Raw genomic sequence first — 57,671 nt, forward strand, 5'->3', positions numbered from 1 at the left:
CGGGAACACATCACGTGTTCCTGGTGAATAGGCTCGGTTCCTGAACCCGGCTTTTCGATTTCACTTAGCGGGTGCCAGCGCAAGCCCTCCGCGCTCCCGGAGAGACACAAATGAATCCGGCCATCCCGAGCATCCCGGCCCTTAAGCAGCGGGCATACCCAAACCCGAGGAAGAACCGTTCCGGACCCTGCGAGGTTCTCCCGCCATCGTAGTTACCCATTCTAAGGCCTGACCGAAGCGATTAGGCTTTCGTGGCAGTCGTCCCCGCCCCCCGGACCTCCTGGCTGCCCCTGCCCGCTCCGTCCCTCAGCAAAAGCAACTCCAACTTTATATTGGCGTTTCCCGGAAAGTATGTTAAAATGATGGAAAAAGAGGAACAAGGAGTGCTTGTATGAAGCGGATTTTGTTAAAACTCAGCGGCGAGGCATTGGCCGGAGATAAGAAAACGGGATTTGACGAAGCTACGGTCATGAAGGTGGCCAAGCAGGTCAAGATCCTGGTAGATGAGGGAATTCAGGTGGGAATTGTCATCGGCGGTGGTAATTTCTGGAGGGGCAGAAGTAGCGAGAACATCAACCGGGAGAAGGCGGATCAGATCGGTATGCTGGCGACGCTTATGAACTGCATCTATGTTTCCGAGATCTTTCAGTCTGCAGGCATGATGACACAGGTGTTGACCCCGTTTGAATGCGGCGGGTTTTCGAAGCTGTATTCCCATGAGCGGGTCGGCAAATATTTTGCCCATAATTTCGTTATATTTTTTGCAGGAGGAACGGGACATCCTTATTTCTCCACGGATACGGCAACCGTGCTGCGGGCGGTAGAGATCGAGGCGGATGTCATACTTCTGGCCAAGGCGGTGGACGGCGTCTATGATGATGATCCCAAGTCTAATCCCAACGCGAAGAAATACGACGAGGTGAGTATCCAGGAGGTTATCGATAAGAAGCTGGCGGTCGTGGATATGACGGCGTCCATTATGTGTATGGAAAATAAAATGCCTATGCTGGTATTTGGATTAAATCAGGAAAACAGTATTGTGAATACCGTGAAAGGTGATTTTACCGGTACGAAAGTAACCGTCTAATAGAAACAAGCAAAAGGATAATAAGGTAAATAAAGGAGGACTATAGCATGGATGAAAGATTAGAAAAATATGAGTATAAGATGGAAAAAACCCATGAGAATCTGTTGGGAGAGTTTGGAAGCATCCGCGCAGGCCGGGCGAATCCGCATGTTCTGGACAAACTAAGGGTAGACTATTATGGAACGCCCACACCGATTCAGCAGGTGGCTAACGTTACGGTTCCTGAGGCGCGCATGATTCAGATCCAGCCCTGGGAAGGCAGTATGGTGAAAGCGATCGAGAGAGCGATCCTTACCTCGGATCTGGGCCTGAACCCGACCAACGACGGTAAGATGATCCGTCTGGTGTTCCCGGATCTGACGGAGGAACGAAGAAAAGAACTGGTTAAGGATGTCAAGAAAAAGGGAGAGGCCGCGAAGGTGGCGATCCGGAATATCCGCCGGGATGCCAATGAGGTGTTTAAGAAACAAAATAAGGCCGGCGAGCTTACAGAGGATGATCTGAAGGATCTGGAAAATGAGATGCAGAAGCTGACAGATAAGTTCATCAAGACAGTGGACAAATCGATTGAGGATAAATCCAAAGAGATTTTGACAGTTTAAGATTTGGTGGTAACGGTTTAAGATGTGACGGTTTAAAATGTGACGGTATAAGATAAGAAGTGGGCGGTCTTTTGGGCCGCCCATTTACAGGAGGAAATCAATGAATATTCCGCAGCATGTGGCGATCATATTAGATGGAAACGGACGTTGGGCGAAGAAACGCGGAATGCCCAGGAACTACGGACATGCCCAGGGCAGCAAGAACGTGGAACGGATCTGCGAGGACGCTTATAAGATGGGCATCAAATATCTGACGGTCTATGCATTTTCCACCGAGAACTGGGCCAGGCCCAAGGATGAAGTGGATGCGCTGATGAAGCTTCTGCGCAATTACATGAAGACATGCCTGAAGACGGCGGAGAAGAACCGGATGAAGGTCCGGGTCATCGGGGAGCTTGGAAAACTGGATGACGATATCCGCAGCAGGATCTTTGAGCTTCAGGAAGCCTCCAAAGATAACGACGGATTGAACTTTACCATCGCGATCAATTATGGAAGCCGGGATGAATTGGCGCGGGCGGCCAGAAAGATAGCGGAGGATGTTAAGAATCAAAAGATTCGCACGGAAGATATCGATCAGGAGCTGTTCGGATCATACCTTGACACGGCCGGCATACCGGACCCGGATCTGCTGATCCGGACAAGCGGGGAACAGCGGCTGTCCAACTTTTTACTGTGGCAGCTGGCTTATACGGAGTTTTATTTTACCGATACTGCCTGGCCTGATTTTACAAAAGAGGAATTAATGCAGGCTATAGAAAAGTATAATAGTAGAGACCGGAGATACGGCGGAGTCAAGGGGGGAGAATAGATGTTTTTTACGCGTCTTTGCAGTTCGATCGTGTTAGTCATCATAGCCCTCTTCACAATTATAAGCGGCGGGCCGATCCTGTTGGTTACCCTGACCGTGATTTCCCTGATCGGCCTGAAAGAATTATGTCAGGTTGAGAAGCTGATCTTTCGTTCTCCGCTGATGATTACTGCGGGCATCGGAATCGTGGCCTATTATGGGCTGGTCTGGCTGGAAATGCAAAAACACCAGCTGGAAGAGGAAATGATGCTGCAGGAATACGGGATGATGTGTCTTTTGCTCATCCTGATCGCACTGATGATGGTGTACGTGTTCACCTATCCGAAATATCGGGCGGAACAGGTCATGACCACATTTTTTGGGGTGGTCTATGTGGCGGTTATGCTGTCCTATATTTACAAAACCAGAATGGGAATGCCGGAAGGCCTGTTTATCGTGTGGCTGATCTTTATCTGCTCCTGGGGATGCGATACCTGCGCCTACTGCGTGGGAATGCTGATCGGAAAACATAAGCTGGCGCCCGTACTGAGTCCGAAGAAGTCCATCGAGGGCGGAATCGGGGGAATCGCCGGCGCTGCGCTTCTGGGCTTCCTGTTCGGAAAAGTGATGGTGCTGGTCGGATACGCCTCTGCGGATATGGTGCCGATCATTACGGTTACCTGTGCAATCGGGGCGGTGATCTCTCAGGTGGGAGACCTGGCGGCCTCGGCGATCAAGAGAAATTTCGGACTGAAGGATTATGGAAAGCTGATACCCGGCCACGGCGGAATTCTGGACCGGTTTGACAGCGTCATTTTCACAGCCCCGGTAGTATACTATTTAGTTTATCTGTTTTTATAACTGTGAGCCTTAGTGCCTGTAATTCAGGCACTTATGTGCGATGCATGGGAAATAGTCAACGAGGCTTTTTCGAGTGCTACTATTTTTTATAGTGAGGAAATAACCAATGAAGAAAATAGCGATTTTGGGTTCTACGGGATCCATCGGAACCCAGACTCTGGACATTGTCCGTGAAAATCAAGACCTGGAAGTGACAGGGATCTCAGCCGGTTCGAACATTGCCCTGCTGGAATCCCAGATCCGCGAATTCAGGCCGAAGCTTGCGGTGGTCTGGTCTGAGGAACATGCGAAAGACCTGGCTGTTCGTGTCAAGGACTGCGATGTGGAAATCGCGTCCGGCATGGACGGATTATTAAAGCTGGCCGCCATGCCGGAATCGGAGATCCTCGTAACCGCCATTGTGGGAATGATCGGAATCCGTCCGACGATGGAAGCCATCCGCGCCGGAAAAGACATCGCTCTGGCCAACAAAGAGACGCTGGTTACCGCAGGGCATATCATCATGCCGATGGCAGAGGAGTACGGTGTCCGGATTCTGCCCGTGGACAGCGAGCACAGCGCGATTTTCCAGTCCCTGAACGGAGAAGATCCGTCCTGTATTGAAAAAATACTGCTGACCGCGTCCGGCGGCCCGTTCCGCGGCAGAAAGCGGGAAGAGCTGGAACAGATACAGGTGGAGGATGCGCTGAAGCACCCGAACTGGTCTATGGGCCAAAAGATCACCATTGATTCCGCAACCCTGGTAAATAAAGGGCTGGAAGTTATGGAAGCAAAATGGTTATTTGGAGTGGATCTGGACAGAATACAAGTAGTAGTGCACCCGCAGAGCATCATCCATTCCATGGTACAGTATGTGGACGGAGCGGTCATGGCGGAACTGGGAACGCCGGATATGAAGCTGCCGATTCAGTACGCCCTATATTATCCGGAACGCCGGTATCTGGGCGGCCAGCGGGTGGATTTTGCGGCGCTTGGGCAGATTACGTTTGAGGACCCGGACATAGAGACATTTACGGGATTAAAACTGGCATACCGGGCGGCCAGGGAAGGCGGCCTGATGCCCACGGTATACAATGCGGCCAACGAGCGGGCGGTAAGCAAATTCTTAGCGCGGAAGATACGGTTCCTGGATATCCCGGATATGATCGGGGATTGCATGAATCATATAAAAGTGATACAATCACCTACTATAGATGAAATTTTGGAAACAGAGCAAGCGGTCTATGACCGGATTGAAAGCAGGTGGTAGATTTTGAAAATAGTGATAGCCATATTGATATTCAGTGCCTTAATCCTCTTCCATGAATTCGGGCATTTTCTGCTGGCTAAGAAGAACGGGATCTGTGTGACGGAATTCTGCCTCGGCCTGGGGCCTACGTTGATTGGCGTACAAAAAGGCGAGACGAAATATTCCCTGAAGCTGCTCCCGTTTGGCGGCGCCTGTGTGATGCTGGGGGAAGACGGGCTGGTGGAGGATGAGAGATCCTTCGGAGCCAAATCAGTCTGGGCCAGAATGTCTGTGGTTGCGGCGGGTCCGATTTTTAACTTTATCCTGGCCTTTGTCGGCGCAGTGATTATTATAGGAAATATCGGTTTTGACAAGCCGTCCGTCTATGAGGTGATTCCGGACTATCCGATGGCGGAAGCAGGGATACAGGCCGGCGATATCATTAAGAAGGTAGACGGAAGCTCCGTACATGTGTACCGGGAATTTAATAACTATATGCAGTTTAATCAAAGCGGCAGCCCGGTGGAAGTGGTTTATGAGAGAGATGGTAAGGAATATACAACTTTGCTGACCCCGAAGTTCAATGAAAAAGAGGGCCGGTACCTGTTAGGTGTCAGAGGGCCGGGACCCCGGGTGAAGGGGAACGCGCTGCAGACGCTGCAGTACAGTTTTTATGAAGTGGAATACTGGATCAAAGCCACGTTCCAGAGCCTGAAAATGCTCTTTACCGGCCAGGTAGGCATTAATGATCTGTCCGGACCTGTGGGTATCGTCAATGTAGTGGGCGAATCCTACGAGCAGGTGCAGGAAGTGGGCGGTACCGCCAAGGATGTGTGGCTGACCATGCTGAACTGGCTGATTCTGCTGTCGGCCAACTTAGGGGTGATGAACCTGCTGCCGATTCCGGCGCTGGACGGCGGACGGCTGGTGTTCCTGGTGATCGAGGCGATCCGCGGGAAACCGATTGATCCGGAGAAGGAAGGAATGGTGCATTTTACCGGGCTGATTCTTCTGCTGGCTTTGATGCTGTTCGTGATGTTTAACGATATTCATAAGCTTTTGTAGGGGACTAAGGGCCGGGCCTGACTAGGGCCGGGCCTGAAGTATGCAAAAATCCGGAGGCCGGACGGCTGAACCGGATTCCAGCCGCGCCCGCCGGAGATGATATCTTGTGTTTGAAAAAGCAACCTCATGAGCAGTTCCGTGAGCCTCTGAAAGCAGGGAGAATGTCGGCAGGGGGCCGCCATTCTCCCTTGAGTCTCCCTCCACTATTCGGCCATGCTTTTGCAAACACAAGATATCATCTCCGGTGGGCGCGGCCGGAATCCGGTTCTGCCGTCCGGCCTCCGGATTTTTGTATCCTTCAGGCCCTGCGTTGGCTTTGGCGGAGAGGTGAAAAGGGACATGTCCATTCTGGTTTGGGACATGTCCATTCCGGTTTGGGACATGTCCATTTTACATTTTAGTGTTCATTTTATTTTTTGAGTTTGATTGTGGAGGGAATGGTATGGAGGAAGTGCGGCTGAATAAGTTTTTGAGCGAGGCTGGGGTATGTTCCAGGAGGGAAGCGGACCGGCTGATTGAGGCAGGGAAGGTGTCTGTCGATGGGGAGACGGCGGTTACCGGGATGAAGGTGAGGATGGAGCAGCGGATTCTGGTGAACGGCAGGCCGGTGTGTAAGGAGGAGGAAATGATCCTGCTGGTGGTAAATAAACCCCGGGGGATCGTATGTACGGCGGAAAAAAGGGAAAAGAATAATATTATAGAGTATCTGCATTATCCGAAGAGGATTTATCCGGTGGGAAGGCTCGATAAGGATTCGGAAGGGCTGCTGCTGATGACGAATAATGGGGAGATCGTGAACAAAATAATGCGGTCGGGGAACCGTCATGAGAAGGAGTATGTGGTGACGGTGAACAAAGAGGTGACGGAGGAATTTGTCCGGGCGATGGCCGGGGGGATTCCGATTCTGGATACGGTGACCAGAAAGTGTGAGGTTCAGAAGCTGGATAAGCACCGGTTCCGGATTGTGCTGACACAGGGGCTGAACCGGCAGATCCGGCGGATGTGTGAGTATCTGGGATACCGGGTTGTGGCTTTGACGCGGGTTAGGATTATGAATATTCGGTTGGGAAATTTGAAGCCGGGCGCTTATCGGAGGGTGACTGCGCAGGAGTGGCGGACTCTGCAGGAATTGATCAGAGATTCATCGAATACGACAGTGATTGAGGAGAGAAAGAATGGCTGAACAGATGGAGAGAATGAAGGAACTGGTGGAGCTGCTGAACCGGGCGGGAAGGGCTTATTATCAGGAAGACCGGGAAATCATGAGCAATTTTGAGTATGATAAGCTTTATGATGAACTGGTGCAGATGGAAAAAGATACGGGTGTGGTGCTGGCGTCCAGCCCTACGGTTCATGTGGGATATGAGGCGGTCAGCGAACTGCCCAAGGAGCAGCATGAGTCGCCGATGCTTTCGCTGGATAAGACGAAGAGCGTGGATGAGCTGCAGGAGTGGCTGAAGGATCAGAAGGCGGTGCTGTCCTGGAAACTGGATGGGCTGACGATCGTGCTGACTTACCGGGATGGGACGCTTGTGAAGGCGGTTACCCGCGGGAACGGGGAAGTGGGCGAGGTGATTACGAACAACGCCCGTGTTTTTAAGAATGTTCCGCTGAGTATCAGCTATCAGGGGGAACTGATCCTGCGAGGCGAGGCGGTTATAACCTACTCTGATTTTAACCGGATCAATGATGAGATCGACGACGTGGATGCGAAATATAAAAACCCGCGGAATCTGTGCAGCGGTTCTGTGCGGCAGTTGAACAATGAAATAACGGCCCGGAGAAATGTACATTTTATGGCGTTTGCCCTTGTCAAGGCAGACGGGGTTGATTTTGAAAATTCACGTAGAAAGCAGTTTGAGTGGCTGGTGGACCAGGGATTTGATGTAGTGGAACACGTGATGGTGGATAGCGGGAATTTGAAGGAGGTCGTGGCTTCTTTTGCCGAGAGGATCAGCGACAATGATTTTCCGTCGGACGGGCTGGTGCTGCTTCTGGATGATATTGATTACGGGCTGTCCCTGGGGAACACATCCAAATTTCCAAGAAACGCTATGGCGTTTAAATGGGCGGATGAAATCCGGGAGACCAGGCTGACGGAGATAGAATGGAGTCCTTCCAGGACCGGATTGATCAACCCGGTGGCGATCTTTGAACCTGTGGAGCTGGAGGGCACGTCGGTCAGCCGGGCCAGCGTGCATAATATCAGTATTATGAAAGCGCTGCAGCTGGGAGTGGGGGATACCATTGAAGTGTATAAGGCAAATATGATTATTCCCCAGATCGCGGAAAATCTGACCCGAAGCGGGGTAAAGGATATACCGGAGGTATGTCCCGTATGCGGAGGGCCGACCCAGATCCGCCAGGTAAATGATGTGGAATCGCTGTATTGCATAAATCCCAAATGCGATGCGAAGCGGCTGAAGGCGTTTACTCTGTTTGTCAGCAGGGACGCCCTGAATATAGACGGCCTGTCGGAGATGACGCTGGAGAAAATGATCGGGCGCGGGTATATTCACGAGTTTGCGGACCTGTTTCATCTGTCGGATTACAGGGAGGAGATCGTTAAGATGGAAGGCTTTGGCGAGAAATCCTATGAGAATCTGATGGCGAGCATTGAAAATGCCAGGAATACGACGCTTCCCCGGGTGATCTATAGTCTGGGCATCTCCAACATCGGACTTGCCAACGCGAAGATGATCTGCCGGGAATATCAGTTTGACGTGGAGAAAATGAGGCAGGCTACGGCGGAAGAGTTAAGCGGGATCAATGGGATCGGCCCTGTGATCGCCAAAAGCTTTGTGGACTATTTTGCGGATGAGGAAAACAGCCTCCGGTTTGATCATTTGCTGAAGGAACTGCAGATTGAAAAAGAGTCCGGCGGGGAAGAGGAACAGGTACTGGAAGGAAAGGTGTTCGTTATTACCGGCAGCGTGGAGCATTTTGCCAACCGGGCGGAATTAAAAGAGGTAATTGAGGCCAAGGGCGGTAAAGTGACGGGTTCGGTCACATCTAAGACAGACTACCTGATCAATAATGATACCGCATCGGCGTCTTCAAAAAATAAGAAGGCCAGGGAGCTGAATGTGCCGGTTATATCGGAACAGGAGTTCCTGGATATGATACAATAAGGCCAAGATATAGAACAGGCCGTACGGGATAAGAAAGGAATACGCAGGGTACGAAGGAGGAGAAGTGATGACGGAATCACGGATGAAGAGGAGCAAGAAAAAGGTGTTCGGTGTGATCTACGGCAGAAGCCTGATGGTGATTCTGCTGCTGATTTTGCAGGTAGCCCTTCTGGTTTATTGCGTTCTGGCGCTGGAAGACTATATGGTATGGGTGTATGGTATCTTTGCCCTGATCTCCCTGTTCGTGGTGGTATTTATCGTAAATTCGTCCGGTGAGCCTGATTTTAAATTGGTCTGGATGGTTCCGATCGTAATTATTCCGGTATTCGGCGGCCTTCTCTATCTGTTTGTACACACCCAGTGGACGCCGAAACTGATGAATTTAAGACATACCCAGCTGCTGGCGGAAACCCGCCCGTATCTGGCGCAGGATCAAGAGGTCAGGCGGCGCTTAAGTGAGATTAATACGCAGGTTGAGAAGCTGGCCGTTTACTCGGAGGCGACCAGCGGTTACCCGATTTATGAAAATACGGAAGCGACTTATTTTCCTCTGGGCGAGGATAAATTCGAAGAGCTGAAAAAAAGGCTGAATGAGGCGGAAAAGTTTATTTTTCTGGAATATTTTATCGTGGAGGAAGGAATCTTCTGGGATACGGTGCTGGATATCCTGAAGCGCAAGGTGCAGGAAGGCGTGGAGGTCCGGATGCTCTACGACGGTATGTGTTCCATTGTGCTGCTTCCATACAGCTATCCAAAGCAGCTAAGAGAATACGGAATCCAGTGTAAAATGTTCTCCCCCATACGTCCGGTTTTATCCACCCATTATAACAACAGAGATCACCGGAAAATACTGGTCATTGACGGCAAAATCGGATTCACCGGCGGGATCAATCTGGCGGATGAGTATATTAACGTAAAAGAGCGGTTCGGACACTGGAAGGATACGGCTGTGATGATCCGGGGGGATGCGGTAAAGAGCATGACCATGATGTTCCTTCAGATGTGGAATATTACCGGGACGCAGAAGGAGGACTTTGAACGGTATATTCCAAGCGCCCCCTTTAAGACCCCGGCTCCTGGGGACGGCTTTGTCATGCCCTATGGAGACAGCCCGGTGGATCAGGAACCCATGGGGGAAACCGTATATGTGGATATCCTGAACCGGGCTACCAGGTATGTGCATATTATGACTCCATACCTGATCCTGGATTATCATATGATACAGACCCTTTGCTACGCGGCCAAAAGAGGGGTGGAAGTAGCGATAATCATGCCAGGGATTCCAGACAAGCCGTATGCGTTTATTTTGGCAAAATCCTATTATAAGGAGCTGCTGACGGCCGGTGTGAAGATCTATGAATATACTCCCGGCTTTGTCCATGCCAAGGTATTCGTATCGGACGATGAGGCCTGTACGGTGGGCACGATTAATCTGGATTACCGGAGCCTGTACCTGCATTTTGAATGCGGCTGTTTCTTCTATCGAAACAGCGTGGTTGCGGAAGTGGAGCGGGATTTCCAGGAGACATTGAAAAAGTGCAGGGAGATTCAAGCGGACGAGTGGAAGAAGCTAAAAGGCAGGACCCGTCTGGCCGCCCGGATTTTGAGGCTTTTTGCGCCGCTGATGTAGCCGGTTTGCGGATACAGCGCATTGATACCGCATATAGATACCGCTGAATGATTTTATGGAGGAAAATATGGAACGGAAGATTATATTTTTTGATATCGATAACACACTGTATAATTCCGACGTGGGAGTGCCGGAAAGCGCCCGAAGAGGCATCAAGCTGCTCCGAAAAAACGGGCATATTCCGGTGATCTGTACCGGGCGCACCAGAGCAGCCTTGTTTGAAGAGATAACGGATCTGGCGTTTGAGGGCATGATCTGCGGCGCAGGCACTTATGTGGAACACAAAGGGGAAGTGATTTTTAACAAAATCGCAGAACCGGATCAGCTGGAGCGGCTTACCGCGCTCCTGGATCAGGCCGGCGCGAAATATTTCCTGGAAGGGCCCCGGTATTTATATTATAATGCGGCGGATACAAGCGCAGAGTACCGCAGGCTGGGGGAACAGCTGGGAGGCTCGTTTAAGCCGGTTTTAAGGCCGATTGAAAAAGAGAATACGGAATTTAACAAGCTGATCGCCATCCGGCAGCCGCAGGACCGCTGGGAGTCTGTGGAACATCTGCTTGCCCGGGAATACCAGCTGGTCTGCCATAATCATTCTGCCTTTATTGAAATGGTGCCGGCAGGGCATAATAAAGCTACAGGAATACAGAAACTTCTGGAGCATCTGCATATGGACCGCAAGGATACGTACGCGTTTGGCGACAGTAATAATGATCTGGAAATGCTGGAATATGTCCAGTATGGGATTGCTATGGGCAACGCGTATCCCGATGTGCTTAAAAAGGCCAGGTACCGTACGGATACCATACAGGAGCAGGGAATCTATAAGGGATTGAAGAAATTCGGTCTGATCGCCGGCTGATTTCAGGCTGGATTGCAGGATTGTCCGCGTGGAGCGGACATATAGAATAAAATTCTAAACTTTTAAAACCTTATATAACTTGATATAATGAAACATAGATAGAAATCTGGATTAGTTGCATAGCAAACTATTTGACAACAAAGAAGGAGATATGTATGCCAATCAAAGTTAAAGGGGAATTACCGGCCAAGGAAATTCTGGAAAGGGAGAACATATTCGTGATGGATGAGAATCGTGCGCTGCATCAGGATATCCGCCCTCTGGAAATCGGTATATTAAACCTGATGCCTGTGAAGCAGGATACGGAATTGCAGTTACTGCGTTCCCTGTCCAATACTCCGCTGCAGGTGGATGTGACTTTCATGACCGTATCCAGCCATGAATCCAAAAATACGCCCACCAGTCATATCAATAAATTTTATGTTACGTTCGACGAAGTAAAGGACAGGACATTTGACGGACTGATCATCACAGGAGCACCGGTTGAACTGCTGGATTTCGAAGAGGTGGATTACTGGGAAGAATTAAAAGAAATCATGGAGTGGTCCAAGACCCATGTGACCTCCACGATGAATTTGTGCTGGGGAGCCCAGGCGGCTCTGTATTATCACTATGGAATACAGAAGCATGAGACACAGAAAAAAATCTTCGGGGTATTCAAACATCGGGTGTCCAACCGAAAGATCCCGCTGGTACGAGGCTTTGACGATGTTTTCCTGGCGCCGCATTCCAGACATACCACCGTTTACCGGGAAGATCTGCTGGCTACCGGAAAGATCATGATTCTGGCGGAGTCCGCCGATGCCGGGGTATTCCTGGCTATGAACGAGGATGGAAGCCAGGTGTTTGTGATGGGACATCCGGAGTATGACCGGGTTACGCTTCACAATGAATATATGAGGGACCGGGCGAAGGGCTTGGAGATCGACAAACCTCAGAATTATTATATCAACGATGATGAGACAATCCGGCCGGAACTTCAGTGGCGGTCCCATGCCAATAACCTGTATACCAACTGGCTCAATTATTATGTGTATCAGGTGACTCCTTATGAATTAGGCAGAAAATAATAGGCTTATGAGGAATTTGTCGGTTAGCCGGATAGGTATAATCCTATAAAGCGCTGCTAAAAATATACCTTCATTGGACGGAAGGTATATTTTTTTTGTTCTGTAGAAAAGTGCAAGTAAGATTCTTCATTTCGTCTCTGGCACTTTCTTAGAAATAGGTTATAATTGTTAATATACAGGTGGCAACTTACACTTTTCATTACGAAATAATAGCCGAATCATTACACAATATAGGCTTTTATGACCGCTTACATGGAGGAAGTACGAAAATGCAAAAGAGAATTATTCCGGTGATACTGGCAGCGGCGCTGTTTATCACCGGCCTGCTCTCGATCCTGTCGATTCATGGGCTGCAGGGAAATGCCCGGGTGATCAACTATGCCGGCGTAGTGCGCGGAGGTACTCAGCGGCTGGTGAAGCAGGAATTAGACGGCCAGCCCAACGATGACCTGCTTCTGCAGCTGGACGGTATTCTGGAGGAACTGGACACCGGAGTGGGAGAGAACAATCTGGACCAGTTAGCCGATGAAGAATATCAGGATCTGATCTTTCAAATGCAGGTGCTATGGGGAACGCTGAAAGATGAGATTCAGCGGGTACGCCAGGGGGCTGACGGTGCGGAGCTTTTCCGGCTGAGCGAAGAATATTTTACACTCTGTAATCAGGCGGTTAACGCGGCGGAGCTCTACGCGGAGGAACAGGTAGACAAGGCGGAAAGGGATCTTCTCTTACTGATCGCGGTCTTTTTGATACCGGTGGCCCTGCTGATCTGGTATGGTTCCGTGCAGACACGAAAGCAGCAGATTCTGAAAAAAGCGGAGGCAGAAAACCGGGCTAAGAGTGAGGAGCTGGAGCGGATGTCCAGGGATCTGCGCGCCCCTATGGATGAAATCCCAGAACTTATGTACGTGTCTGATCTGGAAACTTATGATCTGCTGTTTCTCAACGAGGCCGGCAGGAAAATCTTCGGCGTAGAAGATCTGTCCGGCAGGAAGTGTTATAAAGTATTGCAGGGAAAGGACGCTCCCTGTGAATTCTGCACCTCGTCAAAACTGACTTTGGGAGAAAATTATACCTGGGAATTTACCAATCCCATTACGAAGAGGCATTATCTCTTAAAAGACCGCCTGCTGCCGTGGGACGGCCGGCCTGCCCGGATGGAACTGGCTTTCGATATCACAGAAGCCGACGCGGAAAAGCAGGCTTTGAAAAATACCCTGGATGCGGAGCAGATGGTGATGGAGTGCGTGCGTACCCTGTATCAGGAACATGATCTGGACCAGTCTGTTCCCATAATTCTTGAGCGTCTGGGAAGCTTCCTTGGCGCCGAACGCGTCTATGTGGGGATGATCAGGAACGAGCTGCTGTATAACGACTACGAGTGGTGCGCACAAGGAAGCGCTTCCCAGAAGGAGCTGCTGCAGGACATGCCCTTGTCGGCTATCGCCAGCTGGCTGCCCGCCTTTGAGCGTCAGGAATGCTTTATATTGGAAGATGTGGAGAAATTACGGGACAGCTCTCCGGAGGAGTATGAGCTTCTGTCCGGCCAGAATATCCAAAGTCTGGCGGGAGCGCCGCTTGAGGTGGACGGACAGCTGCGTGGTCTGTTAGGGGTGGATAATCCCCCTCCGGACCGCATCCGCAGCATCGCGCCTCTTCTGCAGACTCTGTGTTATTTCCTTATGCTGACCTACCGCCGGACAGAAAGTGAGCAGCAACTGTCCCATTTAAGCTATTACGACACCCTTACCTCTTTTTACAACCGTAACCGCTATATAGAGGATTCGGCTGCCTTTTCGGACCAAAAGGGCCCGGTGGGCATCGTATATCTGGATGTAAACGGCTTGAAAGACATGAATGACCAAAAGGGCCATGCTTTTGGAGACATGGTATTAGTAGAATGCGCCGGGCAGATGCGTGAGGCGTTTCAGGATGCGAATTATTACCGGATCGGAGGCGATGAGTTCGTCATCATCTGTCCGGGGATTGACCGGGAGACGTTTGAGCAGCGGGTAGCGGCCCTGCGCCGCCGTTTTTGCGGAGATGCCGGCTGCAGTGCTGCCATAGGTACCCAGTGGGCGGCGCAATTCAAAGATCTTCAGCAGATTATCGCAAGTGCAGACGCGAGAATGTATGAGGATAAGAAGGACTTCTATCGAAGGAATCCGGCTTCCAACCGATACCGGCATCACAGCGACGAGATTCTCCACCTGGCCGACCCCGGGGTGCTTTACGAGGAGATTGAGCAACAGCACTTCGTGGTGTATCTTCAGCCCAAGGTGGCTTCCAGCGATGGTTCCGCTGTGGGGGCGGAGGCGCTGATCCGTTACCAGCCCCGTTCCGGTTCCCTGGTAATGCCCGGAAATTTTCTTCCGCTGCTGGAGGAAAGTGAGACGATCAGCCAGATAGATTTTTATGTTTTTGAGTTTGTGTGTTCCCGCTTTAAAGAGTGGGCGCTGCAGGGAAAACAGGCGCTTCCGGTTTCGGTCAATTTTTCCCGTTGTTCCTTATCCCAGCCGGATTTTATCAGCCGAATCTCAGGTCTTTGTAAAAAATATGGCGTGGATAAGAAATATCTGGAGATTGAGCTTACCGAGACGGCCCATGAGGCCGACCGTGTGGATATGCAGGCGCTGATCCGGGATCTCAGGAGCGAAGGATTTATGGTTTCCATCGATGATTTTGGTACGGAATACGCCAATCTGGCCTTGCTGTCTACGGTGGAATTCGATGTGCTTAAGTTAGATAAGAGTCTGGTGGATGATGTGGCTTCCAACCCCAGAGCCAGCACAGTCGTGGGGTCCATTGTCGATATCTGCAAGAAAATGAATATTCAGGTAGTGGCGGAGGGAATTGAAACGGAGGCACAGTTGTCGGCGCTTCGCGCCTGCGGCGTGGAGCTGGCCCAGGGCTATCTGTTCAGCAGGCCGGTGCCTATTGAGGAGTATGAAGATAAATACTTGTAAGTCCTTCTTTTGGGATTTACCATTACCGGCATAATTTTGCTTTTTGTTAATTATAATTTATTGATTTCTTGCCGATAATATGGTATGATTTATTTCATCCTATTAAGGAGGCGGAAGCATGGATTATCTATCGGTTGCAAATGTAGCAGAAAAGTGGGGCTTATCCGAGAGAACTGTGCGTAACTACTGCTCCAGAGGCAAAATACCTGGCGCTTTTCTGACGGGAAAGACCTGGAACATTCCTGAAAACGCGGTACGACCGGACCGCGTAAACAAGCGTAAGGGCCAGCCTAAAACTCTGCTGGAATTCTTGAAGGCCGAAAATGCCGGCAAGGTTTCCGGTGGGATTTATCATAAAATCCAGATTGAGCTGACCTATAACTCCAATCATATCGAGGGCAGCTGTCTGACCCATGATCAGACCCGGTATATCTACGAAACAAATACCATTGGCATTGATGCCGGTTCTGTGAATGTAGATGATATTGTGGAAACTGCAAACCATTTCCGATGCATTGATATCTGTATCGACCAGGCTAATTTTACCTTGAGGGAGTCGTTTATCAAACAGCTGCATCTTGTGTTGAAAAGCGGCACCAGTGATTCCCGGAAAGACTGGTTTGCTGTAGGGAACTATAAGCGGTTCCCCAATGAGGTTGGCGGCCGGACAACGACGGAGCCGGAAGAAGTGGCGGGTAAAATGAAAGAGCTGCTGACCTGTTACAATGCCGGCAAAAACAAAACTTTGGAAGATCTGCTGGAATTTCATTACCGGTTTGAGTCCATCCACCCTTTTCAGGACGGGAATGGGCGGGTAGGGCGGCTGATCTTATTTAAGGAATGTCTGCGCAATAACCTTGTACCTTTTATCATAGATGATACATTGAAAATGTTTTACTACCGAGGGCTTCATGAATGGCCATCCGAGCGCGGCTATCTGACCGATACCTGCCTGACGGCGCAGGACCGGTTCAAAAAATATCTGGATTATTTCCGAATCCCCTATGATGACAAACCTCATCAAGATGTATGATCTCTTCCAGAGAACACTGGTCCTCCAGCAAACGGTATAGCTTCAGAACCGTTTTCCGGAGGGGATGCCGGGGACCGATACCGCTGTATTTATCGAGGGCTTTCCCGATTCCTTCGCGTTCTATATAAGAGCGAAGAGTTTGGGATTCCTCATCAGGAGCATAGTGATAATAGAAGGCAGCCGCGATACCGACTGCTATATGGGCAGGAAAAACACCGTGTTTCAGACATAGGCCGGCGGCCCCCATCAGCCGGTCATTTGTTCCGAGCTTACGGATAGGGTCCTGGGCGACTCTTTTTACGGAGATTCCCAGCTGCCGGTTACCGAACCGGTATAGCAGCTCGTCCGAATATAGGAGCAGCGCTTCCAGATCCTGGTCATACTCATGGGCCATTCCGATGCTGATTTCCTGGAGGGCCTTCGACGTGATGTAGCGGATGGCCGGAATTTGTATGGCTGTCGCCAGGGCCGGAATATCCAGGATATCGCCCAGATAAGCGGTCACGGCATGGGCCATATTATACATAAAGAGTTTTTTACGGATAGGGAAGTCAAAGGGCTCACAGGGGACCATGTGTTTGATCTTTAATAGCCCGCCAAGCCAGCTGCTGCGGTCGATCGGAAGCTCGCTGTAATCCTCCGCGATCACACGTAGAGGGTCGCCGTCCTGCAGCCGGGGACTCATGACCGGTACATTTCTGCCGATACAGGTTTCTACCATTCCGGTTTTTTTTCGAAATAATGCGGTCTCGGACCCAGTCAGATGGCCGGCTATCAATTCTCCCAGATATACATTCGCCTGCACCATATTTTCACATACAATAATATTCAGAGGCGTATCGACGGAGCGTTCCCAGCGCAGCTTAAGAGCGGAAGCGATGACCGGGGCGATGGCGGGAAGAACATTTTTTCCGACCGAGGTGGCCATAACGTCTGTGGTACTGATCTCGTCGAGGACCGCTTCCATGTCCGACGACCATACGCCCCGCACATGCAAAACCGAAATCTCCCAGTTCCGCGTGTCTTTTACAAATCGGATCGGATAGCTTTTGCGCTCATTCAGCCGATCAATCAGTTCTTTGTTCTGATCGATAAATACCACTTCAAACCCAGACTCGCTGAAAAGCTGCCCGATGAACCCTCTGCCGATACTGCCGGCTCCATAAATTACGGATTTCATAGTCTGCTCCTTTACCTCTTATAAATAGTGTCATCTTTCCGAAAGCAATTCCCCCGCCATCTTTTCGTTGGTTACTAATACATCGATGCAGCCTGCCGCCAAAGCGGCTTTCAGGCTTTTAAACTTGCGCTCCCCTGCGGCTATACATAGTTTAGTCGGAATATTTATAAAATCTTCCAAGGAGACGGAAACAGTCCGCTTTTCTAATTGGGGATCGCAGATTTCGCAGTGTTCGTTAATAATGTGGGAACAGATATCGCCGACTGCTCCTGCTTTTTTCAGACGTTCGATTTCATTCTCCCGAAAATAACCCGAAGAAACAAAGATATTTTCTTTCACAAACACACCTACGGTGATGACGGCGATGGTCGTCTGACGCGCCAGATGGAGCACTTCGGTTATATTCCGGTCCTTCATGAGCGCATTCCTGGCTGTGACGCTTTCCAGAACGGCGGGCAGCGGAATCAAATGGCAGGAGCCCCCCAGGTTTCTGGCCATATTCCTGGGAATATCGCTGACATAAGTATCCTGATTCATTTTCGTGACTCCGCCGCAGAGCTGTACCACCCGGATGTTTTTCAAGTCTTCCCGCCCTATGACCGCCTTTGAAAAAGCGTGGAGTGTCTCTCCCCAGCCGACGCCTATGATATCATCCTCACGGATTATCATATTTAAATACTCGGCGGCAGCGCTGCCAAGCCTGTCTAATAAAGCGGGTTCCGAATCAACGACCGGAAGGACAAGGGCTTTTTTTAAACCATATTGTCTGCGCAGGCTTTCTTCCAGGTGGGATTCCGCTTTTATGGGGTCATGGATGCGTATCTCAACGATCCCACGTTCTCTCGCTTCATTCAATAGCTTGCTGATGTAAGTTCTGGACAGGCCCGCTCTGTTGGAGATCTCCTGCTGGCTGAAATTCAATTCATAGTACATCTTCGATATATTCACGAGCAATTGCGTTTTTTCGTATTCATTCATACCGGCGTCGATGCCTCCCCTAGATCATTGAACTAATTATACATTTAATTTATCATATGTGAACGTTTGATACAAGTAATTGATGAAGAATAGAAGCCGGAGGATAGGAGGGGAAAATTGTATTTAGTATATGGCGAGCGCCTTAAACTTTGGCGTGAAATGATCCGAAACAGGTGGAAAAGAATCAAGTTGGTGAAAACGGATAGCTGTAGGGGGCGTATATACGGGCAGATATACGGTAGAAAAAGATTGACATGGAATGGAACATATGATAATAATAGAGTAACAAATGACTAAAAATAAGGAGGGTTTTACATAATGGATCTGTTGGAGCTTGCGTCACATATGGACGCCACACAAGTGCAAAGCAATGTTACGGAAAAGGATATCGATGATCTGATCAAACAGTCTGTGAAATATGGATTTGCGGCCGCATTCGTGCTGCCCTGCTACATGAACCATGTAAAAATGGGACTGGATGGGACGCGGGTGCATACCGGAGGAGTAGTGGGATTTCCCTCGGGCGGTGAGCTGACCGAAACAAAGCTATACGAGACGAGACAGAATATCGCGCTGGGCGCGGAAGAAGTTGACATGGTGATCAATGTTGGCTGGCTGCTATCTGGAAAATATGATTGGGTCAGGGATGAAATCAAAGCGGTCAAAGACATTACAGGGGATATCCCGTTGAAATGTATCATCGAAATAGCGCTGCTGCCCGAGGATTATGCGAAGCGGGCTTGCGAGCTGGTAATAGAAGGCGGCGGTGATTATGTGAAAACAGCGACCGGATGGGTCGCGCCTACCACATTGGATCAGGTGAAGCTGATTAAAAGTGTTGTCGGGGACAGCGTTTATATTAAGGCGGCCGGCGGAATCCGCTCCCGGCAGACCGCCCTTGATTTTTTGGAGGCAGGCGCACACAGGCTGGGGATCAGTGTCAGGAACGCGGTAAAAATACTGCAGGAATAGCAGGGAAAGTGATCCCGGGTTCATCCTGGGGGCTTCGTATGTCCGCTGCTTGCGGTTGAAACCTCGGGCGGTATACGGGGACGCTCCGGGCTGCCGGGTTCTTTTGTATCTCCCTGGGAGCGCGGAGGGCTAGCGCTGGAATACGCTAAGTGAAATCGAAAAGCCGGGTTCAGGAACCGAGCCTATTCACCAGGAACACTTGAAGTGTTCCCGGTTCAGAGGCTCTTGCCCGTCGGACGTGAAGTCCGCCGTGCATCCTGAACCCGGCTTTCCGATTTCACCAAGCGTATTCGCAGCCGCCCTATGCGCTCCCAGGGAGATACAAAAGAACCCGGCAGCCCGGAGCGTCCCCGTATACCGCCCGAGGTTCCAACCGCAAGCAGCGGACATACGAAGCCCCCAGGATGAACCTGTTCCCGTTGAACAGCCCCATACTTTTAACAACACATGTGGTCAGTAACGGAGCATGGACTCCAGATATTTTTCTTTAGCGGTACGGTCATAACCAGGCGGATACATAGCGAGCGCTAAAAATTCATCACGCCAGTTGTTTGTTTCTATTACATATTCTATATTCAGGTCTGCGCATTCGATTAATTTTTGCCGCCCATCCTTGTAATCCAGACATGCATTTAATTTATCGGCAGCCTCATTATACTTTCCTTCCTGTGTATACTGGATACCTAATTGATAACAACATTCCAGATAGACCTCATCACTGCCCTCAAAGCTTTTCAAATCATGAAGGGTGTTCAATTGATAAAAACAGTCTTCAAAGTTCCCATTTTCCAGGAGCTGGACCGCATAGTTGTATTTGGCCTGATTTTGTAATTGCGCTGAATCTTTGTAATCATAGATATTCTTATAATATTCGATGGCTTCTTTGTAGTTTCCCTCTGCAACCAGAACGCCGGCTTCTTGATACTGTATTTCCTTGCTTTGCGTTTCGGAATCCTCATAGTCTGCTGAGTTCTGAATTGATTTCTCATAATCCCCGGAATGTATATCATCTTCCGCTTTTTCATACGGATGGTTCGGATGGATAACAAAAATGGAATAATACCCGATTCCGATGATAAGGGAGAGGGCTAATACAGACAGTAACGAAAAGATAAGAATCCTTTTTTTATGCCGGGTTTTTTGCAACGGAAGGTGTGCGGTTTCTTTTGTTGATTTCTTCCGTTCTTTTTCATATAGGCTTTGTTGACTGTCCGGAAAGGGGGGGAGCGGCTGTAGGATATTACCATCCAGATATCTGGACTGATCCGTGTAGGTTACTTCCTTGAGCATAATCTGAAATTTTGCCACATTCGATACCGGAAGATAGATTGGTGTTTGAGAGCCAAACTCGCCGTGGAATAATACATTCAGTTGGCTATACTGGAAAGAGAAGGGATTTCCCAGCATTTGATTATTATGATCGAACAAGGTAATTTGAACAGAGATGGAACGAATGCTTTTTTCCTGAATGTTGCGGAATTTACATTGCAATAATTGGAGATTCTTTATGCGGTCATAAAGAAGCGCACTTTTTTCAAGTATGACCGGACATCCCGGATACCATAACGTTTCATCATATGTTTGAAGGCGAAGATAGGTGTCAGACATGAACATTTCCCCCCTTTTTAGGAAATTATACTTTGACCGGCAGCTTGGTGGACTGACGGAACTGGACCTCCGTGCGCAGATAGGTAAACGTCGGGGGCAGATCCGGGTCGGCGATCCGGTTCAATAAGAGCCTGGAGGCAATGATCCCCATATCTGCGCTGGGAGTCCGCACCGTGGTCAGCGTGGAATTCATGGAACTTAACGAGAAAGTATCGTCGAACCCGCACAGCAGGACGTCATCCGGCACGGACAGCCCCATTTTGGACAGACAGGAGATCGTCTGCATGGCCAGCAGATCATTGGCGCAGAAGAACATGTCCGGGAGCTTTGCAAGGCCCGCCAGGCGGTTGGACAGCCATCTGTCATCCCCATAAAAGCTGTCGTCATCGATGATGCAGTTCTGCAGGTGAAAGGGGATTCCACTGTCCATAAGGGCGGCCTGATAGCTCTCGAACCGCTCGTGAAAACTCAGACAGTGATTCGGATCGCCGATGAAACCAACCGAACTGATTTTCGTCGTATTCATAATAGTGCGGAGCATATGATAGACGCTGTATTTATTTTCCATCAGAAGAAGATCCGCATGCAGGGAGTGGTGGGGAAAACCGCAGTAGGCATCGGAAAACAGAACCGGTTTCTGCAGGCCGCACAGCATGCGGGTATAAGACTCGTCAAATAGCTCCAGACAGATCAAAGCATCGACCTGGCCCAGTTTCAGATTCTGAGGCAGCGACAGAGAAAGGATGTCTTCGTTGCTCAAAATGTGAATGGTCAGGGAGTAGCCGTGCTTGCTGATCTCCTGTTCCAGAGTGGCCATCAGGGTCGAAGCGATATGGAACCGGTTTGGCATAATATGGGCCAGCAGTGCCAGATTTCCTCCTTTTTCGGACGGATTGGCATCCGGGTCCGGAACATCCGCCAGATAGGCGAATTGTTTGTAATTCATTTCTTTTGCCTTTTGCAGCACCGCGCGGACGGTCTTCTCCGGCATTCCGCTGGAACCGTTCAACGCTTTGGAAACCGTGGTGCGGGAAAGTCCAAGTGCGTCGGCAATATCTTGAATGGTAACTTTTTCTTTTGACATTTCAAACCCCTCGAATCTGTGGAATATTCTTGATTTTTCGTTCTTTTCTTTCTATATTAACGAAAACGCAACTAAATTGCAAGCGAAATATATAAAAATGTTAAAATTTATTATTTAAATGTTCAAATATAATAGGAAAAATTGAACGTATGTTAATGAAATACAGAGAGTATAAGTTGTTTACCCTGTTGTCTGTGAAACAAATGTTAAAATATAAACCCGATAATAAACAAAAATGTCAAAATAAAATTGAAAAAATGTCAAAATAAATATTGACATTAGTTAAAATAGATGATAATATTCACAATAAGAACAGAAGAAAAAGATAATTTCCTGTCGAAATATACTTAATAATATCCAGACGGATGAATCCTGGAAATAATAAATAAGATCCAGAATTTACCGTATGAGGAAAAAGTGAACAAATGTAAACTTGAAATGGCGATCTGGGTTTGCAAAATGAATAGCCTTAACTACAAAGTTTTACATAATTAAAAGAGGAAATTATCTAAACGATCTTTTCAATCAGTAAAAGGAGGGAAAATAGAAACAATAAACAATAAACAATAAACAATAAACAAGAAAGCACGCAGGCTGCAAGCTGTCCAATAATTGAAATTATGAGGGCAAGGAAATAATGGAAAGATAAAATCCCGGGAGATTCCAAAATCCGTTTCCATAAATGAAATGGATGGAAAACAGATCACAGAAGCAACAATCAGGCAATATATACAAAATCACACAACAAAAACCAAAGTAACTACCAGAAAAAATGGAGGATTAAGAAAATGAAAAAGTTAGCAGCAATCGGTTTGGCACTTATCATGACCGCAGGCCTGTGTATTGGCTGCGGATCAAAGGAAGCACCCCAGGCAAGTGATCCGGCGCCGGAAGCAGCCGTCAAGGATACCGAAAAACCGGCGGGAGATGACGCGGCTACCAACGCGGACGCCAAGGACGCTTCCGGTCAGGATACGAAGATTACTTTATTAAACACGAAATCGGAACTTCAGACTCAATTTGAGGAGATGGCAAAGAAATATCAGGAGCAGACCGGCGTAACTGTAGAAGTGAATTTTACCAGCGATGTAGTCGGCACACACCTGGCCGGGAAATATGCGGCGGCCGATCCCTACACCATTATGCTGGTCGACCATCCCGATGTCTATGACTTCCGGGAATATCTGGCGGATTTAAGCGGCGAGGACTGGATCAAAGACGGCGGCGATACCTACGGGATCACCATCGACGGCAAAGTATACAGCTTCCCGTTTACCGTGGAGGCGGTAGGTCTGATCTACAATGCCGACGCGATCGAGAAAATTACCGGTGAGACTTTCAAACCCGGGGATTACGCTTCCATTGACCAGTTCGAAGGATTATTAAAGAAACTGGCGGACGGCGGCATGGAAACTCCCGTGGCAGTCAACAAAGATGACTGGTCTCTGGCCAACCATTTCTTTGGACAGCTCTATGACCAGCAGGGCAACTCGGCGGACGGTTCCATCGCGTTCGTGGACTCCCTGAAATCCGGCGAGACGAAGCTTATGGACAACGCGCGCTTCAATTCCCTGATGGACAGCTTTGATCTGCTGAAAAAATATAATATCAACGGTTCCGATCCTCTCTCCGCGGATTATGATCTGAACAATTCCTATCTGGCGGAAGGCCAGGTGGCGTTCTGGTTCAACGGCAGCTGGGCGACGGATATCTATGAATACACGGAAAATATCGGCATCATGCCTCTGCCTCAGAAAGATACGACAGATGATGTGAATACCAAACTGGTCAGCGGCGCCAGCAAGGAATTTGTCATCGACGCGAAATACGCGTCGCCGGAACAGCAGCAGGCTGCGAAGGATTTTCTGAACTGGCTGGTATACGATGAAGCGGGACAGACGTTTATGGTAGACGAGTGCAGCATTATCCCCGCGTTCTCCAATATCGAGAAAAAAGTATCCGCGCCGTTAAGCGCTTCCGCGCAGGAATATATCAATGCCGGGCAGTCCATGTACTGGTATCAGGAGATCCCCGGCGATCACGGGACTCAGGCCGGCGCCTCTTTACAGAAATACCTGGGCGGCAATAGCAAGAGGGATGAACTGGCTTCCGAAATCGAAACCTATTGGCAGGCACAAAAATAAGCAAATAAAAAGAGGGGCCGTCACAGAAGTGCGGCCCCATTTACCTTGAACAGAAAGCAGGTGCGAAACCGCATGAAAAGGAAACATTCATTCTGGTATAAGACAGGTACCTTCCTGGGATTTGCCGGGCCGGCGGTCTTTTGTTTTATCATGGTGCTGATGGTACCCTTCGTCTATGGCCTATATCTGACTTTTACCGGGTGGAACGGGATATCGGCGGATAAGGCCTTCGTAGGCTTTGGAAATTATGTGACCACATTTCAGGATGCGGACTTTTGGCGTTCCGTGCTGCTGACCCTGATCTACTCAGCCATATCGGTGATCCTGATCAATGTGCTGGCATTTTTGCTGGCGTATCTGGTCACCAGCGGAGTTAAGGGACAGAATTTTTTCAGAGCGGGATTTTTTACGCCGAATCTGATCGGCGGACTGATACTGGGTTATATCTGGCAGTTTATTTTTTCCAGGGCGCTGGTATCCGTGGGAACAAAACTGCAGATCGGAATTTTTTCCACGTCCTGGCTGTCAGATCCGGACAAGGCGCTGTTCGCCCTTATTATCGTCACAGTATGGCAATACTCGGGCTTCATGATGTTAATCTATATCGCGGGCCTGATGAGCGTACCGAAGGATCTGCTGGAAGCGGCCAGGATCGACGGTTGCCGGCAGTGGCAGTGTACCCGGTTCGTGACCCTGCCTTTGATGGTATCCTCCTTTGTGGTATGCCTGTTCCTGTCCATCACCAGATGCTTCATGGCTTATGACCTGAACCTGTCGCTGACGGACGGAGGCCCTTTTAACTCCACGGTGATGGCCGCCATGCATGTCTATATGAAAGCATTTACAACCAAAGATTACGGCGTAGGCCAGACGGAAGCGGTGATCTTATTTGTCATATGCGTGGCGATTTCCATAAGCCAGGTGATGATCGGCAAGAAGAAAGAGGTGAGCATGTAATATGACAGAGAGAAAAAGAAATTCCGGGATACTGAAAACCTTGCTTCTGTCTGTGATCCTGCTCCTGTACATTTTCCCGTTCTTCCTGGTGTTGATCAACGCGTTTAAGACCAAGATCGATGTCATTAAGAAGCCGCTGTCACTAATCGGAGAGCACGGATTCATTTTGAGCAACTTTGTGCAGGCGGTAGAAAAGATGGATTTTTTCAAAGCACTGGGAAATTCCCTGTTCATTACAGGGTGCAGCGTGATTTTGATTATTTTTGTATCCGCCATGGCCGCCTATATTTTTGCCAGGACTGACTGGATGGCGGGTAAAATCCTGTTTGCCCTGATGATCGCTTCCATGGCGATCCCCTTCCAGGTGCTGATGATTCCGCTGGTTTCGATCTATGGCGGGACCCTGAATATGCTGAATCACAGGACGACGCTTATTTTCATGCATATCGGTTTCAGTGTGAGCATGGGCATATTCCTGTTTCATGGAGCGATCAAAAGCACAGTGCCGATGGAGCTGGAGGAATCAGCTAACATCGACGGGTGCGGCCGGTACAAAACCTTTTTTTTGATCGTGCTGCCCCTGCTAAAACCCATGATCGCTACCCTGGTAATCATCGATGCGCTGAATCTTTGGAATGACTATCTGCTGCCCAGCCTGGTGCTGGGGAAGAAGGAGCTGTATACCCTGCCGATCGCCGCGCGGGCGTTTTATGGGACGTTCTCCTCAGATCTGGGACTGATGATGGCGGCACTGGTTCTGACGATTATTCCGATTCTGGTGTTATATCTGTTCCTGCAGAAGTATATTATCGAGGGTGTGGTCGCCGGGGCGGTGAAGGGTTGAGGAAAGAGGACGGAGGACAAGTAATGGACAACAAGGACAAGACGGCCGTAGGGAGTTACAGACGTCCGGGAGTTCATTTCAGCCCGCCTTCGGGGTGGGTGAACGATCCGAACGGACTGATCTATTTTGGGGGATATTATCATCTGTATTACCAATACTATCCGGACGGACTGACTCACGGCGCGATGCATTGGGGACACGCCAGATCCGTGGATCTGCTCCATTGGGAGTATCTGCCTGTGGCTCTTTATCCGGATGAGCATGGAGAGATATTTTCCGGCAGTATGGTATATGACAGGGAAAATACAAGTGGTTTTGGAACGGATGGCAACGGCCCGTTGGTGGCTGTGTTTACCCATCATTTGGAACGTGGCGGGACGGTGATTCAGTCTCAGAGCCTGGCCTACAGCCTGGATGGGGGGAATTCCTTTCTGAAATACGCGGGAAATCCGGTGCTGAATCCGGGCCTGAGAGATTTTCGGGACCCCAAGGTGTTCTTCCATGAGCCGGAGGGGCGGTGGATCATGGTACTGTCGGCCGGACAGGAGGTGCAGATCTACAGCTCCGTAAACCTAAAGGAATGGGAATACCGGAGCACCTTCCAAAGCGGGGATCAGGAACCGGGGGAAATCTGGGAGTGCCCGGATCTGTTTCCTATGACCCCGGAGAACGGCGATACAGAGAAAACTTCCGGGCAGGAGCAGGTATGGATTTTGACCTTCAGCGTCATAATTCCGGATCGAAAATATTCCTGCGTGAGGTATTTCACCGGAACCTTTAACGGCAGCAGCTTTACATCGAAAACTCCGGCAGGAGAAAAAAAGATACTGGATCTCGGATATGATTTTTACGCGCCGGTTACCTATGAAAATGTGCAAAGCCGCAGGATTCTCATGGGGTGGCAGAACCGGTGGGCCTATGCGGAGAGGCTGCCGGCTGTGAAGTACCGGGGGACCATGTCATTTCCAAGAGAACTGAAACTAATGAGAAGCGGGACAGATTACCGGTTGGCCCAATATCCGGTGCGGGAACTGCTCGACGCGGCTGCGCCTTATCCGGCGCAAAGAGACGGAGCGGCCGTCCTTTTACCGGGCCAGCCCTGTTACATAACGCTGGAACTGCCGCTGCGGGACGAGACGAGAGAATTTTGTTTGACCAATGGGCATAATTGTCTTAAGATCTTAGTAAATACGAACACCAAAGAACTGGAGATCAATCGGACGTCGGTTTTTCCGGAAGACCTGGGAAAAGAGTGGCTGTGCCGGAAAACTTGTCTGAGGGAAATAAAACACCCGGAATCCCTGCGCCTGCTTGTGGATACCAACAGCGTGGAATTATTCTGGGGAGAAGGGGAGGCGGTATGCAGTATGCTTTATTATGCAAAAGCCGCTTTCACGAAATTTCTGACGGATCATCAGGAGGTGCGGTATGAGCTATACCTGGCAGGCGCAGAAGGGAGAGAAAAGCCGGATGAGAGTATGCAGAAAAAGTAACCCGGACAGTAAAACCCAAAAGACACCCGGAACAAAGAAGGAGGCGGCAGTATGAAGGGATGCGATTTTATTTTCTATACGCCCGAGGACCAATATCCCGGGATGCCCCACGGTGAGATGTGCGGAGATATCATGCCGTTTTACTGGGAAGGCAGATATATTTTATTTTTTCTGTACAAGTATTGTATCTATGCGGTGGAGACAGAGGACTTCGTGCATTACGGGAACTTAAGGCTGGTGCTGCAAAACGGCAGTCCCGATGAGCAGGACTGGCATGCGGCGACAGGCAGTGTATTTCACCACGACGGCACGTTCTATTTTTATTATACAGGTTTCTGCGAAGGAAACCGGGGCGTTCCGGGAAAATATGAACAGGCGGTCTTAAGGGCGGTCAGCACCGACCTGATCCACTGGACGAAAGACCGGGACTATTTCTTCCCGCCGGATACCAGGTTTTATGGGGACCGGCACTGGAGAGATCCTCACGTTTTCTGGAATCCGCAGCTGGAACGCTTTTGTATGCTGATAACCGCTACGGAAAAGGATGGGGCTGTCTTAAGAGACGGATGTACGGCGGTATACGTCTCCGATGATGTGAAACACTGGGAACACTATCAAACGATCTATTCGCCCAGAACATTCCCCACCCACGAATGCCACGACGCTTTTCAGATGGGGGACCGGTGGTATCTGACTTTTTCTAATTATTCCCGCTGGTGGGAGACCAGATACCGTTCGGCAATGAGTTTCAACGGCCCTTGGGAGATGCCGGATCAGGATGACATGTTCGACGGCAGGGAATTCTACGCGGCCAAGACAGTGACGGACGGGAAAAAGAGGTATCTGGTGGGATGGCTGTCGATCCGCAAGGACTGCCGGGACGACGGCAGATTTGTGTGGGGAGGAAATGCCTGTGTCCATGAGCTGGTTCAGCGGGAGGACCAAACGCTGGGGGTACGGATGGTGGAAGCGGTGCGCCGGTCATTCCGCCGGAAGCTGCCTTTGCAGATACATGGCTATGAAGGAATATGGAACTTAGAGGAACGTTCACAGATGAGTGCGGATACGGATTCAGAACAGCTCACCGGAATATCCGAGGATGGATTTGGCTGGGCTTCCCTGGGAGAACTGGAAGATCCGTGTCTGTTTGAAGCAACTCTTAGGTGGAAACCGGGAACAAAAGCGGTGGGGCTGATGATCCATGCCAGCGGCGAGAAGCTGGAACGCTGGTGCCAATTAAGATTAGAGCTGACCCATCAGAAGATCGTCATGGATTATTATAACCGGATCGACGGGGATCAGAGTTATATCGATGAACGTCCCGTGCGGTTTCGGGACGGCGAGGCCAGAGTGCAGCTGCTGGTTAGCGGTACGATTATGCAGGTGTATGTGGATGATGTGGCGTTAACGACCAGATGCTACAGCGTACAGTCCGATCTGATGGGGGTATTTACGGAATACGGTACGGTATCCTGTATACAACCGCGGCTGATGGCCCGTTAAGAGATAATGAAAGAAAAATGGAGGAGACGAGATGTTCGCATCGATCATGGGTATGGAGGGCTTACCCCTCATTCAAAACGCCAGAAGCAGGGCGATAAATGCAGAGAATCCCAACGGAGAAAAGGGGAAGGGAGGGATGGCGGCCAGTATACTTGGACCGTCCAGAAAGGGTTCCCCCTGTATCCCTTCCATAGCGCCAGGGGAGACAAAGGTGCTGGCTGAGATGGAAGGGCCCGGAATCATCCGCCATATCTGGATCACGGTGACGGATAAGACCAGCGAACAGAACTGCTTTGTTCTGCGGGATCTGGTTTTGCGGATGTATTGGGATGACGAGGAGAATCCGTCTGTGGAGAGCCCGCTTGGAGACTTTTTCTGCTGCGGCTTCGCGAAGGCGTATCCCGTGAATTCCATGCCGGTGGCGGTAAATCCGACCCGGGGATTTAACTGTTATTTCCCCATGCCCTTTGGGAAAAAGGCGAAAATCACCATCGAAAACCAGAACACGGAGGCGGTTCCTTCCTTTTTCTACCAGGTGGATTACTGCCTGTGTGACGGGCTGCCGGAGAATACGGGATATTTTCACGCCCAGTGGCGGCGTCAGCGGGTGACGGAAAAGCAGAAGGATTATGTGATTCTGGATGGAGTCAAGGGGGCCGGCCAGTATGTGGGGACCTTTATGGCATTGACGACTCTGGAGAGATACTGGTGGGGAGAAGGGGAAGTGAAATTCTATCTGGATGGGGATCAGGATTACCCGACGATCTGCGGCACCGGGACAGAGGATTATTTCGGCGGAGCCTGGAGTTTTGCGACGCAGGAAGGCGGGAAGACGGTTGAGCATACCTATTGCACGCCGTTCTTGGGATATCCGTTTTATTCGGCGCTGGATGACAGCGTACACAATGACTATCATATGGAGGATTGTCCGCCAATGAGGGGGCTCTACCGGTTCCATATACCGGACCCGGTTTATTTTCAGGAGGATATCAAGGTCACGATGCAGCAGATCGGATCGTGCCACCGCGGGATATATGAGAGGCAGGATGATGTGGCTACGGTGGCTTACTGGTATCAGCGGGAACCGCATCAGGCTTTTGAAAAGCTGATGGGAAGAGAGGAGCGGTGGCCGAGGTAGGACATATAACTCCTTTCCGGAAAGTTCGCCGAGGGGCTGTCACACTAACTTAGCGTTCTTCCACGGAGCTACGTATGCCCGTTTCTTAGGGTTTGGAACCGCCGGCGGTATGCGGGGATGCAGGGGGACGCTACGGGCGGCCGGGTTCTTTTGTATCTCCCTGGGAGTGCGGAGGGCTTGCGCTGGAATACGCTAAGTGAAATTGGAAAGCCGGGTTCAGGAACCGAGCCTATTCACCAGGAACACGTGATGTGTTCCCGGTTCAGAGGCTCTTGCCCGTCGGACGTGAAGTCCGCCGGTCATCCTGAACCCGGCTTTCCGATTTCACTAAGCGTATTCACAGCCGCCCTATGCGCCCCCAGGGAGATACAAAAGAACCCGGCCGCCCGTAGCGTCCCCATGCATCCTCCGCATACCGCCGGTGGTTCCAAGCCCTAAGAAACGGGCATACGTAGCTCCGTGAAAGAACGCTAAGTGAGTGCGAAAGCACCTTTCTAAGTATGAAGTATTAAAAAGTTGTTTTATAATTGTGGGCAGCGAGAAACGCTTGAATAATTAAACCTTCATTGGTCCATGCGTAATCGCTATTGTAGCTGACGGCATCATCCAGGCTCATGAGCAGATAGTTTTCGTCTACAAATAGATTTTCATAATCTTTGGGAATGAGTTCAAAGTACCCGATAGCATCCATCCATTTCTTGTTTGTCAATGAATATTGCATTGCGAGTTTTGCACTGCGTCCCATCTGCTGATGACCATCCTTATAGTCCTGGATACCTTCGAACAGATCGTATGCTTCCATAAATTCGCCTTGCTCATTGTAATAATTTCCTAATTGGTATACAGATTCATAATAATTTTCCAGGCCGTTCTTAAGTTTTCCCAGTCCGCCTCTGAGAGAAAAGAAGACTTCGTATGCCTCTTCGAATTTTTTTTCCTTCATCAGCTGCATCGCGTGGCTATAGGTTGCCATGGACTCACTGTCTTTATAATCTGCAAGGGCGGTAAAACGCAAAGAGGCTTCTTCATAGGCCTCATTATTGAAGAATTGATCCGCTATCCTATATTTCATTTCCGTAACCTTGTCTGGGCAGTCCTTGTATTGGCCTAGTTCGGTATAAATGGCCATAGCCTCCTGGTAGTCGCCGGACAATTCCAGTGAACCGGCATACAGATAATTGGTTTCGCTGATTTTGCTTTTGGCGTCTTTATAATCACCAAGATTTTCATATACCGGAAGGGCCTTAGTATATTCCTTGTTTTCTACATATGCCGCAGCCTGGTGATATTGAAACTCCGGTATCAGCAGATACTTTGTTATGACAGCAAATGCAGCCAGGCAGGCACAGCCAATCAGCAAACCGGCTAGCAAGCGCCTCTTATTCTTTGGAGGCTTGGGAGTTTGAATATCCCGGGAATTAGAGTGTATATCATTGCTGTCCGGAGAGGTCTTTGGATCAGGGGCAAGCGGTTCCTCGCCTTCAAACAGAGTACCGTCGGAAAATTGTACCCTTGTTACCGTAAAAGTAAAATGAGTCAAACGCTGATCCGGCAGGAAGATTGGGGTTTGGAAACCAAATATTTGATCTTCCGGCATGCACAGATCTGAATACTGATATGGAAAAGAAAGGATAGAACCTTCCGATTCCGATATGTAACAATCAATTTTTATTGACATTGATTGGATCGGGCGGGACTGAATATTGCGGAATTTACATTGCAGGATATTGCGCTGTGCGGCAGAATCAAAAAGCAGAGCCCATTTTTCAAGGGCTACCGGACAATGTTGCGTCCTCAATGTATGTGGATAGATACGAATCGTCTGGTATCTGGATTCCATAATAGAGCGTCCTTTCCTTTCGGGTTCTCTGAACGATTATAATAATGAAATAAGACATCTAATGAGACATCCAGATTAAAGAGGCGGGAGGGGTTCCTCAGGTACTACCTCTGGCTTCTTTGGCGGAACCGGCTGTTGAGGATGGTTTCCTCCGTTTTGAGCAACAAAACGTGGAGGATTTTGAGCAGAAGCCATACCGCGCATAATATTCAGATTTTGCTGCAGCAGCTCAATGATCTCCGCAAAACCTAAAAACAAGAAACAGGAAATAACACCGGCAATGATACAAGACAATGTGGCAGCTAATTCCGATTGCGTTAACATAATAAATCCGGATAAACAGCCTAGCCCAAGCGCGGTATAGCCGATAACGGTCAGTGCCAAAGCTTTTTTGTTTTTCATAAAACATTCCCTCCATTTGTCTGATATTGATAAAAACTACCATTATTTATTCATAATTATAGAACATATGTACAAAATACTCAAGGTAAAACTATTTAATCTGTTAACTATTTATCTTTCCGCACTTTGCGGCTCGTGAAGGGAATCAAAAGAACCTTGTAATTCTGAAAAATATCTGAAACCTCCTTCTACCGGCCGGCTGCCTCCTCATCCTTGTTATTTATAAGCAGCCGCAGCCGGAACATCCCCGCCTCCGCCTTATAGTCGAGCAGAGCGCCGTACTTTTTCGCAAACGTCGAGATGCTGAGTGTGCCGATTCCATGACCGGGCTCCCGGGCCATCGGAAGATTTTTCTCATCAAATTCAACGGTCCCATCATAGGTATTCGCGATCTCCACCAGGAACTGAGGGGCGCTGACACAGTGGATTTCCAGCCTCTTATCTGTTCCGGGGGCCTGCCGGCTGCATGCGTGAATCGCGTTTTCGATCGCATTGGCAAAAACGGTGGAGAGTTCCGCGGCGTCCACAGGCAGATCGGCCGGAATATCACAGGAGGTGCGAATGACAATCCCGGCATCCGACGCGCGCTGCAGATACAGGGAGAGGATCGCGTTGACCATCACGTTCTGACAGTAACGCGGCAATTGGGTTTCCTTGTTCAACTCATCGAAACGGTCGATTACCCTAAGGGCGTCGGAAGTGTTTCCCTCTTTGAGAAGAACCGATATACCGGCGATATAGTGACGCATATCATGACGGTAAATGCGGAGCTGGTCTTCGCTTCGCTGCACGGCATCTACCTGATTTTTCAGAGCGTCCACCTGATTTTTCAGGACGTCCAGATCCTGCTTTTGATTTAACAGATCATAAGTGCTAATGAACACCTGGTAGATAATATAGTAAACAAATCCGAGAATGACATAAAGAAAGGTGACGCCCAACAGATTGTCCGTTCTCACATGGGGATAAAGGCCCAGGAACATTACAAGCCCCATGAATAGAAGCGGTATGGCCGAGAGAACACGCCAGCTGCTTCTTTTCATATTTGCGGCCAGAAACTGATAAGGGTCCCTCAGATAACGGGAGAAGATAAATAGGATAAGGCAATAAAAAGCAGCCCGGATCAGGGCATCCTGCCAGATCATAACGTATCCGTTGTCTAAAGATCCTCTAAGTATGAAATGAGAAAGTATGGAGACCAGATAAATCGCATTGATCGCGGTCGATATATTGAATAGAAGCTGGGAAGGCTTATCCTGTGTAAAAATCAGAAGAAAGATCAAGCAGGGAACCAGAAGATTCAGTGCGTACAATTGCTTCATCCGTTCCATACCCGGGTACAGAAATTGGAAGGTGGATACCGCGGTGCCAAACAGAGTAATCAGTAGGAAAGCCAGCCACATCGTCCGCCGCCGGCAGCGGAAGCGGGACATAGAAAATATCAGCGCAACCGGAAAGGCGTATGTGATCAGCATCCGTAATATTTGTTGTATGATAATGAAGTTGTCCATATCAATCGCCTCTTTCCAACATGTAGTCGATATAAGTCTGTCTGGCCTCGGAATATCCTCTGGTGATTGTGAGTTCCGTATGAGCGGAAGGAATATCCATGATGAAACTTTTGGGTGTAACGGCTCGGATATATTGCATGTTTACGAGAAAGGATGCGGATATCTTGACGAAACGGCGGTCATCCAGCAGCGGCTGAACGATTTTTTCAAAGGGCTCCCGATACATATTCGTCTCTATGCTGCGGCCGCTATGCAGATGACAGATCAGACGGTGTTTGTAGTATTCCACATAAGTGAGCTGGCTGAAGGGGATCACCTCGGTACTGCTTTTTACACGGACCAGGAAATGGCGCGTCCGCTCAATTGTGAGCCGGTTTGTTGCGTCATCTAACGCGTCAAAGAGTTTTTCTTGTTGTACCGGCTTGAGCAGATAGGACTGCGCCTTTACGCCGTATGAATCCAGCGCGAAATCGGGGGAGCTGGTCAGATAGATGATGACGGAAGTATTGTTCGTACGCCGTATGATTTGTCCGGTTTCGATTCCGTCTTTATGAGGCATGAGTATATCGAGCAGATAGATATCATAATGCCCCCGCGCCTCGACAGATTCCAGCAGGTCGTAGCTGGATTGAAAACGGCGCAGGCTGATATCCAGATCAGGCTGGCCCGACGCGTATTCTTTTACCAGAGTATAGACAGATTCCAACTCCATAATATCATTATCGCACAGAGCAATTTGTAACAAGACATCTTCCCCCTTCCCGGCAAAAGTAAGTGAAATATTATGCTAATTAGGTGTGTTCTCTGCATCGTACAGCTTTAAATTGTATAATTCTGATAAGTACCCAATCAAGAGCAGAAGTTCGTTCAAAAAACATAACTGGGATATTGTCGAGACATATCATATAAAAAGATGGTGAAATTGTCAAGAATGGCCGAAAGCCTTCATTTTGGCATATTTTTGAAGCCGGGGACATGAATCCATCATTAAAATATACATGATCTCTTACTATAAAAACTGTAATATTTAGGGGGAATACTTATGAAAATCAGGCACAAAAGAATGGCCTGTGCGTTATTGGCAGGGTTATTGATTTGGGGAGGATTATCGGATATGCTGCCGACGGAAGTCCGGGCTGAGGGAGTAACATCCGGCGCGGATCAAGTGGGAAATGCGGGGAATGACCGAACAGCGGCGCCGTTATCCGCAGGGCTGCCGGCGAACCCGGAAACCCAGGAAACCCAGGAAACATCGGCTCTCCCGGTGGCTGTGGAAAGCCCGGAACCATCGGTCATACCGCCGGCTGCGGAAACTCCTGACCCATCGGCCGGACCATCGGCCACAGAGATTCCGGAACCATCGGCCGGTCCTTCGACAACCGAAACACCGGAGCCATCAGCCAGCCCGGAACCCATGGAAACCCCGGAACCAACTTCCGAACCTGTTCCGGTGGGAACCCCGGAGATCAGTCCTTTCCTGCAGCAGCCCAATGCTCTGCCGCCAGTGTCTGCATCGCTTGATTTAACCAGTGATTTTACCGGAGAAGATTTCAAAATTGATAATTCATTGACATATAATGTCACTATGAACATAACGGGTACCGGAGTGGAGAAGCCGGTTGTGGTACTGACTGTTCCGAAAGGAATCACCATAAAGTATTATCCCAAGGAAGATGATCAGACGCTGAGACCGAATCTTGAGGCCGGATCACAGGTGTTAAAAAGAACAGACTCCGAAGGAAATGAGACGCTTACTTATCATTTTAAATCCAATATTACCACTCTGGGATTTAATATAACCCTTATGCCCACATATAAGCTTATGGAGAAGTCCTATGGAGTCACCGCGGAATATTATGACGGAACCCAGCTTATAGATCAGAAGACGGTGAATACGAAGTTTTATAACAAAACGCTTCATTTGGGCGGACTTTCTTTGTCCAACGGCGGAAACAAACAATCCGTGCTGTTAAACGGGTCAACAAACTATGATATGCCGTGCAAGGTCAATACGTCCGGTTATACCGGGCATTATGCCTACGATTCGGTAAAACTGGAGATCCCTATTCCGGAAGAAGTAGTGCCCGGGTTTGGGGAAAAAGATAACTATGTGCCTATGGAAGAAGGGGTAGCCTATCCGGTTGAGGACCAATACGGAGAATATCAGGTAACCTATCGGGCTTCCTATGCTTATGAGAGCGCAGATCAGAGCGTGAAAGGTTCGACAAAAACATTGATCTATGATTTCCCGTCAGAGCACAAACTGGTGTCGGACTCAAGTTCTGTAAATCTGACCGGCAATATTTATCTTCGATTTACCAATCCTTCGGCCAAGCTTTATTATAATCCGATTTCCGGCAGGATAAGCGCGGTCGTTGGAACAGAAACCATACTTTTAAAGGATTATGGAACCCATACCGGCGACTGGAACTCAGGGTTAGGCTATAATCTGCTGTTTCTGTTTAAAGAGTATAATATAAAGGATTATTTTAATCTGTCAAGCATGACTTATTCCGCAGAGTACGGCACGAATTCGTCGGTACTGCCGCTGGAGTACAATACTTATAACATCTGCAGTATGAAAAATATTACAGATTATACGCTGTATGACGTGAAAATAAGATTCGTTTTGGATCCTGAGGCTTATTGCGATAAAGTAAGGCTGCTTCTGAATGAGTCCGGCGCGATGCCTTCCGCTGCCAGTGTGGAGTATCAGACCAAGAACGGGGTGAAGAAGACAGAACAGCTGAATGTGGATAAGAATGAGCTGACCGTCAATGCGGACGATCCCATAACCGAGATGACAGTTACTTTGGATCATCTGGGTAAAGTCAACGAATATACCAATATGTTATATATCTATAATACGAACAGAGACGGGATCGATGGTAAAAGCGTTCGGAATTCCGCACGGATTATTTCGGCCAGGTGCCCGGAACTGACGGAGACCGGAATTGATCTGGGAACAGATGTCAATCCGTATCATTCGGAGGATGAAGCGGTAACGGTGACGGGGTATCTGAAGACAACGGAGCGTTATAGCCCAATAAGCAGTATACCTTCTGACAGCCTTAATAAGGGAGATTCGGTGACCGTAAGTTTTAACGCCGGCGGTTATTCTAAGATCCTAATAAAAAATCCTTCTTATTATCTGGTCATGCCCAAAGGATTTATTCTGAAGGAATTCATACCGACGGCGAGTTATGCAGGCGTGCCGTATACGCTGCAGCAAAGAGAGCTGTCGGACGGAACGCAGCTCTTTACGCTGAAGTACAGGGATGGTGCCGAACGGTCTGTGGCTTATGGAAGTATGAATAAAATGGAGTTTTTCGTCGGTCCGACCGTAGATACTTCCAAGACCTATTCTACAAAACTGCCGCTTGGTTATTATGTGGAACATGAGCAGGAAATGTTTAACACACCGCAATATTCTTACGTGGACGTCAACGATTATAATGAGAATGGGAGTACGGAGGACAAGTTGGGAAGACCCTACAGCCTTAGTTCCGTGCAGATTAACACGATCTATTCCATCAGTGTACAGGGCGTGCTCGACAGTGATGCCGCGGCCGGTGAAAATGACGAACAGCAGTTTCAATATGGATCAGACGGCCATTATAACCTGTATTTTTATAACGGAAACAGCAGCGGAATCGAACCGGACGACCTGGAATTACAGATTCCTCTGCCCAGAAAGGATGTTTCAGTTGAGAGCGGAGGAACTTCCTATACATCACAGTTCGATGGGCTGTTAACCGGACCGGTGACGCTCAAAGGGGATATTTTGAGCGGCGCGGCGGTGGAATACAGTATCGACGGCGGAAATGAATATGCGGCCGCCGTACAGGATTATAAGGCTGTGACGGATATCAGAATCAGATCCGCGGAGGGTAAAAAATTTACGGAAAATACGGATGCCTCCGTTCATATTCCCGTTCGTGCCAAGTTCCCGGATACTGTGGCGGAGAAGGATAAGGCCTATTTTTGTCCGAGCATCACCTATCGGAAAACAGACGGTTCCGGCCGGGATTCCATAACCGCCCAGCCGGCGGCGATGGTTGCGGCGGCGATGGTTATAAAGGGAACCATCTTTAAAGATTATAATGGAAACGGGGTGATAGACGCCTCGGAAACCAATCCAGGAAAAAGCTACACAGTCAAGCTGTTCCAGGGAAATAAGACGGACGCAGGCGCGCTTGGCACAACTGCCTCAACAGCCGCTACCGGGAATTACCAGATTGGTTTTCTGCTTCCCGGCACCTATACGCTCAAGGTCTACAAGGATGACGATGATTTCTACCTGGCCAACAGCCAATTCGATGATAACGGCGCTTATACCTTCACGGTGGGGGAGGAGACAAAACCTGATCTCTCGGAAGTGAATCTTGGAATCATTTCCGGCAGGACAATGGAGACTAATTTTTCCACAGTTCTGATTCTGGAAGGAAAAACAAGACAGATTGTTCCAACAATCAACCCGCAGCTGACAGCGGATGAGAAGATCACATATGAATCCGCGGATCCTTCGGTCGCAGCCGTTGGAGAGGACGGGACCATTCACTTTGTGTCGGAAGGAGATACTACGGTTACCGTCACTGTTCCGCAGCTGTCCGGACTGGTGAACTTGGGATCGGCGCCAACCGTAACGAAAGAAATTAAGGTATCCTGTCAGCTGGAAGGCTGTCATCTGACCACCAACCTGTATTTTGCCAGGAGCAGTTCGGCAGCGCCGCAGAGCGGGATCAGCGAGCTGAATTACAGTTATTCTGCGCAGTCTGGTTATGGTACGGTATACTGTCTGTTTGAAGACCATGGATATTGCAATGAACCAACCCACAAGAAGAAGGGTATCGAGATAGAAGTGGTCAATGACGCAGGCGCGGCCTTGCATATTACGAGCCAGTATGATTATGAAAAATACAGCTCAATCTATTTTACCTACTCCGGCGCAGGCAATATAAAGCTAAAAGCTTCCGACGGCCGAGGTCATGCAAACATGGCTGAGAGCACGCTGACGATTCACATCAAACCCCGTGTGTCCTTTCAGGCCAACGGGGGAACAGGCAGTGTGAGCTCGAAAGAAGTGATATGCGGGGAGCCGTACGGGGATCTTCCGCAGCCTGTACGAACAGGTTATGAATTCCTGGGATGGTTTACGGAACAGAGCGGGGGAAACGAAGTAAAGAGTACAGATACGGTTGCTTTGACCGCAAACCAAACCCTGTATGCCCATTGGAAGGCGGTAACGTATGAGGTGACGTATGATGCAAACACAGCGGATCCGTCCGTTACCGGAATGCCGGACAAAGCGCAGCAAAAGATCCACGATGTGGACCTGAAGCTATCCGCCGCGCAGCCGAAGCGGACCGGTTATCAATTTGATAAATGGAATACCAGAGCAGACGGAAACGGAACGGCTTATGCTGCAGGCGATATCTATAAGAAAAACGAAGGGATATGTCTTTATGCGTGCTGGAAACCGAATACGGATACCAAATATGTAGTCAACCATTATAAGCAAAACGTGGACGGGGTTGGTTATGGCCAGCCTGAAATTGAGAACTTAGAGGGTACCACAGAGAAACAGGTGACGCCGGCGGTTAAGGATTATACCGGATTTACCGGGCCTGCCCCCCAAAAGATCACGATAGCCGCGGACGGTTCCACCGTACTGGATTATAAGTATACCAGGAACCAATACAGCCTGACGGCAGCGGCCGGCGCCGGGATCAGAGAAACCACGGGAAGCGCCTCCTTCGTGTATTATGACGTAGCCGTAAAGATAGAGGCAGTGCCGGATGACGGTTATCATTTTAAAGAATGGACCAGCAGCTCTCCGGCTTTGGTGCCGGGAAGCCAAACGGCAGTTTATGAGTTTCATATGCCTGCAAAGGAAGTGACACTGACCGCACAGGCAGAACCGGATATTTATAAGATTACCTATGATCTGGAGAAGGGAACTTGTGAAGGAAATCCGTCCGAGTACACAGTGGAGACAGCGACATTTTCACTGAAGGAGCCGGTGCGAAATGGGTATATCTTTATGGGATGGACCGGAAGCAATGGAGTAAATCCGCAGAAGACCGTGACGATAGAAAAAGGCAGTACAGGTGACAAGATGTATAAGGCCGACTGGAAACCGGTCGAGTACAAGATCGGCTATGAGCTCGACGGCGGAAGTGCGCAGGGGAACCCTGAGATCTATACGGTGGAGACAGCGGACATTACGTTGACGAACCCGGTAAAGACGGGTTATACATTCCTGGGATGGAGCCGGGTATCCGGCGGCATTCCCGAAGAAACGGCGGTGATAGAGCAGGGAAGCACCGGTGATCTTACCTTTTTTGCCCACTGGGCTCCCGGACAGGATACTGCCTATACGGTAAACCACTACCTTCCGGATTTAGACGGAAAATACATCTTAAAAGACCGGGAAGAACGCAAGGGTACGACCAACGCATCTGTCACGCCGGCGGTAAAGAATTATACCGGTTTCACATCGCCTAAAGCGCAGAGCTGCATCATTCAGGCCGACGGGAGTACGGTGCTGGATTATTATTACTTAAGGAACAGTTACCGTCTGACCTTTGATGCCGCCGGAGGAGAAGGCGGAACGAGCATGGGGGTAAAATATGGTTCCAAGCTGACCGCTCCCACGGTGACAAGGGAGGGATATACGTTTGGCGGCTGGATTCCCGCGCTGTCGGATACCATGCCTGCAGCGGATACACAGTACCGGGCAGTCTGGACTTCCCATGTGACATATGACGCCAACGGTGGTCAAAAAGCGCCGGCCGGCCAAGTGCTGCAGGAAGGGGAGAATCTCACCACCGAACTTCCAGCGTATGCGGGCTTTGCATTCCAGGGCTGGAATTCCAGGGCGGACGGCAAGGGAAAGGCTTACCGTGCCGGACAAAGCTACAGCGGCCCGGATGTAACCTTATATGCACAGTGGAGCCAAAATGGGTACCGGATCACCGGTAAAGTGGTGAGTGATGAATATCCGGTTACGGTCACCTTAATGGCGGGCAGCCGGACAATCGCAGTAACGGAAACCGATAGAAACGGTAATTATGAATTCAACGGTATCTCTCCGGGAACCTATAATATCGTAGCGGGACGTTCAGGGCATAAGACCATGACAGTGATGCGTACCATCACAAACGAAGACATAGAGCAAGGTGATATCCTTATGCCTGAGGAGGAAGTCAGCAGCCTGCTTCGGATCGGTGAGAATCTGCCAGATATTATCGTAGGCGGGCTGGAAAAAGAAGCGTTACTTTACGCAGTTCCTGATTCCCATATAAAACTATGGCTGTCGATCAGTGAAAATGAGAAGGATCCGAAGGAGCTTCTGGAACTGCTGGACTCCGACAAGCAGAAAGAATATAAGCCTGGCATGCTGTTAGATATTTCCCTGCTTAAACAGGTGGATCAGAATTCTCTGGAGCTGTTGGAACAATCCGGGACTCTGCTGACCATACTGATCCCGTTACCGCAGAACCAGCAGGGAAAAGACGGATACGTGATCTGCCGGAGTCATGGAGGAAACCTTGAACTGCTTACCACCGAGCCAAATCAATACGGAGAATATCTGGAAGTAAATGAACAGAAAACAGAGCTTACCCTCTATGCCAGAAGATTCTCCCTGTACATGATCGCGTATCAGGATGGAAGTAACGGATCACCTGAGACTGGCGAAGACCAATCCCAGAATACCACAGAGGGTGACAAACATAACGGCGTCCCGGATACAGGCGACGAATCCCCGATTGGATTCTGGCTTTTGTGCGAATGTGCGGTCCTGACGGCGGGAACGGCATTGGTTGTCCGGGAAATCCGGAAACGGAAGAGAAAGAGCGGCAGCCGGTAATAATGTGAATAAAAATTCCTTATGCCGGAATCTGAGACGATTGGATTCCGGCCATAAGGGATTTTTGATAATTATCTATTACAAATCGGTCAGGCCATTTATCTATGAGCACAGGACAGCCAATCGGATACGTTATGACACCCTTTGTTCCATCTCATCTTGTTCTTGGCGTATCCTTCTTAACCATGAGCGGCTGTCCTTATAATCAATGGAGGCCAGATATTCAAAGACACTGGAAGCAGTCCAGGTGTAGAAAGAATTATAGATCCGCTTTCCGGCAATGTAGAACTCTTATCCAGAGCGGGGTCCTGATAATCATCCGGAAAAGCCATTCTCATTCCCGAATTTTTCCGGCAGTTCCCCTTATGTGCAGTTGAAACCGGACTCCCCTGTCCCTACAGATATACTTAGCAGTACCCCATTCCTACATGCCAATTTTACCCTTCATGAAAATTTCACATTAATTCACTTGTATTTTTACCCCGCCTCAAGTACAATAAAAAAGGTTCGTGAAAAATTCAATCCTGGAGGATATGAACTTGAGAAAAAAATCGCACATCTCACTGGCGAAGTATATTGTAGAAGCAAATGGAACCAAAGAGCTTTTTAAACACAAAAAAGCATTTTATCTTGGCAGCATCCTGCCGGACTGTAAGCCTTCTTTTTTGACAAAAAAGCACGAATTTAACGGGACTTTCGAGGAAGTCCGGACCGAAATAAAAAGGCTGACCGTAAATTGCGATATCATGAAGCGCAATGCCCGGGTATACTGGAGGGATCTCGGTCAGGTGATCCACTACATGGCGGACTACTTCACATTTCCGCACAATGCGACCTACGAAGGAAATCTAAAAGAACACTGCATTTACGAAAAACATCTGAAACATGGATTAAGAGAATATATCAGAAGCGGAGAAGCATCCAGAAACGCCGGCAGAATGGAAAAGTTCGAGACACCGGAAGCGCTTTGCAGCTTCATCCAAAAAGCGCATAATGAGTACCTGGAATTCAAAAGATCAGTAGAAGAGGATTGCAGATATATCGTAGCACTTTGTCATCAGGTGGTGGAGGCTATCATCTATCTGCTCAACAAACAGATCGATAAATTCCTCGCCATAGCTTAAGATAAGACCGGGCGGTTTGGACTCTGTTGGAGTTTGAACCGCTCTTATTTTACCATACAACAAGGAGGAAGCGGATATATGTTTAAAATCGCACAGTTTCACAAAGTTAGCCTGGAGCAGTTTGAAAAAGATTGGAAAGACTCATTCCTTGGAACACCGGATGAAGTGGTGCGCAAGGTCTACGAGGAGATCCGCATGCCGGCCCGCGCGACCAGGGGATCGGCCGGATATGATTTTTACAGCCCTCTGGAATTCACCCTGGAGCCGGGGAAAACCATCAAAATCCCTACGGGTATCCGGGCGGAGATGGAAGAAGGCTGGGTACTGAAACTCTATCCCCGCAGCGGCCTGGGCTTCAAATACAGGCTCCAGCTGAATAACACCGTAGGAATCATCGACAGTGATTATTTTAATTCCGACAACGAAGGACATATCATGGCTAAAATTACAAATGATTCCAAAGAAAATAAAGTTCTGCAGCTGAAAGCCGGTGACGGATTCATGCAGGGGATCTTTGTCCAGTTTGGAATCACGGTGGATGACGAGGCGGAGGGTGTCCGCAACGGGGGGTTTGGGTCTACTTCGCGGTAGGGGGTGCGCGAGGGACGGGCGGTGATGGGCGGCTGACGCGGCAGGAAGAGGTGCCGGCAGTGGGATGGCCGGTTGTGAGGCCTGCGGTTCCCCGTCCGGTCCCGGTCCCGGCTTGCGGTCTGCCCGGGTTTCGGAGAAATTGGCCGTGCTTTGGGGGCGGTGGGCTTGCGCCGGCAGCTGCTAAATAAAAACGGACCGGCGGGGTCAGGAACCGGGGCTATTCGCCAGGAACGCATGATGCGTTCCCGGCTCAGAGCCCCTTGCGTGTCGGCGTGGAACGCCGCCCCGCATCCTGACCCCGCCGGTCCGTTTTTATTAAGCAGCTGCACGGCCGCCCAATGCCCCCAAAGCACGGCCAATTTCTCCGAAACCCGGGCAGACCGCAAGCCGGGACCGGGACCGGACGAGAAACCGCAGGAGTCACAACCGGCCATCCCACTGCCGGCACCCCTTCCTGCCGCGTCAGCCGCCCATCACTGCCCTGGCTGCGGATGTGCCGAGTAAAAGGCATCTGGTAAATGATGGGGGGTACATGCTGTGATGATAGAATACGATGTTTGAAGCGAAGGTTGGGATGGGTTTTATTATATATAGTTAGAGTTTATAAATAGATTTAATTGTTTTAGATAATGATGACGGTTTTCGAAATGGAAGGGAGTCTGTTTTATGATTCAATTATATCATGGAGAAGGGAAAGGAAAGACGACGGCAGCTGTAGGAGGCGCGGTACGCGCAGCCGGTGCGGGAATGCGGGTAGTGTTCGGACAGTTTATGAAGGGGAATGAGACTGCGGAATTGGAAGAATTAAAAAAAATCTCAAACATAGATATCTTGAGAAGCAAGGAAAACTTTGGTTTCTATTTCCAGATGACAGAGGAGCAAAAGAAACGGCTGACAGATATCCACAACCAGATTCTGGATAAAATGCGGCAACTGGCGGAACAGGGAAAATGCGACTTCCTGGTAATGGACGAGCTAACCTATACAATAAACTACAATCTGATCGAAACCGAGACCTTATACCAATTTTTAGAGTATAATAAGGACAAGATAGAAATCATCATAACGGGCAGAAATCCTGCCCCCCGCCTTCTGGACATAACAGACTACGATTCGGAAATCCTTTGCCATAAACATCCCTACGAGCGCGGAATCAAAGCCCGGCGCGGGATAGAATACTAACAACTATACTCCTGCCCAGCAGGGTTGCCGGGGGATGGGGTGAGCGGATGGCATGGCGGCGGATGTCCCGCTCCGGGGAGGCGTTTCTTGTGCAGGGGGAAACATTGAGAGGTCTTTGAATTTTCTTATAGGCCGGGATTTTTGCCAAGCCCGGGGCCGGACACTGTCTGAGCTTGCGAGTTTGTCCGGCCCCGGGCTGCCCTGGTAAAAATCCCGGCCTATTAGAAAATCAAAGCCCCCTCGAAGTTTCCCCCTGCACAAGAAACGCCTCCCCGGAGCGGGACATCCGCCGCCATGCCATCCGCTCACCCCATCCCCAACCCCACCCCCCCCCCACAATGCCCGGGATCTCCAAACAGACAGAGCAAAGAGGCACCTTTAACGGTTGTGGATAACGGCTATAGTCCTGTCAACCAGCTCCTTGATACGGATCTGATGAAAGCCCGATACTCCGGTTCTAAGGATATCTCCGACGGGTGTCTTCCAATGATCCGGAATTCCTTTATAGCCTACGGCCAAGCCGACGACGGATCCTATAGTCGCACCATTGCAGTCTGTATCAAATCCGCATTCCATGGCGATCCCGAGACTTTTTTCAAAATCTAGCCCTCCGTAAAGAAGAGAAATAGCCACCACAACCGCATTGCTGATGGTATGACACCAGTCGTGACTGTTTGTCTCATCAAACTGATTATGCAGTTTTTCTATGGCATCCCCGAGCGTCATTCCACTCCGGTAGCCTTCCATTACTTGTTTGAGTGCGTTGTACAGCCGGCTTGTGGCCGGAATCTGTTCGATTCCCGCCTCCAGGATCTTATCCGGCTCCTGAACCCCATAAGCTGCTGCCAGCATGGCGGCGACAAACATTTCTCCGTATATCCCGTTCTTTACATGGGAAATTCTGGCATCCTTCCATGCTAGGGAAGCGGCCAGCTCCGGATCACCGGGGGATACATATCCAAAGATATCCGCCCGGATCTGCGCGCCGATCCATTCCCGGTAAGGATTTTTCCACCAGCCGCACCTGGGAGGCTCTATAAGGTTCCCTATATTGCGGTAAGCCACCCGTTCCGACGTGGATACATGGCCCATGGGAAGACTGGTGATCCATGTCCAGGCCACATCGTCACTGGTAAAATCATAGCCGTACTCTTCCAATACCTTTAATCCCAGCGCTGTGTAGTTTGTATCGTCATCTTCGGTCATTATGGTTACGTTATTGATCCAGTGTGTGATGTGGTCACAAAAGGCATTTTCGCCATTGTTGGACACCTGATATCGATCGATAATATCCTGGGGTACGTCGGAAGAAAGAAAATGCTTGACCGGATAATTATCTGTATCCAGTAGGAAACCTCTGATCCGTTCCCGATACCAGCCTTCAATCGGCTGTCCAAGCAGGCATCCGGCGCAGCGGCCTGTCCAGGCGCCGTAGACTTTGTCAAAAAGCAGTTCTTTTGGTACGGTGAATTTCTGAACATTCTGTATCTTCCTCAGCTTCCGTATCTCTTCCAACTCATTTGGCTCTTTATAGACATAGGCTTCTTTGACTGGAAGCGTCTCTATCTCCGCCAACAGCTGGTATGCTTTTTCTTCCCGCTCCTTTGCATATTCCGGCAGTTTTAAGATATCAGCAACCTGCTTTTTATAAACCGTTACCTCTTTCCCCTCTTCCTCAGCCTGTATCAGTTCCACCGGCAAATACTCCGAATACGTCATCCACTCGGTATTTTTAATCATATCTATTGCTCCTTTCCATTTTTCTCTGATAATTCCGGAAAAAAACACAATCTTTTCCCGGGACAGTCCATACCGGTAATCCGGTTGCCTTCATAGCGGACATAGAAACCGTGGTCCCGAAACTGATATAAAACTCGAGCCGGGACATATTTCATCGGAAACTGAACCGGGACACTCAGCGGCAGATCATATAGATAAAGCCAACTGTCAATTATGTCCCAGCGGATCTTCTGGCGGTTAAGCGCAGCCGTAAGCGGTTCTTCCTGGATTCCCTGATGCAGACGAATACGTACGCAAAACGGTTGTTTCAACATGATTTCCGCATCTCCCTTATGCTCATAGGGACTGCGAAAACGTATCGACGAATCTTCCATATCAAACAGCAAATTGATATCTGCCATCCCTTCCTTATAACTGGTTATGTGGCCATATGCCTGGCATAATCCGCTTACGCCGCCGCCAACGATGTCCCAGTTAAAAGAAATCGGGCTGCCTGGTTCATATTCATGACCATAGGGACACGGAAAACCAAAAGCGCCGCGCATCCTGGATGCAAAACGGTCGGTTGCCGGGTCTTTGGTGGCTTCATCTGGCAGCCAGCTTACATCCAGAAGCTGGGACGGAAGTACATGTCCGCGAATCATACGGTCAGCCATATCGTAATATTCCGGATATCCTGCCCTGCCAAGACACAGACAAGCCTCCATCAGATCACAAGTGTTATTGATTTCTCCCACCAGGTCATCGGGCCGCTTGGCATTTTCCAGACACCAGCCGAAATCCAAGGCAATCTCATGAAACCCATTTTCAAAGAACGACCGTACACGGTCCAGAATCTGCCGGTCATGCAAAAGATCCCCCAGCATAGCTACGCCGGATATGGTCGAGGTTGTCGAATGGATATGTTTGGCGAACAGATCTGCATCAAAGCCGCCATCCTCCCGCAGCATGACCCGGAAACAGGTCTTAGTAAGACGAATCGCCTGGCTTAATGCCTGGGGCAGCGGCCATTCCCGGTAAAGCCGTACCAGCGCTCCGATGTATCTGCCCAATGTGGACGAAAACCGATAGATCTCACTTGAGTCACTGGCTCCGCACATCACCTTGCCGCCGCAATCATTTTCATACTGCTTTGTTTTCCACCCACCGGTCTCGAAATCTGCATAGGTATCCACCATTCGAATCAGGTGTAACGCCATTTCCTTTGCCTGATTATCGGCTGGATTTTTCTTGATCATTGAGGTGAACGCATACAGCGCTTCTCTCAGATTATGTAAATCGCATAGCGGGACTGCTTCAAACGTATTCAGATCCAGATTCGCCGGCATTCCTGTTTTGTTGTCAAATATGTGAAATGCCCAATATCTCAAATTTTCATAGATCTCCTCCGGCACTGCCTCTCCGGTTATATAAGAAGCATTAACCAGAGCGTCCCACCACCTGCCCATGGTGTGTACCGCACTGTAGCTTTCGTGATGACTGTTTCCATAACGTTTCCCTTCTATATAATTATAGAAATAAGGCAAATTCCGTCTGGACGTGTCAAACCATGTCATCATCGGCCGCATTCCCTGCCGGAGCGCCATCATTAAGTCTGAATCATTTACCTTGACATACTTTGGATATTCCATTGTTTTTCCTCCCTCTTTTTCTAACTGCCATATCTTCGCTATTCTTCTATTTGGAATGTTATCCTTTCACACTTCCTGAAGTCATCCCCTCAACGAAAGAATCCTGCATAAGAAAATAAATTACCACGATAGGCAGAATCGAGATGATAGCTGCTGCATAGATAAATCCGAAATCACTGCCGCTTTTACCCACAAAGTTATAAAATTTAAGAGAGACGGTTCTCATGGATTCCTGTTGTAAAAATGTGTTGGAGAACAGGAATTCATTCCAAGTGTTCACAAAGACGATCAATAGGACACTGGTAAAGATCGGTTTGGCCAGCGGTACCACATTATATACAAAATTCTGCATTTCACCGGCGCCGTCAATCCGGGCTGCCTCGTCCAGTTCTTTTGGTAGTCCCTCAAAAAATGCATACATAAACATAAAGTTGAAACTAATATTGATTGCTGAATAAATCAGTATCATTCCCAGATGGGTATTTACCAGATTGACTTTATAAAAGAAAAAGAACAGCGGTACAATGATGGCAAATGTGGGGACCGCAAGGCCTGCCACGAAGTATGTGTGAAAGAATCTGGGAAAAAAACAGTGCATTTTGGTCAGTCCATACACCGCAAAAGCCACAATCAGAAGTACAATTACGGAAGAACCAATGCCGATCAGCAGGCTATTCCCGTAGGCCTGCAAATATCCTCCCTGTACCCAGGCCTGGACATAATTGGAGAAATGAAACGATGTGGGTACACCCACCAGTTGTCTGCCGATCTCTTCATTGCTTCTCATGGAATTGAGCAGAACCACAGCTAAAGGGATGATCTGCAGCAGTGTGATAAATGCTGCTACAGTTAACTTTACCGCCTTGGAGCGTTTCTTTTTCTGCATTAACGTCATAACTGCTCCCTCCCTCTTTTTTGTACCAATTTTAATATGAAATAAACGCTCAGTGCCAACAGACAGACACTAAGACTTAATGCCGAACCGTAACCCGCTTCAAAATTGATAAAAGTCGTTTTATAAATCCTGGTTGAAAATACTTCGGTGGCTCCGGCTGGCCCGCCCTGGGTCATAATCCAGACATAATCAAAGGTCGTAAACGCCGCAATTATTACAAATACAAAATAGGATACGATGGTTGGTTTGATCTGGGGAAGCGTGACATTCTTAAGAATCTGCCAGGAATTAGCCCCTTCCAGCTGCGCCGCTTCATAAAGAGCCGCATCTACCTGATGCAGTGCCGACATCATCAGTACCAATACGAATCCCCACCAATGCCAGTTATCTACGAAGGCTGCCGCATAGAGCGCCTGGTGCTCATTTCCCAGCGGCGCGAAATCCGCAAGGCCTCTGATCCCGAGCTGCTCAAAAAAGGATCCGATCCCAGAATAAGGGCTGTAAAAGATAGAAAATATTTTGCCCGCGACTGTGGCGCTGACCACATAGGGCAGAAAACATAGAGAGCGGAATAACAGCTGGATTTTGCCGATCTTTGTAAAAATTAGAGCCATACCTAACCCCAGGATCAGAGGGACAATCAGGAAAATGGACATCCATATCACATTATTTTTAAGAGCAAAGAGAAAATCATAGTCGGTAAGCATCCGCCGGAAATTATCCAATCCGTTAAATTGCGGCTCATTCAGGCCGTTCCACTTTGTAAACGCATAGTAAAACATAGAGCAGGCCGGGATTAGGACAATGACAAGATGAACCAAAAAAGCAGGCAGGATGAAGCAGGTTCCTTTAATTTTTTTCTTGATGAGTCCGTTCATGTGACATCTCCTTTCAGGACAAGAGGCTGCGGTGTATATCCGCCGCAGCCTCCTGTATAACCTTTGTTATCCCGCAAACACATAACCATCCGCCAGATCCTGCTCCAGGCATTCCTGAGCTTTGATCAGGAAGGTATCCAGATCCATCTGATCATAGAATACTTTATCCAGATTGTCGTTTAAAAACCACGCAGTCTTTGATGGATAGAATCCCCACGGCGCATAGCCGACAGACTCTGCGTTCATATTTTGATCCTGCACATCCAGTGTCTTGCGGATTTGTTCCGGCATATCTTCCGGATAGTTGGATGCATCGATGGAGCGGGCGGGGGTGGAGAATCCGGCAGCAACAGCCTGTGCGCATCTTTCTTCATTCATATAAAAGTCCATCATCAGTTCCACGCACAGGTCCGGATATTTGGTATCCGCGTTAATTCCAATGGCTTCTCCCAATGTAATAGCGGAAGCTGCCGGCATACCGTCTTTCATTGACGGCCAGGCACACTGCCCCCATTCGAACTCCCATGTACCGGGAGGAGTATCCACCAGTGTCAGCCAGGGACCTTCAAAGTTAAATACAGCCTTCTGGTTCGTAAATAACGTCCTTGCCTCATCATTTTTGATGGCACCGCTTTTTTTGTCATTAATATAACCAGCGTCCCAATCTGCTTTTAACAGTGCAAACGCGCCTTTGATATCCGGATCATCGAATCCGATTTCACCTTTTAACAGCTGTGCTGTCTTTTCCCCTCCCGCATAGCAGGTGATATAATGCTCATAGGGCCAGGTCAGCAGAATATTTTCTCCGGAATAGCCGAAAGATATCGGTATCAGACCGGCCGACAATGCCGTGTCACAAATGTCTACGAAATCCTGCCGTGTTTTCGGTACCTCCTTGCCAAGCTGATCCAGGAGAGTTTTATTGTATGTCATGGCCGTTGCCTCCACCGAGTGGGGAAGAGCGTACATTTCTCCCTTGTATTCGGTAGAATCGATCGCCCAGTCAAACATGAAATCATCCATACCATACTGTTCCCGATAAGGTTCGATATTAAGCAGATGGCCTGTAGAAGCAAAATCGGGTATATCGATACTGTCCATGTAGAACATGTCCGGCCCGGCCCCAGCCCCTATTTGTACCCGGATCGTATTCTGGAGATCGGGAATCCCCTGGAAATTCACGGTGACATCCGGGTGCTTTTCCTGGAACGGTTTGATTACATAGTCCTGCCAGACCTGTTGCTGGCTTTCTTTAATATTTGTCCAGGTAATGTTAATCTCTTTCTTTTCGCCATCTGATTGTACATTCGGACTTTGCGCATCCTGTCCGGTCTGTACCTGAGGGGAATCTTGCTTTTCGGCATTGTTTTCTGCCTGCGCGCCGCAGCCTGCGGCCAGGCTCACGGTTAACATAGCTGTTAGTAATACACGGATCCACTTTTTCATGACATCGCCTCCATTTAGTTTTTTGTCTAGTTTGGATCATCTGAATCTGAGTGCTTTATTTCCGGTTGCTGATTTTTATTATACGATCATAAAAAATTAAATAAATTCAGGATTTATGGTTCTTTCTTTATAATATTTTTTGATTTCCTTTCAAAAAGAAAATATTATAAAAACAGATATACAAATTGTATAAAATTACTAATTACAAGCTGATTCATGACTGTATCTTATGGATTTTATACAGTTTCTTATGCTATAATAACATTGTTTTATAAAAACGTCGAATGATGTCGAAGAAAATCGGCTTACGGAGGAAAGTTATGAAGCTTATAAAGAATTTAAAACAAAAACAGGGCATTTCCTTTCAGCCGCTTTTGATTCTTTGTATATCCGGTCTGCTGTCCGTTACCGCATTATTACTGTTGGCAGTACCTGCCCGCTTATATGCGTCATTATACGAAGAGCAGGCGAAGGGATATTGCGGCAATATCGTTTACCAGACCAGCGTCGGAATCTCCCAGGCCATCACCGCTTTTGACGTCAAGATCAACCGTCTGGCGGATGCTCCCGTAATCCGGTCAATCTTAAGCTCCCCCGCCGCCGCTGCCGATATGTGGTATGAATATAAGACAGCTGTCTCAGACCACTTTGTTCCGCAGACCATAGACGATTATTACCTCCAGGAGCTGGATCTATATATCAAGGGAGCGGACACTGTACTGCAGTACGGCAGTAAGCCATTACACCTTCCGGTCCCCTTTGAAAGTTCGTATTATCATCATTCGCTGATATATCCGGTTGAGATGAATTGGTTAGGCTATAATACCGCAGACGACTGCATCGATATTACAAAGGTGCTATACGATTACTCTACATATGAAGTACAGGGATTCTTTGTTATTCGGCTGTCTAAAGACTTCCTTCTGGATAAATTTGAAGCGTTTAATACCATTGATCCGGAACAGCTGTATATTCTGGACGATAAAGGCACGGTACTTTGTTCTAACAGTACTGCATACTTAGGTCAGCCGTTCCCTTATCCCTATGAACAGCTGGCCGAAGAACAGGGGTCGGTCAAGACGAAGGACCATATGATCGTCTATTCCGGATTCCAGAATATCTCCACAGACTTTCCCTACCGGAACTGGACTGCCGCGATCACTCTGGACCAGAATAAGCTGTTGAAGGATTTCCGCAGGATACTGTACCTGTTCATCGGCATTACGGCCGGAATCATTGCGGCCGGTGTCTTTATTACTGTTTACCTCTCCCGCTATGTGACGCATCCGATCGAGCATGTGGTACAGGCGATGAATGAGGTGGAACACGAGAATCTGCAGGTCCGTCTTGCGGATACCCATCAAATACGGGAGATCCGGTCTATTAACCACGGTTTTAACCGTATGACCATCCGTCTGGATACGCTGATCAACACCGTATATAAGACACAGCTGGCGCAAAAGGAGGCACAGCTTAAGATATTGCGGTCCCAGATTAACCCCCACTTTTTATTCAACACCCTACAGCTTATTAGCTGGAAAGCCTATGAATATGAAGCTTATCAGGTTTGTGAAATGATCGACAGCTTAAGCTATATGCTGCAGACTGATCTGGAAACAGGGGATGACAACTGGCATACACTTCGGGATGAGATGGAATACATCCGGCACTACGAACGAATCATCCACTGCAAATATGAGAATAAAATCACCTTCAACTTTCAGATCCCTGACGAATTGCTGGATTGCAGAATCCCGAAACTGATTATTCAACCGTTTTTGGAAAATTCTGTCTCCCACGGACTGGCGCCGAAAGATGGAGAAGGATATGTCACATTGCGCGTATCCGGCGAAGAACAGGTACTGACAGCGGTCATCGCAGATGACGGAGTCGGAATGCGTGGCGGGCTCTTAGCCGCTCTTCAGGACCCGGTTCCGCCATCCCGGATGGAAGAGGCAGACGCAAAGGGACATCATATTGCCCTCTCTAACATTCAGAACCGCATTCACATTTTATATGGGGAACCATACGGCTTTGAGATCGAAAGCCGGCTATATGAAGGGACGGTCGTGACCTTACGCATCCCGCTCGAAAAAGGAGACAGACCATATGTTAAAAGTATTGATCATAGAAGATGAAGCCGGCATCCGTAACAGTATCGCTAACGCTTTTTCCTGGGAAGAGATGGGGTGTGAACTGTTTGGCGCTGCCGGTTCAGGGCTCCAGGCCCTGGAGCTGTGCCTGAATACTCCGCCCGATCTGGTGATTTCGGATATCGTTATGCCTGGGATTGACGGCCTGACTTTTTTGAAATATATCAGGGAAAAATATCCGTTCACCCAATTTATCATTTTGACCGGACACAGGAATTTTGACTATGCTAAGGATGCCTTGAATCTGGGCGCTGCGTTTTTTATGCTGAAGCCCATCAATTTCATAGAACTTGAGAATTCGATTCGCAAACTGATAGAGAAGATCATGCAGGAGAGGGAAAACAAAAAAATAGAGACCCAGCAGGAGCATATCCTGAGAAGCCTCCTGAACGGACGAATCTATCACAATACTTCCCTGCTTCCTCAGGTCAAAAATCTTCTCAACCAGATCGCTTATTATCGAGTCTGTGTGTTAAAATTCGATGATGAGATCGAAAACGATCCGTTCCGTCTGCAGAACCTGATGGTGTTTTGCGAGAATCTGACAGCCCGGGAAAATCTTTTAATGGTAAAAACGGACAATGCCCACCTGGTATTTATTCTGCTGTTATCACAAAAAGATGCGTCCTTTGAGGATATGAAAGGCTATCTGATCCAACTGCTTCATCGTATTTTCGAGTTCTTCCACGTCTCTGTCTCTGCCGGAGTCAGTGAGATCCGGCACGGATATGATACGCTGCATGAGGCGTATATTCAGGGCCTTCGGGCACTGGGGCAGAAATTCTTTACCGGAAGCGGATGTGTCCATATGTTTCATAAAACAGGATCACTTCCCGCAGTAACAGATTACAATCAACTGCTTGGATTCTGCCAGGATATCCTTACCTGGCTAGGAAGCGGCAATCCTGACAGCTTGAGCCGGTTCACCGACCGCCTGTTTTCAGAACTCCTGGCCTCTTTCGGAAGTGATGCCAGTCTGCTGAAAAGTTCTTTTTTGATTCTCTTTACGCTGTGTATCCAAAGGACCATCGGGGAGGATGCCCGTCAGATGTCCATTCTGCTGGAGCGGTATTCGAACTTCCAGAAAGTGATCCATTGTGAGAATATCGAGATCCTCAAAGAACTTATGCTAAACCTTATTATGGATCTCGCGGATTATCACATTGTAAAATCAGGCACCAAACAGATGATCGTGCAGAAGATCACCGATTTCATTGACCAGAATTATCAGGAGAACATATCATTAAACGACGCTGCCAGGGTTGTTTACTTATCCCCCTCCTATTTGAGTACGCTGATTACGAATGAAACGGGAAAAAATTTTACGGAGATCTTAAATGAAGTGAGAGTCAAAAATGCGATCGAGCTGTTAAAAGATCCATCACGGAAAATCTCGGAGATTGCTTATGCTGTGGGGTTTCATGAGCCGCAGTATTTTTCGATTATTTTTAAAAAGCTGACAGACCTGACTCCCAGGGATTATCGGAAGATGTATCTGAACTGAATTCGGGATGGATACGGCAGTTCAAAAAGGATTTGCATATGGGAATTAAAAACAGCTATTGTTGACTGGATAATCGGTTAATGCTATACTTTATCGTGTATTTACAATCCAATATGAAAAGGTGCCCGCGCAGCCAGTGCGAGGGATAATAGGGAAACAGGTGAAAAACCTGTGCGGTCCCGCCGCTGTAAGGCTTTTGCGGATCAGTTGACAGATACCACTGTATGGAACGAAGGATGATTCCGTATGGGAAGGAATGAGATCCGCGGAAAATAAAGCCGAGCCAGAAAACCTGCCTTTTGATAGGACTTACGCGAGCTGCCACGGAGTATGGCAGGGTGTGAGAAACGGATCCGGTATAGGATGTGTTTTCATACGCTTTTTTATGTGTAAGCCGCATAAAAGGGCGTTTTTTCATTCCATAAGAAAGAGTGCATTATAGGAAAGAGCGTGCTATGGAACAGCATTATTGGAGGAACGTATGAAAAAAGGAATACTGGTAGTGAGCTTTGGAACGACTTATCCGGATACACGGGAAAAAACGATTGGGGCCATCGAAGAAAAAATACGCGCCTCGTTTCCGGCGTACCGGGTATACCGCGCATTTACCAGCAGGATCGTGCGCAGCAGGATAGAAGAAGCGGAGGGCATCCGGGTGTTGGATGTGAAGAGCGCGCTGGATCAGATGCTGGCGGACGGGATAGAGGAAGCGGTGGTACAGCCCACCCATATTATCGACGGGATTGAAAACGAACTGATGAAAGAGGAAGCGGAGACGTTCAGAGAGCGCTTCCGGTATCTTGGGATCGGAGAACCTTTGCTGAAAAGCGATGAGGATTATGATATCGTCGCCGGCATTCTGGAAAACGAAAAACCCGGGGACGGACAGGCTGTTGTATTTATGGGACACGGCAGCGAACATTTTGCAAACGCCTCTTACCAGCGGCTGCAAAAGGTGCTGCATGGCAGAGGACATGAAGACTACTACATATCGACGGTAGAAGGAACGCCGGATATCCACGAGACCTTAGGGGAGGTGGGCAAAGGCGGCTATGAATCCGTCTCCCTGGTTCCGTTTATGATCGTGGCCGGCGACCATGCGAAAAATGATATGGCCGGGGAGGAAGACTCCTGGTGCCGCCTGTTTCGGACAAAGGGATATCAGGTGCAATGCAGGTTAAAAGGCCTGGGGGAAGATCCGGCGATACAGGAACTGTTTATCTCCCATCTTCGCCGGGCTTTGCCACAATAAGGGACAGATAACCCGCAGAATCCGGGATGTCCTTAAGAGCAGGATAGATCTTTTCGGTTGAAAGGCCGCAGTTTTCCACCATGGCTGCGGTGAGGCTGCGGTGCTTTAACTGATCCCGCACCTTTGCCAGCTGTTTTCCGGATTTCATCAGGACCTTCGTGCCGGGAAAATCAAGGACATCTTCTGTGGGATAAGCGCCCGGTATGATGACCATAGGCTCCGCTCTTTCCACCAGGCCGATGTTTAAAGCTGCGGCCGCGGCGCAGAACGAGGGAATCCCGCTTATGATTTCCGTCGGATAGCCGTGGGAGGAAGCGAGTTTTTTCAGATACAGATAGGTGGAGTAGATCGCCGGATCTCCAAGGGTGAGAAAACACACGGATTCGCCTTTGGACAATACGTCCTCGATCTGGGCGCAGCCGGCCTCGTGGCTGGCCTGCAGCCGTGCTTCATCTTTGGTCATGGGCATCTGTATGTACAGACAGGGCTTGTCTTGAATCCGGGGAACCGCCTGGACGGCGATCTGATAGGCGGCGCAGCTTTCTTTGTCTACCCCGGGGATCGCAAGCCATGCAGTTTCCGAGAGTATCCGGACGGCTTTTAGCGTCAGCAGTTCCGGATCTCCGGGACCGACGCCAACTCCGTATAAAGTACCATTCATCGATGGGTCTCCTTTCATAGGGCGGCAGAGGAATCCAAAAGGATATCAGCCACAAATTATTTGCATTGTATCATGGGATAGAAAGATTGAAAAGTAAAATTTTCGGGTGATCGAGATGCTGGAAGAATACCGGTATAAGGATAAAAAAAAATTAAGATGCGGCTACACCACCGGCTCCTGCGCGGCGGCGGCGGCCAAGGCGGCCGCTCAGATGCTGCTTGACGGGAACAGAATCGACGCGGTGGAACTGACGACGCCGGGAGGGGTGCTTTTGCAGCTGCCCCTGTCCGGAATCCGGCAGGAGAACGGCTCTGTTACCTGCGGGGTAAAAAAGGACGCGGGCGACGATGCGGATATCACGGATGGAATCCTCATCTATGCCACCGTGCGCAGAACCGGCCGGGGAATCCGCCTGGACGCAGGGGAGGGGATCGGCAGGGTGACCAGGGAAGGGCTTCAGCAAAAGCCGGGACAGCCCGCGATTAACCAGGGCCCCCGGAATATGATCCGCCGGGCGGTGGAGGAGATTGCGGACCGGTATGGGTACGAAGGCGGTTTTGAAATCATTTTGTCCGCGCCGGGCGGAGAAAAGATCGCGGAAAAAACCTTTAATCCAAGGCTTGGAATTGAAGGCGGCATCTCAATCCTTGGGTCGACCGGGATCGTGGAGCCTATGAGCGAGGCAGCGTTGGTGGAGACGATCCGGCTGGAGCTCCAGGTGAAGGCGGCTGCCGGCGTCCGAGAGTTATTGGCGGCTCCTGG

The 57,671-nt window shown here is 49.1% G+C and carries 42 protein-coding genes and 1 riboswitch (1 of these 43 running past the window's edge); of the genes, 28 read left to right on the plus strand and 14 right to left on the minus strand.

Annotated features, from left to right (window positions below):
- Window positions 1–391 precede the first annotated feature (391 nt).
- From pyrH to KTH89_RS07880, 13 genes are all read left to right on the plus strand, one after another.
- Window positions 392–1,087: a UMP kinase gene (pyrH, locus tag KTH89_RS07820; protein WP_158345944.1), complete on the plus strand. Its 696-nt coding sequence runs from the start codon at window positions 392–394 to the stop codon at window positions 1,085–1,087.
- Window positions 1,088–1,134: 47 nt separating this feature from the next.
- Window positions 1,135–1,689 (plus strand): ribosome recycling factor, encoded by a 555-nt coding sequence (gene frr / locus KTH89_RS07825; RefSeq protein WP_158345942.1) that lies wholly within the window; start codon window positions 1,135–1,137, stop codon window positions 1,687–1,689.
- 100 nt (window positions 1,690–1,789) lie between these two features.
- Window positions 1,790–2,500: an isoprenyl transferase gene (locus KTH89_RS07830; protein WP_158345940.1), complete on the plus strand. Its 711-nt coding sequence runs from the start codon at window positions 1,790–1,792 to the stop codon at window positions 2,498–2,500.
- Window positions 2,501–3,340 carry a phosphatidate cytidylyltransferase gene (locus tag KTH89_RS07835; RefSeq protein WP_238721301.1) on the plus strand — a complete coding sequence of 280 codons (840 nt, stop codon included), beginning with the start codon at window positions 2,501–2,503 and terminating at the stop codon, window positions 3,338–3,340.
- Window positions 3,341–3,446: 106 nt separating this feature from the next.
- A complete protein-coding gene (dxr, locus tag KTH89_RS07840; protein ID WP_238721302.1) occupies window positions 3,447–4,589 on the plus strand; it encodes a 1-deoxy-D-xylulose-5-phosphate reductoisomerase in 1,143 nt (380 codons plus the stop codon).
- A 3-nt stretch (window positions 4,590–4,592) separates the two neighbouring features.
- Window positions 4,593–5,633 (plus strand): RIP metalloprotease RseP, encoded by a 1,041-nt coding sequence (rseP, locus tag KTH89_RS07845; protein WP_158345934.1) that lies wholly within the window; start codon window positions 4,593–4,595, stop codon window positions 5,631–5,633.
- Between the two features lie 442 nt (window positions 5,634–6,075).
- A complete protein-coding gene (locus KTH89_RS07850; RefSeq protein ID WP_238721303.1) occupies window positions 6,076–6,816 on the plus strand; it encodes a pseudouridine synthase in 741 nt (246 codons plus the stop codon).
- Entirely contained in the window at window positions 6,809–8,764 is a 1,956-nt protein-coding gene (gene ligA / locus KTH89_RS07855) for an NAD-dependent DNA ligase LigA (protein WP_238721304.1), read from the plus strand. Before KTH89_RS07850 ends, ligA begins: the two co-directional genes overlap by 8 nt.
- A 67-nt stretch (window positions 8,765–8,831) precedes the next feature.
- Complete coding sequence (gene cls / locus KTH89_RS07860) at window positions 8,832–10,394, plus strand: cardiolipin synthase (protein ID WP_238721305.1); 1,563 nt, start codon at window positions 8,832–8,834, stop codon at window positions 10,392–10,394.
- 67 nt (window positions 10,395–10,461) lie between these two features.
- A complete protein-coding gene (locus tag KTH89_RS07865) occupies window positions 10,462–11,256 on the plus strand; it encodes a Cof-type HAD-IIB family hydrolase (RefSeq protein ID WP_238721306.1) in 795 nt (264 codons plus the stop codon).
- A 155-nt stretch (window positions 11,257–11,411) separates the two neighbouring features.
- A complete protein-coding gene (metA, locus tag KTH89_RS07870) occupies window positions 11,412–12,326 on the plus strand; it encodes a homoserine O-acetyltransferase MetA (RefSeq protein WP_158345926.1) in 915 nt (304 codons plus the stop codon).
- A gap of 269 nt (window positions 12,327–12,595) precedes the next feature.
- Window positions 12,596–15,292, plus strand: a complete 2,697-nt coding sequence (locus KTH89_RS07875; protein WP_238721307.1) for a sensor domain-containing phosphodiesterase — start codon at window positions 12,596–12,598, stop codon at window positions 15,290–15,292.
- 118 nt (window positions 15,293–15,410) lie between these two features.
- Window positions 15,411–16,325: a Fic family protein gene (locus tag KTH89_RS07880; RefSeq protein ID WP_238721308.1), complete on the plus strand. Its 915-nt coding sequence runs from the start codon at window positions 15,411–15,413 to the stop codon at window positions 16,323–16,325.
- Here the strand turns inward: KTH89_RS07880 and KTH89_RS07885 are convergent.
- Window positions 16,264–17,505, minus strand: a complete 1,242-nt coding sequence (locus KTH89_RS07885; protein ID WP_238721309.1) for a mannitol dehydrogenase family protein — start codon at window positions 17,503–17,505, stop codon at window positions 16,264–16,266. The genes KTH89_RS07880 and KTH89_RS07885 overlap by 62 nt on opposite strands.
- A 30-nt stretch (window positions 17,506–17,535) precedes the next feature.
- Window positions 17,536–18,483: a sugar-binding transcriptional regulator gene (locus KTH89_RS07890; protein WP_238721310.1), complete on the minus strand. Its 948-nt coding sequence runs from the start codon at window positions 18,481–18,483 to the stop codon at window positions 17,536–17,538.
- Window positions 18,484–18,801: 318 nt separating this feature from the next.
- Between KTH89_RS07890 and deoC the strand changes: the two genes are divergently transcribed.
- On the plus strand, window positions 18,802–19,455 hold the full coding sequence (gene deoC, locus KTH89_RS07895; RefSeq protein ID WP_238721311.1) for a deoxyribose-phosphate aldolase: 654 nt from the start codon (window positions 18,802–18,804) through the stop codon (window positions 19,453–19,455).
- A 453-nt stretch (window positions 19,456–19,908) separates the two neighbouring features.
- Here the strand turns inward: deoC and KTH89_RS07900 are convergent, their stop codons facing one another.
- Together KTH89_RS07900 and KTH89_RS07905 are read right to left on the minus strand one after the other, a co-directional pair.
- Entirely contained in the window at window positions 19,909–21,063 is a 1,155-nt protein-coding gene (locus KTH89_RS07900; protein ID WP_238721312.1) for a tetratricopeptide repeat protein, read from the minus strand.
- Between the two features lie 25 nt (window positions 21,064–21,088).
- The gene (locus tag KTH89_RS07905; RefSeq protein WP_158345912.1) at window positions 21,089–22,147 is read right to left on the minus strand and encodes a LacI family DNA-binding transcriptional regulator; all 1,059 of its coding nucleotides are present in this window, start codon (window positions 22,145–22,147) and stop codon (window positions 21,089–21,091) included.
- Between the two features lie 788 nt (window positions 22,148–22,935).
- Here KTH89_RS07905 and KTH89_RS07910 point away from each other — a divergent pair.
- The 6 genes from KTH89_RS07910 (at window position 22,936) to KTH89_RS07935 (ending at window position 30,226) form a co-directional block, all read left to right on the plus strand.
- Entirely contained in the window at window positions 22,936–24,291 is a 1,356-nt protein-coding gene (locus tag KTH89_RS07910) for an ABC transporter substrate-binding protein (protein WP_238721313.1), read from the plus strand.
- 72 nt (window positions 24,292–24,363) lie between these two features.
- A complete protein-coding gene (locus tag KTH89_RS07915) occupies window positions 24,364–25,248 on the plus strand; it encodes a carbohydrate ABC transporter permease (RefSeq protein ID WP_238721314.1) in 885 nt (294 codons plus the stop codon).
- A 1-nt stretch (window position 25,249) separates the two neighbouring features.
- Window positions 25,250–26,092 carry a carbohydrate ABC transporter permease gene (locus tag KTH89_RS07920; protein WP_238721315.1) on the plus strand — a complete coding sequence of 281 codons (843 nt, stop codon included), beginning with the start codon at window positions 25,250–25,252 and terminating at the stop codon, window positions 26,090–26,092.
- A gap of 23 nt (window positions 26,093–26,115) precedes the next feature.
- On the plus strand, window positions 26,116–27,585 hold the full coding sequence (locus tag KTH89_RS07925; protein WP_238721316.1) for a glycoside hydrolase family 32 protein: 1,470 nt from the start codon (window positions 26,116–26,118) through the stop codon (window positions 27,583–27,585).
- A gap of 51 nt (window positions 27,586–27,636) precedes the next feature.
- Window positions 27,637–29,088, plus strand: coding sequence for a glycoside hydrolase family protein (locus KTH89_RS07930; RefSeq protein ID WP_238721317.1), 1,452 nt, complete (start codon window positions 27,637–27,639; stop codon window positions 29,086–29,088).
- Between the two features lie 31 nt (window positions 29,089–29,119).
- Window positions 29,120–30,226 carry a glycoside hydrolase family 172 protein gene (locus tag KTH89_RS07935; RefSeq protein WP_238721318.1) on the plus strand — a complete coding sequence of 369 codons (1,107 nt, stop codon included), beginning with the start codon at window positions 29,120–29,122 and terminating at the stop codon, window positions 30,224–30,226.
- A gap of 508 nt (window positions 30,227–30,734) precedes the next feature.
- On the opposite strand, the gene KTH89_RS07940 is transcribed toward KTH89_RS07935, so the two are convergent.
- The 4 genes from KTH89_RS07940 to KTH89_RS07955 all read right to left on the minus strand — a co-directional run bounded on the left by KTH89_RS07940 (window position 30,735) and on the right by KTH89_RS07955 (window position 34,724).
- Window positions 30,735–32,066: a tetratricopeptide repeat protein gene (locus tag KTH89_RS07940; RefSeq protein WP_238721319.1), complete on the minus strand. Its 1,332-nt coding sequence runs from the start codon at window positions 32,064–32,066 to the stop codon at window positions 30,735–30,737.
- A gap of 75 nt (window positions 32,067–32,141) precedes the next feature.
- Window positions 32,142–32,468, minus strand: a complete 327-nt coding sequence (locus KTH89_RS07945; protein WP_158348645.1) for a hypothetical protein — start codon at window positions 32,466–32,468, stop codon at window positions 32,142–32,144.
- Window positions 32,469–32,656: 188 nt separating this feature from the next.
- On the minus strand, window positions 32,657–33,979 hold the full coding sequence (locus KTH89_RS07950; protein WP_238721320.1) for a sensor histidine kinase: 1,323 nt from the start codon (window positions 33,977–33,979) through the stop codon (window positions 32,657–32,659).
- Between the two features lies 1 nt (window position 33,980).
- Window positions 33,981–34,724 carry a LytR/AlgR family response regulator transcription factor gene (locus KTH89_RS07955; protein ID WP_158348647.1) on the minus strand — a complete coding sequence of 248 codons (744 nt, stop codon included), beginning with the start codon at window positions 34,722–34,724 and terminating at the stop codon, window positions 33,981–33,983.
- A gap of 297 nt (window positions 34,725–35,021) precedes the next feature.
- Here KTH89_RS07955 and KTH89_RS07960 point away from each other — a divergent pair, with 297 nt between their 5' ends.
- The 4 genes from KTH89_RS07960 (at window position 35,022) to KTH89_RS07975 (ending at window position 44,749) form a co-directional block, all read left to right on the plus strand.
- Window positions 35,022–41,852 carry an InlB B-repeat-containing protein gene (locus KTH89_RS07960; protein ID WP_238721321.1) on the plus strand — a complete coding sequence of 2,277 codons (6,831 nt, stop codon included), beginning with the start codon at window positions 35,022–35,024 and terminating at the stop codon, window positions 41,850–41,852.
- Window positions 41,853–42,391: 539 nt separating this feature from the next.
- Entirely contained in the window at window positions 42,392–42,976 is a 585-nt protein-coding gene (locus KTH89_RS07965; protein ID WP_238721322.1) for a zinc dependent phospholipase C family protein, read from the plus strand.
- Between the two features lie 78 nt (window positions 42,977–43,054).
- Window positions 43,055–43,567, plus strand: a complete 513-nt coding sequence (locus tag KTH89_RS07970) for a dCTP deaminase/dUTPase family protein (protein WP_158348652.1) — start codon at window positions 43,055–43,057, stop codon at window positions 43,565–43,567.
- 666 nt (window positions 43,568–44,233) lie between these two features.
- On the plus strand, window positions 44,234–44,749 hold the full coding sequence (locus tag KTH89_RS07975) for a cob(I)yrinic acid a,c-diamide adenosyltransferase (protein ID WP_238721323.1): 516 nt from the start codon (window positions 44,234–44,236) through the stop codon (window positions 44,747–44,749).
- Window positions 44,750–45,127: 378 nt separating this feature from the next.
- Here the strand turns inward: KTH89_RS07975 and KTH89_RS07980 are convergent, their stop codons facing one another.
- The 5 genes from KTH89_RS07980 to KTH89_RS08000 form a co-directional block, all read right to left on the minus strand.
- A complete protein-coding gene (locus KTH89_RS07980; RefSeq protein ID WP_238721324.1) occupies window positions 45,128–46,489 on the minus strand; it encodes an ADP-ribosylglycohydrolase family protein in 1,362 nt (453 codons plus the stop codon).
- Window positions 46,490–46,491: 2 nt separating this feature from the next.
- Complete coding sequence (locus KTH89_RS07985) at window positions 46,492–48,120, minus strand: hypothetical protein (RefSeq protein WP_238721325.1); 1,629 nt, start codon at window positions 48,118–48,120, stop codon at window positions 46,492–46,494.
- 58 nt (window positions 48,121–48,178) lie between these two features.
- On the minus strand, window positions 48,179–49,015 hold the full coding sequence (locus tag KTH89_RS07990; protein ID WP_158345766.1) for a carbohydrate ABC transporter permease: 837 nt from the start codon (window positions 49,013–49,015) through the stop codon (window positions 48,179–48,181).
- Window positions 49,012–49,893, minus strand: coding sequence for a carbohydrate ABC transporter permease (locus tag KTH89_RS07995; RefSeq protein WP_158345767.1), 882 nt, complete (start codon window positions 49,891–49,893; stop codon window positions 49,012–49,014). Before KTH89_RS07995 ends, KTH89_RS07990 begins: the two co-directional genes overlap by 4 nt.
- Window positions 49,894–49,959: 66 nt before the next feature.
- Entirely contained in the window at window positions 49,960–51,339 is a 1,380-nt protein-coding gene (locus KTH89_RS08000; protein ID WP_158345768.1) for an ABC transporter substrate-binding protein, read from the minus strand.
- 320 nt (window positions 51,340–51,659) lie between these two features.
- Between KTH89_RS08000 and KTH89_RS08005 the strand changes: the two genes are divergently transcribed.
- The 3 genes from KTH89_RS08005 (at window position 51,660) to KTH89_RS08015 (ending at window position 56,248) form a co-directional block, all read left to right on the plus strand.
- A complete protein-coding gene (locus tag KTH89_RS08005; RefSeq protein WP_238721326.1) occupies window positions 51,660–53,477 on the plus strand; it encodes a sensor histidine kinase in 1,818 nt (605 codons plus the stop codon).
- Complete coding sequence (locus tag KTH89_RS08010; RefSeq protein ID WP_158345770.1) at window positions 53,449–54,996, plus strand: response regulator transcription factor; 1,548 nt, start codon at window positions 53,449–53,451, stop codon at window positions 54,994–54,996. The genes KTH89_RS08005 and KTH89_RS08010 overlap by 29 nt, the downstream gene beginning before the upstream one ends.
- A 102-nt stretch (window positions 54,997–55,098) precedes the next feature.
- Window positions 55,099–55,310, plus strand: a riboswitch (cobalamin riboswitch).
- Between the two features lie 167 nt (window positions 55,311–55,477).
- Complete coding sequence (locus KTH89_RS08015; protein ID WP_158345771.1) at window positions 55,478–56,248, plus strand: sirohydrochlorin cobaltochelatase; 771 nt, start codon at window positions 55,478–55,480, stop codon at window positions 56,246–56,248.
- On the opposite strand, the gene cobI is transcribed toward KTH89_RS08015, so the two are convergent.
- Window positions 56,214–56,909: a precorrin-2 C(20)-methyltransferase gene (gene cobI / locus KTH89_RS08020; protein WP_238721327.1), complete on the minus strand. Its 696-nt coding sequence runs from the start codon at window positions 56,907–56,909 to the stop codon at window positions 56,214–56,216. The two genes, KTH89_RS08015 and cobI, sit on opposite strands and share 35 nt — an antisense overlap.
- Before the next feature lie 115 nt (window positions 56,910–57,024).
- Between cobI and cbiD the strand changes: the two genes are divergently transcribed.
- On the plus strand, window positions 57,025–57,671 hold the 5' portion of the coding sequence (cbiD, locus tag KTH89_RS08025) for a cobalt-precorrin-5B (C(1))-methyltransferase CbiD (protein ID WP_238721328.1). Its footprint extends 505 nt past the window's final position; 647 of the gene's 1,152 nt are visible here — the first part of the coding sequence; its start codon is at window positions 57,025–57,027; its stop codon lies off the right edge, out of view.

It is taken from the genome of Diplocloster agilis, assembly GCF_019042275.1.
Lineage (GTDB): Bacteria > Bacillota > Clostridia > Lachnospirales > Lachnospiraceae > Diplocloster > Diplocloster agilis.

Coding starts and splice junctions, on each gene's coding strand:
- pyrH (WP_158345944.1), top strand. CDS start 392: ATGAAGCGGATTTTGTTAAAACTCAGCGGCGAGGCATTGGCCGGAGAT.
- frr (WP_158345942.1), top strand. CDS start 1,135: ATGGATGAAAGATTAGAAAAATATGAGTATAAGATGGAAAAAACCCAT.
- KTH89_RS07830 (WP_158345940.1), top strand. CDS start 1,790: ATGAATATTCCGCAGCATGTGGCGATCATATTAGATGGAAACGGACGT.
- KTH89_RS07835 (WP_238721301.1), top strand. CDS start 2,501: ATGTTTTTTACGCGTCTTTGCAGTTCGATCGTGTTAGTCATCATAGCC.
- dxr (WP_238721302.1), top strand. CDS start 3,447: ATGAAGAAAATAGCGATTTTGGGTTCTACGGGATCCATCGGAACCCAG.
- KTH89_RS07850 (WP_238721303.1), top strand. CDS start 6,076: ATGGAGGAAGTGCGGCTGAATAAGTTTTTGAGCGAGGCTGGGGTATGT.
- ligA (WP_238721304.1), top strand. CDS start 6,809: ATGGCTGAACAGATGGAGAGAATGAAGGAACTGGTGGAGCTGCTGAAC.
- cls (WP_238721305.1), top strand. CDS start 8,832: ATGACGGAATCACGGATGAAGAGGAGCAAGAAAAAGGTGTTCGGTGTG.
- KTH89_RS07865 (WP_238721306.1), top strand. CDS start 10,462: ATGGAACGGAAGATTATATTTTTTGATATCGATAACACACTGTATAAT.
- metA (WP_158345926.1), top strand. CDS start 11,412: ATGCCAATCAAAGTTAAAGGGGAATTACCGGCCAAGGAAATTCTGGAA.
- KTH89_RS07875 (WP_238721307.1), top strand. CDS start 12,596: ATGCAAAAGAGAATTATTCCGGTGATACTGGCAGCGGCGCTGTTTATC.
- KTH89_RS07880 (WP_238721308.1), top strand. CDS start 15,411: ATGGATTATCTATCGGTTGCAAATGTAGCAGAAAAGTGGGGCTTATCC.
- KTH89_RS07885 (WP_238721309.1), bottom strand. CDS start 17,505: ATGAAATCCGTAATTTATGGAGCCGGCAGTATCGGCAGAGGGTTCATC.
- KTH89_RS07890 (WP_238721310.1), bottom strand. CDS start 18,483: ATGAATGAATACGAAAAAACGCAATTGCTCGTGAATATATCGAAGATG.
- deoC (WP_238721311.1), top strand. CDS start 18,802: ATGGATCTGTTGGAGCTTGCGTCACATATGGACGCCACACAAGTGCAA.
- KTH89_RS07900 (WP_238721312.1), bottom strand. CDS start 21,063: ATGTCTGACACCTATCTTCGCCTTCAAACATATGATGAAACGTTATGG.
- KTH89_RS07905 (WP_158345912.1), bottom strand. CDS start 22,147: ATGTCAAAAGAAAAAGTTACCATTCAAGATATTGCCGACGCACTTGGA.
- KTH89_RS07910 (WP_238721313.1), top strand. CDS start 22,936: ATGAAAAAGTTAGCAGCAATCGGTTTGGCACTTATCATGACCGCAGGC.
- KTH89_RS07915 (WP_238721314.1), top strand. CDS start 24,364: ATGAAAAGGAAACATTCATTCTGGTATAAGACAGGTACCTTCCTGGGA.
- KTH89_RS07920 (WP_238721315.1), top strand. CDS start 25,250: ATGACAGAGAGAAAAAGAAATTCCGGGATACTGAAAACCTTGCTTCTG.
- KTH89_RS07925 (WP_238721316.1), top strand. CDS start 26,116: ATGGACAACAAGGACAAGACGGCCGTAGGGAGTTACAGACGTCCGGGA.
- KTH89_RS07930 (WP_238721317.1), top strand. CDS start 27,637: ATGAAGGGATGCGATTTTATTTTCTATACGCCCGAGGACCAATATCCC.
- KTH89_RS07935 (WP_238721318.1), top strand. CDS start 29,120: ATGTTCGCATCGATCATGGGTATGGAGGGCTTACCCCTCATTCAAAAC.
- KTH89_RS07940 (WP_238721319.1), bottom strand. CDS start 32,066: ATGGAATCCAGATACCAGACGATTCGTATCTATCCACATACATTGAGG.
- KTH89_RS07945 (WP_158348645.1), bottom strand. CDS start 32,468: ATGAAAAACAAAAAAGCTTTGGCACTGACCGTTATCGGCTATACCGCG.
- KTH89_RS07950 (WP_238721320.1), bottom strand. CDS start 33,979: ATGGACAACTTCATTATCATACAACAAATATTACGGATGCTGATCACA.
- KTH89_RS07960 (WP_238721321.1), top strand. CDS start 35,022: ATGAAAATCAGGCACAAAAGAATGGCCTGTGCGTTATTGGCAGGGTTA.
- KTH89_RS07970 (WP_158348652.1), top strand. CDS start 43,055: ATGTTTAAAATCGCACAGTTTCACAAAGTTAGCCTGGAGCAGTTTGAA.
- KTH89_RS07975 (WP_238721323.1), top strand. CDS start 44,234: ATGATTCAATTATATCATGGAGAAGGGAAAGGAAAGACGACGGCAGCT.
- KTH89_RS07980 (WP_238721324.1), bottom strand. CDS start 46,489: ATGATTAAAAATACCGAGTGGATGACGTATTCGGAGTATTTGCCGGTG.
- KTH89_RS07985 (WP_238721325.1), bottom strand. CDS start 48,120: ATGGAATATCCAAAGTATGTCAAGGTAAATGATTCAGACTTAATGATG.
- KTH89_RS07990 (WP_158345766.1), bottom strand. CDS start 49,015: ATGACGTTAATGCAGAAAAAGAAACGCTCCAAGGCGGTAAAGTTAACT.
- KTH89_RS07995 (WP_158345767.1), bottom strand. CDS start 49,893: ATGAACGGACTCATCAAGAAAAAAATTAAAGGAACCTGCTTCATCCTG.
- KTH89_RS08000 (WP_158345768.1), bottom strand. CDS start 51,339: ATGAAAAAGTGGATCCGTGTATTACTAACAGCTATGTTAACCGTGAGC.
- KTH89_RS08005 (WP_238721326.1), top strand. CDS start 51,660: ATGAAGCTTATAAAGAATTTAAAACAAAAACAGGGCATTTCCTTTCAG.
- KTH89_RS08010 (WP_158345770.1), top strand. CDS start 53,449: ATGTTAAAAGTATTGATCATAGAAGATGAAGCCGGCATCCGTAACAGT.
- KTH89_RS08015 (WP_158345771.1), top strand. CDS start 55,478: ATGAAAAAAGGAATACTGGTAGTGAGCTTTGGAACGACTTATCCGGAT.
- cobI (WP_238721327.1), bottom strand. CDS start 56,909: ATGAATGGTACTTTATACGGAGTTGGCGTCGGTCCCGGAGATCCGGAA.